This window comes from Bradyrhizobium sp. 1200_D9_N1_1 (genome assembly GCF_052075915.1).
In the GTDB taxonomy this organism is placed as follows: Bacteria; Pseudomonadota; Alphaproteobacteria; order Rhizobiales; family Xanthobacteraceae; genus Bradyrhizobium; species Bradyrhizobium diazoefficiens.
The window spans coordinates 8,526,111-8,581,297 of sequence record NZ_CP197226.1 but is presented as its reverse complement, the minus strand read 5'-3'; the positions used below and the strand labels follow the sequence as shown (position 1 = coordinate 8,581,297).

Genomic DNA, 55,187 nt, shown 5'->3' with positions numbered 1-55,187 from the left:
GCGCGCAGGAATAGCGGGTTTGGCCGACCGGGGTATGATCTGAAGAAGGCGATGCAGGACAGGCTGCAACAGATCAACGGGGTGGACGGGTATTGAGTTCTTCGCCTCTCCCCGCGTGCGGGGAGAGGCCGGAATTTGCGGAGCAAATTCCGGGTGAGGGGGACTTTCCGCGAGTCTCACTGCTGCCGTCCCCGCTGAGGCTCCCCCTCTCCCCGCAAGCGGGGCGAGGGAGTGCAGGTGCCGGTGCGTCGCTTGCTGGGCGCGCTTGAACCCATCGCCAATCCACCGCGACAATGGTGAAAACCTGACGTCACGGAGCCTTCCTCATGTGCGGCACGCGCTCTTCCGCGCAAACATCCAAAACCTCGCTGTGCGCCCTCCTGCTCAGCGCCGCCATGAGCCTTGTCCTCGCCGCGCCTGCCTCGGCCGCCGCCGATTGTATCGCCGGCAGCAAGGCTGCTCCCGCCGAGCTGATCACGTCGTGCAGCGCCATCATCGACCAGGCGGCCAATTCGAGCTCCGATCGCGCCGCGGCGCTGCTGGTCCGTGCTGACGCCAATGCGCGCACCTCGGGTGGTCTCACCCAGGCCCTGCGGGACATCGATCGCGCGATCGCACTCGACGGCAAGAACGCAAAAGCCTGGCGCCTGCGCGGCGATCTCCTGCGCGAGGCCGGCGGCGATCTCAACCGCGCCGCGGCGGACCTCAGCAAGGCGATCGAGCTCGATCCGCAGGATGCGGAGTCCTACGAGCTGCGCGGCGTCGTCTACACCAGTCAGCGCCGGCTCGACCGCGCGCTGGCCGATTACGACCAGGCGATCAAGCTGAAGCCGGGTGACGCGCAGGCCTGGTCCGACCGCGGCGTGACCTATTATCTCGGCGGCGACAACGAAAAGGCGATCCGCGATCTCAGCGAGGCGCTGCGGCTCGATCCGAACCGGCCGCGCACCTACACCAATCGCGGCGCGGCCTACAAGAAGCTCGGCCAGCTCGACAAGTCCGTCGCCGACGCCGCCGAGGCCATCAGGCTCGATCCGAAGGTGCCGGAATATTACGACAATCGCGGCCTGTCGCTGGCCGCGATGGGCGATTACGACAAGGCGATCGCCGACTACGACCAGGCACTGCGGCTGGCACCGAAGCCGAACTTCTTCACCAACCGCGGCGATTCCTACCAGTTCAAGGGCGAGTTCGGGGCGGCGCTGAGCGACTACGAGTCCGCGCTGAAGCTCGATCCGAATTTCGCGCAGACCTACAACAATCGCGCCGTGCTCTACAAGAAGATGGGCGAGCGCAGGAAGGCGCTGGCTGATTACGAGACCGCGCTGAAGCTCGACCCCGGCAACGACAACGCGGCCAACGGCCGCCGCACCATGATCGCGGAGATCGCGAAATTCGGCGATGAGCCGCGGCGTCCGCTCGCGGCGAATTCCGGCAACGGCCCCTCGTTCGATTGCGCGACCGCGAAGCGCGAGGTCGAGAAGGTGATCTGCGCCGATCCGGAGCTGGGCGTGCTCGACCGCCAGATCGCCGAGACCTACGAGCGCGTGCTGAAATCCGCGAACAGGCGCTCGGCCGGCGACCTACGCCGTACCCAGCGCGATTTCCTCGCCACCCGCAACTCAAGCTTTGGCCGGCCCGGCTATGATCTGAGGAAGGTCATGCAGGAGCGGTTGCAGCGGCTGAACGCGATGGAGGGGTAGGCGGGATTCTTCGCCTCTCCCCGCGTGCGGGGAGAGGCCGGAATTTGCGACAGCAAATTCCGGGTGAGGGGGACTCTCCGCGAGTCCAGCTCTCACCGTCCCCGGGGAGACTCCCCCTCACCCCGACCCTCTCCCCGCAAGCGGGGAGAGGGGGAAGGACATCATCCTTTTCAGCTTGAACCGCGGCCCGATCCCGGGAAAATACCTCTCAAACAAGGCCGGCGATTGATCCTGGTCATGGCGGGACGGCTGTCCTGTCGTCAGGTCAAGGCTAGGCAAATAAGGGAAACGGGAGCGCGGGACATGAACATCCAGGGCAAGAGCAGCTATCACGAGGTCCATGCACGCTCGCTGGCTGATCCCCAGGGCTTCTGGGCCGAGGCGGCCAGGGAAATCGACTGGATCGAGCCGCCCAAGACGATCTTCGACGCGTCGCAAGGAACCTACGGCCGCTGGTTCACCGGCGGCGTGGTCAACACCTGCTATAACGCGCTCGACCGCCATGTCGAACGCGGCCGCGCCGACCAGGTCGCGCTGATCCATGATTCGCCGCTGACGAACTCGATCACCAAGCTCACCTATGCCGAGCTGCTGAACGAGGTGCAGGCGCTCGGCGCCGTCATGCAGGATTTCGGCGTCGCCAAGGGCGATCGCGTCATCCTTTACATGCCGATGGTGCCGGAGGCGGTGGTCGCGATGCTCGCCTGCGCGCGCATCGGCGCGGTGCATTCGGTCGTGTTCGGCGGCTTTGCCGCGAAGGAGCTTGCCACCCGCATCGACGATGCACAGCCGAAGCTGATCCTGTCGGCGAGCTGCGGCATCGAGCCCGGCCGCATCGTGCAGTACAAGCCGCTGCTCGACGAGGCGATCAGGCTTGCCGGCAGCAAGCCGAAGGCCTGCATCGTGCTGCAACGTCCGCAGCTCACCTGTGACCTGGCGCCGGGCCGCGATTACGATTGGGCGAGCCTGCGCCGCAAGGCGATGAACGACGGCAAGAAGGCGCCTTGCGTGCCGGTCGCCGCCACCGATCCGCTCTACATCCTCTACACCTCGGGCACCACGGGCATTCCCAAGGGCGTGGTGCGCGACAATGGCGGCCATCTGGTCGCGGTGAAATGGTCGATGTTCAACCTCTATGGCGTCAAGCCGGGCGAGGTCTGGTGGTGCGGCTCCGACATCGGCTGGGTGGTTGGCCACAGCTACATCGTCTACGGCCCGCTGCTGCACGGCGCGACCTCGATCATGTATGAGGGCAAGCCGGTCGGCACGCCCGATGCCGGCGCATTCTGGCGCGTCATCTCCGAGCACAAGGCGGTGGCGCTGTTCACCGCGCCGACCGCGTTCCGCGCGATTCGGAAAGAGGATCCGGAAGGAAAGTTCATCCGGCAATACGACCTGTCGACATTCCGCACGCTGTTCCTCGCCGGCGAGCGCGCCGATCCGCCCACGGTGGAATGGGCGGAGCAGCAGCTGAAGGTGCCTGTGATCGACCATTGGTGGCAGACCGAGACCGGTTGGTGCATCGCCGGTAATCCGGTCGGCCTCGGCATGCTGCCGGTGAAGCACGGCTCGCCGACGGTGCCGATGCCGGGCTACCAGGTCGACGTGGTCGATGAAGCGGCCAAGCCTGTCGGTCCCAACACCATGGGCTCGATCGTCATCAAGCTGCCGATGCCGCCGGGCTGCCTGCCGACGCTGTGGAAGCAGGACGAGCGCTTCAAGGAGGCTTACCTCAGCGAATTCCCCGGCTATTACAAGACCTCGGACGCCGGCTACAAGGATGAGGACGGCTATGTCTGGGTGATGGGCCGTACCGACGACATCATCAACGTCGCCGGACATCGCCTGTCCACCGGCGGCATGGAGGAGATCCTGGCCTCGCATCCCGATGTCGCCGAATGCGCCGTGCTCGGCGTCAAGGACGCGATCAAGGGCGAGGTGCCCTGCGGCTTCCTGGTGCTCAAGGCCGGCGTGCAGCGCGCACCCGCCGAGATCGAGAAGGAAATCATTGCGCTGGTGCGCGACAAGCTCGGGCCCGTCGCCGCCTTCAAGCTCGCCATCACCGTCGGCCGCCTGCCCAAGACGCGCTCCGGCAAGATTTTGCGCGGCACCATCAAGAAGATTGCCGACGGCGAATCCTGGACCATGCCCGCGACGATCGAGGACCCCAAGGTGCTGGACGAGATCGGGGCGGCACTGAAGGGGCGGGTGTGAGGTTTCGAACCATCGTTCCGGGGCGATGCGAAGCATCGAACTATGGTGCGCGATTGCGCACCTGGGAATCTCGAGATTCCGGGTTCGGTCCTGCGGACCGCCCCGGAATGACGGTGTTGCCGACTTACAATCTCCTCATTCCGGGCTAAACAGGGCCCGCCAACAGGGGACCTCGTATGCCACTCGCCACCGCGCCGCGCCTGCTTGCAGCCTTAGCTCTCGCCGTTGCGCTCTCCGCCTGCTCGGCGCGCTACCAGACGCCCGTGGCTGTAGGCGGCGACGATGACGACGCGGTGTGCCAGAGCCGCGGTTATGCGGCGGGCTCGCCGGAATATGTGGCCTGCCGCAAGGACCGTGACGTCCAGCGCAGCGCCGCCACCGCCCGCGCCGACCGCCGCCAGCGCGATCTCGGCGAGTACATGCTGAACCATCCCGAGCGGCCGTGATATCGGGCGCGGTATAATCCTGCCTGGCCACTTGCTCGCATTCGCGTTCCTCGTGACACATCTGCAACGCCGCGGCACAAATCGTGCCGCGTTTCGCCGGATTTGATCGGCGTCAAATCCTTCACCATCCCCTTTCTGCTCTGACGCTGGTGTCGCGCAACGATGCGCGAGAGACGGCTGAAGGGGATTGAAATGCAGAGAACGACAAGACACTTGGCGCGGATCGCGATGGTCGGTGCGATGCTCGCGGGGACTTTTGCCTCGGCGCAGGCCGCGGACCTGCCGGTCTACAAGAAGGCGCCGCCGCCCGTGGAGGCGTTCAATCCCTGGATGGTGCGCCTGCGCGTGCTCGGTGTGTTGCCCGATGCCGGCGGCTCGACCGTCAACGTCGCGGGCGTGCCGTCGCTGTCGTCGCCGAATTCCGGCCTCTCGATCAGCGACCAGGTCGTGCCCGAGCTCGACATCAGCTATTTCTTCACCAGGAACATCGCGGCTGAGCTGATCCTCGGTGTGACCAGGCATTCGATCAGCGGCACCGGCTCGCTCGCGAATTTGCCGATCGGCAAGACCACGCTGCTGCCGCCGACGCTGACGCTGCAATATCACTTCGACAATTTCGGCGCGTTCAAGCCGTATATCGGTGCGGGCGTGAACTACACCGTGTTCTTCAACAATTCCGCCGCCAATGCGCCGGCCGCCATCGTCGGCCCGCCCGCGATCGTCGCCACCACCACGAGCCTGCACGTCAGCAATGCGTGGGGCGGCGCCGTGCAGTTCGGCTTCGACTACATGCTCGACCGGCATTGGGGTCTCAACGTCGACGTCAAGAAGCTCTGGCTGCGGCCGGACTACAGCGCGACCGTCAGCGGCCTGCCTGTCACCGGCAACGCGCATATCGACCCGTGGCTGGTCGGCGGCGGCGTCACCTACAAGTTCTGATGACGTCTTCGCGGCGCCGGGCGGGGGGCCCGGCGCCGCGTCGATCTGCTCGACCAATCCTGTATCCTGTCAGTCCGAATGCACGGTGCGGGGATGCCGATCGTGCAGGAGCTTCGCGAGCGGGTCGCGATCCTCGGGGTGCCCTTGTACGGCGATCTCGAACAGCGATTCCTGAATGTCCCGGGGCATCTCACCCCAGACCGACAGCGCCGCGTGACCAAGCATCAAGGCAAAGCGTTCTTCGTTGACTTGCATCTCTGATCCTCCGCGCGGGAACAATGCGACATCATACGCATCGTTCCAGATTGCGGCCACGTGCGCCTCGCCGGCTTGCTGCCGAGATCATGCAGTCTCGCCCTGGCCTCCGCGAATCTGCCAGGCAGGCATCGACACACGCCCGCGCGCCCAAATAAAAACGCGGCGGGGGGCCGCCGCGTTCAAATCCAGCTTGACGGTAAATCGGAGGAGGGGGAATTACTCCTCCTCGTCCTGCTTCTTGCCGCCGAGGGTCTTCAGCTTGGCGAACACGGCGTCCACGTTGAGGTCGTCGCTCGATCGCTCGGCCGGCTCGAACTCGTCCTTCTTGGTGGTCTCCGAGGCCGGCAGCAGGGTCGCGCCGCCATAGGCCGCGTCGATCGGCTTTTCCTTGGCCGCGCGGGCCACCTCGAAATCGAGCTCGATCTGCGAGCAGAGGCCGAGGGTGACCGGATCGATCGGGGTCAGCGAGGACGTGTTCCAGTGGGTGCGGTCGCGCACGCTGGCGATCGTGCTCTTGGTGGTGCCGACCAGGCGCATGATCTGGGCGTCCTTGAGCTCCGCATGGTTGCGCAGCAGCCAGAGGATTGCGCTCGGGCGCTCGTGGCGGCGCGAGACCGGGGTGTAGCGCGGGCCCTTGCGCTTGGGCTGCGGCGGCAGCACGACCTTGCTCTCCTGGAGGCGGAGGCGGTAATCCGGGTTCTTCTCACCCTTCTCGATCTCCTCGCGGGTGAGCTGGCCGTTGGAGAGGGGATCCATGCCCTTGATGCCCTGGGCGGCGTCGCCGTCGGCGATCGCGCGCACCTCGAGGGGATGCATCTTGGTGAAATCGGCGACCTGGTCGAAGGTCAGCGCGGTGTTGTCGAGCAGCCAGACGGCGGTCGCCTTGGGCATCAGAGGTGCGTTGCTCATGGCAAATCTCCTTTGTGCTTCGCCCACCCCTTTGGAGGCGAAGCCGGTGGTCATCAGCGATGACTGGGAATTCGCGCTATATAAGCCCGGAGGGGCTAGCCACGCAATGGTTCTGCTATAGATAGTGCCTTGACAGCGCCCGAAAGGGGGCCCAATTCCCTCTGAAGTCGCTGTAAGCCCGTACCCTAAGCCCTATTCATCCATCGACCGCTTCCCGCCCCATTCGGCGAGGTGATTCGGTCCCGAGATCGCTCAATGTCAGCCAAACCAGACCTGAAGATCGTGCTTTGTTCTCCCCGCGGCTTCTGCGCCGGGGTGGTCCGGGCGATCGACACCGTGGAACGGGCGCTCGATAAATACGGCGCCCCCGTCTATGTTCGCCATGAGATTGTGCACAATAAATACGTCGTCGATGGGTTGAAGAAGAAGGGCGCCATCTTCGTCGAGGAGCTGGCCGAAATCCCGGAAAGTACCACCGCGCCGGTCGTATTCTCGGCCCATGGCGTGCCGAAATCGGTTCCCGCCGACGCCCAGTCCCGCAATTTGTTCTCGCTGGACGCGACCTGCCCGCTGGTGACCAAGGTCCACCGCGAGGCGGCGATCCACTTCAAGCGCGGCCGCGAGATCTTCCTGATCGGCCATTCCCATCACCCCGAGGTGGTCGGCACGCTCGGCCAGCTCCCCGTCGGCGCCGTCACCCTGATCGAGACCGCCGAGGACGCCAAGACCATCACCCCGAAGGACCCCAACAACCTCGCCTTCGTGACCCAGACCACACTGTCGATCGACGACACCGCGGAGATCGTCGCGCTGCTCAAGGAGCGTTTCCCGAACATCAACGGGCCGCACAAGGAAGACATCTGCTACGCCACCACCAACCGCCAGCTCGCGGTGAAGAAGGTGGCGCCGGTGGTGGACGCCCTGATCGTGGTCGGTGCGCCGAATTCGTCGAACTCGCAGCGCCTGCGCGAGGTCGCCGAGCGTGAAGGCTGCCCGATCGCGGTGCTGGCGCAGCGCGCCGCCGACCTCGACTGGAAGCGGTTCGAAAACATCACCAGCCTCGGCATCACCGCGGGCGCCTCGGCGCCGGAAGTGATCGTCGAGGAGATCATGGACGCGTTCGCCGAGCGCTTCACGCTGCATGTGGAGACGGTCTCGGCCGCGGAAGAGAACGAGTTCTTCCCGCTGCCGCGCCAGGTGCGCCCCGAAGCTGCCGCCGAGTAGACCTCTATGGCGGTCTACACCGACGTCGCCGCCGACGAGCTTGCGGATTTCCTGAGCCAATACGATCTCGGCGAATTGCTCTCCTACAAGGGCATCGCCGAGGGCGTCGAGAACTCCAACTTCCTGCTGCACACCACCAAGGGATCGTTCATCCTCACGCTCTACGAGAAGCGCGTGGCGAAGAACGATCTGCCGTTCTTCCTCGCGCTGATGACGCATCTCGCCGAGCACGGCGTCAATTGTCCGCTGCCGGTGAAAGGAAGAGACGGCGAGGCGCTGCGCGAGCTGTCGGGCCGCCCCGCCGCGATCATCACCTTTCTCGAAGGCGTCTGGCCGCGCAAGCCGAACGCGGCCCATTGCGCCGGCGTCGGCGAGGGCCTGGCCAGGATGCATCTGGCCGGCGCCAATTTCGCGATCAGGCGCGCGAACGCGCTCTCGGTCGCGGGCTGGCGACCGTTGTTCGATGCGGCCGCAAGCCGCGCCGACGAGGTGCAGCCGGGCCTGCGCGCGTTTCTCGCAGCCGAGCTCGACTATCTCGCGAGCGGGGTCTGGCCGACCAATCTGCCCGAGGGCGTGATCCACGCCGACCTCTTCAACGACAACGTCTTCTTCCTCGGCGACAAGCTCTCGGGGATCATCGACTTCACCTTCGCCTGCAATGACATGCTGGCCTACGATGTCGCGATCTGCCTCAACGCGTGGTGCTTCGAGCCGGATCACTCCTTCAACGTCACCAAGGCGCGCGCTTTCCTCAACGCCTATGGCCGCGTGCGCAAGCTCTCGGAGGCGGAAGAGGCCGCGCTGCCGCTGCTGGCGCGTGGCGCGGCGATCCGTTTCCTGCTGACGCGGCTGGTCGACTGGCTCAACGTGCCGCCCGGTGCGCTGGTGAGGCCGAAGGATCCGCTGGAATATGTCCGCAAGCTGCGCTTCCACCAGAGCGTTTCGAGCGTGCGCGACTACGGGCTGATGCCGTCAGGACTGGTCGCGTGAGCGAGCTTCCCGTCGTCACGATCTATACCGACGGCGCGTGCTCGGGAAATCCCGGGCCCGGCGGCTGGGGCGCGATCCTGAAGTTCGGCGACAAGGAGAAGGAGCTGAACGGCGGCGAGCGTCACACCACCAACAACCAGATGGAGCTGATGGCGGCGATCTCGGCGCTCGAAGCGCTGAAGAAGCCGTGCACCGTCGATCTCTACACCGACAGCCAGTATGTCCGGCAGGGGATCACGGGCTGGATCCACGGCTGGAAGCGCAACGGCTGGCGCACCGCCGACAAGAAGCCGGTCAAGAATGTCGAGCTTTGGCAGCGCCTCGACGCCGCGCTGAAGGCGCATCAGGTCCGCTGGCACTGGGTGAAGGGTCACGCCGGCCACCCCGAGAACGAGCGCGCGGATCAGCTGGCGCGGGACGGGATCGTGAAGGCGAGGTTGCAGCAGAGGGTGGCGGAGTAGCAGTTTGTTCCGTCATTCCGGGGCGGTGCAAAGCACCGAACTCAGGTGCGCAATTGCGCACCCGAGAATCTCGAGATTCCGGGTTCGCCTCTGCGAGGCGCCCCGGAATGACATCTATCTCAGAGCTGCCCGAGCAGCGTATCGCCGCCTGACACCTCGACCTTGCCGGGCATCGCCTCGAGGTTCAGCTTCTTCACCACGCCGTCCTCGACCAGCATCGAATAGCGCTTGGAGCGGATGCCGAGGCCGTTGGCGGAGGCGTCGAGCTCCATGCCGATCGCCTTGGTGAAGTCGGCATTGCCGTCGGCGAGGAATACGGCCTCGTCGCGCTGGTCGGTGTCGCGCTTCCAGGCGTTCATGACGAAGGCGTCGTTGACGGAGATGATGGCGATGGTGTCGACGCCCTTGTCCTTGATGGCGTAGGCGTTGAGGAAGATGCTCGGCAGATGCATCTTGTGGCAGGTGCCGGTGTAGGCGCCGGGCACCGCGAACAGCGCCACCTTCTTGCCCTTGAAGATGTCGTCGGTGGTCTTCACCTGCGGGCCTTCCGCCGTCATCACGCGGAATTTCGCCTCGGGCAGCTTGTCGCCAGTCTGGATCGCCATCGTCAGTCTCCCTGAAAATCGATCCCGCTTTTTAGACTGTGCGGCGGGCCTGCACAATATTGCCGGCAGGGAAAGCGGCGAAGGTTGCGGCCCTTCACCTTGATGTCATCAGCCGGAAAAGCCGCCATTGTCGAGGAAGGCCTGTTCTTCCTCGGTGGTCGGGCGTCCGAGGACGCGGTTGCGGTGGGGGAAGCGGCCGAACCGGCGGATAATGTCGGCGTGCTCCCGCGCGTATTTCAGGTTCTCGGCATTGTCGGCGTCCTGAAACAGCGCAATGCAGTGCAGCTGGTCGGGCAGGTGCTCGGAATGCATGAAGGGCATGTAGAGGAATTCGAGCAGGGCAGGATCGATCCGGCGATCCGCGCCCCGATCGATGGCGCGGCGGGCAATTTCGCGCGCCAGCGCATCGCTGGAGAAGGTCCTGGGATCGCCGCGAAACATGTTGCGGGGGAACTGATCGAGCACGATGACGAGCGCGAGTGCGCCGTCGTCGCTTGCCTCCCATGACGCGAGCTCGCCGGCGGCCGCCTGCTGCCAGAGGGCGAGAAAGCGGCGCCTGACCTCCGCGTCGAAAGCCTCGCTGCGCTTGTACCAGCGTTCGCGGCCGGCCTCGCGCCAGAAGGCGAGAATGCCGGCCGGCTTGATGTCGCCGACCTCAGTCATGACTCAAAGGCAGCCTTACGCCGCCTCCGCCTTCTTCTCGTCGCGGAGCTGCCGGCGCAGGATCTTGCCGACGTTGGTCTTCGGCAGGTCGGTGCGGAATTCGATGTGCTTGGGCACCTTGTAGCCGGTGAGCTGCTCGTGACAGAACTTGATCACGGCTTCGGCGGTGAGGTTTTGGTCCTTCTTCACCACGAAGGCCTTCACCGCTTCGCCCGATTTGGAATCGGGGATGCCGATCACGGCGCATTCGAGCACGCCCGGATGGCTCGCGATCACTTCCTCGATCTCGTTCGGATAGACGTTGAAGCCGGAGACCAGGATCATGTCCTTCTTGCGGTCCACGATCTTGGTGTAGCCCTTCTCGTCCATCACGCCGATGTCGCCGGTGCGGAAATAGCCGTCCGCGGTCATCACCTTGGCGGTCTCTTCCGGCCTGTTCCAGTAACCCGACATCACCTGCGGGCCCTTGGCGCAGATCTCGCCCGCCTGGCCGAGCGGCACTTCATTGCCGTCGTCGTCGCGGATGGAAATATAGGTCGAGGGCACGGGGATGCCGATCGAGCCGGAGAAATCGTTCGTGGTTGCCGGATTGCAGGTCAGCGTCGGTGAGGTCTCCGACAGACCATAGCCTTCGGCGATGAAGCAGCCGGTCACCGCCTTCCACTGCTCGGCGACGGGGCGCTGCACGGCCATGCCGCCGCCATTGGAGATCTTCAGCTTGGAGAAGTCGAGCTTCTTGAAGTCCGGATGGTGCATCAGGCCGTTGTACAGTGTGTTGACGGCCGGGAAGCTGTTGACCTGGTACTTCGCCAGCTCCTTGACGAAGCCCGCGATGTCGCGCGGGTTGGGGATCAGGAGATTGCAGCCGCCGGCGCGCACCGCGAGCAGGTAGCAGGCCGTCAGCGCGAAGATGTGATAGAGCGGCAGCGCGCAGACGATCATCAACTGGTCGACATGCGGAGGCGCGGCGAGCGCCGGCTGGAGCCAGGCATCGTTCTGCAAGACGTTGGCGACGATGTTGCGGTGGAGCAGGGTCGCGCCCTTGGAGACGCCGGTGGTGCCGCCGGTATATTGCAGGAAGGCGACGTCGCCCGGCGACAGTTTCGGCTTGTTGAATGTCAAGCCGCGGCCGGCCGACAGCGCGTCGTTGAAGGACACCGCGCCCGGCAGCGACCAGGCCGGTACCATTTTCTTGACGCGGCGGACGACGAGGTTGACGATCACGCCCTTGAAGCCGAGCAGGTCGCCCATGCTGGCGACGATGACGTGCTTTACCGATGTCTTAGTGATCACCTGCTCGACGGTGTGGGCAAAGTTCTCCAGCACGATGATGGCTTCGGCGCCGGAATCCTTGAGCTGATGCTCGAGCTCGCGCGGCGTGTAGAGCGGATTGACGTTGACCACCGCAAAGCCGGCCCGCAGCACCGCGGCGGTGGCGATCGGGTATTGCAGCACGTTCGGCATCATGATGGCGACGCGAGCGCCGCGCTGGAGTCCGCGGCCTTGCAGATAGGCGGCCAGCGCAACCGACATCTGGTCGAGGTCGCGGTAGCTGATCGACTTGTCCATGCAGATGAACGCCTTGCGGTCGGCGAACTTGGCGAAGCTCTCCTCCAGAAGGTCGACCAGCGATGCGTATTGCGTCGGCTCGATATCGGCGGGCACGCCGGGCGGATATTGCTTAAGCCAGATGCGCTCCATGGAAACTCCCCTCTCCTACATCAGAGCCCGTTGTATCTCGGGCTTGCCTCATTACCGCCAGTATCGAGCCTGCCGGAACGGGTGGCAAGCCGTCGAGGCTTAGGGCAAAGGCCGGAGAGTGGCTACTGGAATCGTCGCAAAACCGCGCTGCCGCAGGTGCGAAGCGCCGGCTTCGGTTTAATTCGCAGGGGCGTTAACTGTTGTTGGCCGGCTTGGCGGGAGGCTTGGTCGCGGCCTTGGGCTTGGCGGGTTTTGCCGGCTGATCGCTATTTGCGGCGGGTTTCGCCGCATCGGGCTTCGCCGCGGCATGCTTGGTCCCCGCGGGTTTGGCCGCGGTCTTGGTGTCAGCCTTTGCGTCACTCTTCACATCACCCTTGGCGCCTGGCTTCGCTGCTGCCGTCTTGGTGTCCTTCGGCTTATCAGCCGCCTTGTCGGCTGCGTCCGGTTTCTTGGCGACACGCGACTTCTTGCCACGCGCCTTCGGCGTGGCCTGCTGGTCGGCATCGGCTGCGACCGCGGCGATCAGGGCAGTGCCGGTGCGGGTCGGGCCGGTATAGACCAGCACGGGCTCGGCTGCCGCCGGCGCCGAGGCCATCAGCTCGGAGGCCTTCATCAGGGGCGGCTGAAGCCCGGCGGTGAAGAAGGTCACCTGGGCTTCGCCGCCGGTGGCGGAGGCCGATCCGGTCGTGCCGCCATTGGCCGCGATCAGGGCATCGTCGTCGTCGCTCGCCGGCCGCTTGCGATGGCCGCCGCACATGTCGTCGCGCAGGTTCGGCGGCGAGGCGTCGACCGGCACGAGGTTTTCGACGGTGCCGAGCGAGGGACGCAGCCACGACAGATTGTCCTGGCTGAAGCCGCGCTCCAGGAGCTGCGCCGCCTTCACCGCGCGCGCCGTTCCGGAATTGGCGCCGAGCACAACGGCGATCAGCCGGCGGCCGTTGCGTGTGGCCGAGGCGACGAGGTTGTAACCGGAAGCGCAGATGAAGCCGGTCTTGAAACCATCGGCGCCGGGATAGCGGCCGATCAGCTTGTTGAAATTCCCGGTGACGCGCTTGCCGAAACGGATCGCCGGAATGTGCACGAAGTATTCGTATTCCGGCAGGTCGCGCAGGAACGAGCGTGCGAGAATGCCGAGATCCCGCGCGGACGTGATCTGACCATCGGCGGGCAGGCCGTTCGGATTGACGTAGCTCGTCTGCGTCATGCCGAGCTTCTTGGCGGTATCGTTCATCATGACGGAGAAGCCGTCGATCGATCCGCCGACGCCTTCGGCGAGCACCACGGCCATGTCGTTCGCCGACTTGACCATCATCATCTTCAGCGCGTTGTCGACGGTGAGCTGTGTTCCGGGGCGGAACCCCATTTTCGACGGCGACTGCGAGGCCGCGGTCGGCGACACCGTGAGCAGCGTGTCGAGCGTGAGCCTGCCGTCCTTCACCGCCTTCAACGTGACGTAGGCGGTCATGATCTTGGTGACGGATGCCGGATACCAGGGAATGGTCGCGTTATCCGCCTGCAACACCTTGCCGCTGTCGGCTTCGATCAGCAGCAGCGCTTCGGCGCTCGCCGCGCGCGGCGCGAGCAGCGCGGCGCATGCGAGGGCCGCGGCGAACAGGTTGAAGAGGGATTTGCGAAGCAGCGGGCGAAAGGCGTGCACTATCCGATTCCGGTCCTTGGAGATCCGCCGGTTCCGGACGGTTCTCGTGATCTGAGTTTCGGGTTTTGAATTCCGGCGCCGCCGCTTGCGGCGTCGCAAACCTATACCGGCTCCTGCGTCGAGAATAGGGGTTTCGGCGCGGTATTCCGCAATGAAATAGGCCGAATTTCGGCGGTCCTGCGGGGACTTGCTAGGGGGATTTGGCTGCAGTCGCGATAGTCTCGGCCGCCGTCACGCTGGCCCGTGTATTGGCTCGTGACTGTTCCTGCACCATGAACTGGGCCCTGGCGAGCTCGGCAAAATGGCCGCCTTTGGCCACGAGTTCATCGAAAGTTCCGCTTTCGGTCACGCGCCCGTTCTCGAATACCAGGATCCGCGTGGCGTTGCGGATGGTGGCGAGGCGGTGGGCGATCACGAAGGTGGTGCGGCCCCTCATCACTTCGTCGAGAGCGGCGTTCACCTTGACCTCGGTAACGGCGTCGAGCGCACTGGTCGCCTCGTCCAGGATCAGGATCGGCGGGTCCTTCAGCAGCGCACGCGCGATCGACAGCCGCTGCCGTTCGCCGCCGGAGAGCATGCGGCCGCGCTCGCCGGCATTGGTCTCGAACCCGCCGCTGCGCTCGATGAATTCGAGCGCCTGTGCGCGCTCGGCCGCCTTGCGCATCTCGGCTTCGGTCGCATCCGGCTTGCCGACGCGCAAATTCTCCGCGATCGAGCGGTTGAACAAGAGCGCTTCCTGGAACACGACGCCGATGTTTCGCCGCAGCGAGGTCAGCGTGACGCCGCGCACGTCCATGCCGTCGATCCTGATGAAGCCGGATTGCGGATCGAAGGCGCGATGCAACAGCGCAATCGCGGTGGACTTGCCGGCGCCGGTCGGGCCGACCAGCGCGACGGTCTGCCCGGGCAGCGCGGTGAAGGAGAGGTCCTCGACCGCCGGCCGCTTGCCGTCATAGGAGAAGGTGACGTCGTTGAACTCGACGAGGCCGGACAGGCGTCCGGCATCGATCGCGTCGGGACGGTCGTGGACCGCCGGCACGGCATCGAGCACGTTGAAGAATTCGCGCAGGCGCGGCGCTTCCATGAACACGTTGTTGATGAAGCTCACGACCTGCTCGAGCTTCTGGATCAGCAGCGTCGCAAAACTCACGAACATCACGATCTCGCCGACCGAGGTCAGCCCCTGGTCGTGCAGGGCGATGCCGAGCGTGAAGATCGCGAGCACAGTGATGGTGGTGGAGGCGCGCGTGATGACGGTGACGAGCGCCCACCAGGACAACACCGGCATCTGGGCTTCGAGCAATTGATTGGCGACCGAGCGCAGCCCCTGCACCTCGGATTCGACGCGCACGAAGCTCTGCACCAGCGCGACGTTGCCGAGCGCGTCGGAGGCCCGCGCGGAGAGCTCGCTGTAGTGCTCCTCGACCGCCATCTGCATGCCGAAGGTCCGGCGCACGACGAAAGTCGTCAGCGCCGTGAAGACGATGCAGAGCACGAACAGCAGGATCGCGAGCCGCCAGTTCAGATAGAGCGACAGCGGCAGCAGCACCACGACCGAGAGGATTGCGGCAAAGTGCTCGCGGAAGAAGCCGAGCCACAGCCGCCACAACGCGTCGGTGCCGTTGAGCATCACCTTCATCAGCCGGCCCGAATGGGTGCCGGAGTGGAAGGTCAGCGGCAGTTGCAGAATGTGCTCGAAATAGTCGGTCAGCACCGCCTGGCGCTGGCGGTGAGACAGCCGGTCGGCTTGCAGCGCAACGAGCGCGCTGCATGCGATGGTGAACAGCCCGAACGCGACCCAGGCAGCCAGGAAGGGCCATGCCGAGCTCGAACCGGCGACCGACTTGCCGGAGAGCACGTCGACGATGCGGCCGAACAGGACGGGCTCGGCGAATTGCGAGGCGGCGAGCAGGAGATTGGCAAACGCCAGCAGCCAGCCCAGCCGCGCCTCCTTGCCGAGCAGCTCGAGAACGCGGGTGTAAAGGCTGAAAATGGACATGCGGACCGGCAACTCGGGCGGATAACGGGGCCCGTATTCTAAGCAGGGATCGCCCGCGAGATACAGCGGAAGCTAGCGGTTTTGCTCAATTGATCAGCCGCCCTGCGACCGGCGGCAGGAACCGGTCGTCGAAGATGTCGCCCGCGGACGGTCGCTTGCGGAATTTGAAGTCCTGGGCGATCTGGTCGATCGAGCGGTCCAGCCGCGCCGGGTCGATGCCGCCGAGGCCGTTGCGCTTGACCTCGTCGGTCAGGATGTTGTCGACGAGCACGGTGCGCAGGCGCTCCAGTTCGAGGTCGCGGTCGCCGTCGTCGATACGGCTCGCGGCCTCGTCCGCCGCACGGGCGGGCTCTTTGACGGTCGCGTTGATACCGGCGATCAAGGCGCGGACAAATCCCCTCACGGCGTCCGGCTTCGCCGCGGCGAAAGCGGGGTTGGCCACCACGGCAAAGCCATAGGCTTCGCAGCCATAGTCGGCGTAGCGCAGCACCACGAGATCGTCGCCGGGCACGCCGCGGTCGCGCAGGTTCACCGCCGAGAGATAGCTGAAGCCGGCGACGGCATCGACTTGCCCCGCGGACAGGATCGGCTCGCGCACCGCCACGCTCATCTTGTGGAATTTGATGCGCGACACGTTGATGCCGTTCTGCTGCGCCAGCGCCGGCCACAGCCGCATCGACAGATCGCTGTCGGCGACGCCGACGGTCTTGCCGTCGAGATCGGGCAACAGGTGGATGCCGCGGCTCCTGCGCGCGACGATCGCGTAGGGCGCGCGGTTGAACAGCACGAACACCGCCTTGAGCGGCGCCGCCTCGTCCTTGTCGCGAAAGCGGATCAGCTCGTTGATGTCGACGAGCGCGAGCTCGCTGTCGCCCTTGGCGACGCGCGCGAGCGTCTCCGGGGACCCGGGCGCGGTGTTGAAGGAGACGTTGAGGCGCTCGGCGCCGAATTTGCCGTCCTTCGCGGCAAGGAAGAACGGCGCCATGCTCGCATCGATCGGGCGGTCGAAGGTGAAGTGGATCGCGACGGAGGGCACGGCGGTCTCGGCCGCGGTGACGTCGCGTGCGGTCAGTGTCGCAAGCGAGATCGAGAGCGCCAGCAGGCAACGAGAAATGATCGTCTTGAATTCTGACATCAGTTGCGCCGGTCCCGCATTGTTGTGGTTTCGTGACGCTCGCAGCGCCGGCCGGCGACGAGCCTGCGCGCGCCAATATGAACGGCGGATGAGCGGTGGTTGCGTCACGATTACGCAACCCCGTTCAGCTTGTGTTGGGGTTCGGGAACCCAACATGGGACGTGGGTGTTTGAAAGACATGAGCCTGTCTGCGCAGGCACCATTCGAGGTCCCAAGGAGGGTCCAGGACATGTTCGACCGATTTTCGAGACTGGCCGGCCGCAAGGCCGTTCTCGCCACCGCTGCGGTGCTGGCGCTGACTGCGGTCGCTCCGACCGCCTCATACGCCGGCGGCCGTCACTGGCGTGGTGGTGGTGGCGCAGCGGCTGCCGCAGCCTTTGCCGGCATCGTCGGCACCGGCCTTGCCATCGCCGCGACCCGCAATGCCTATGCCTACGACAACGGGCCCTATTATGGCGGTTATGGCGGTCCGGCCTATTACAGCGGCCCTGCCTATTACGGCGACGGCCCCTATTACGGTCCGGGCCCGAACTACCAGTATCAGCGCTACGGCGGCACCGCCCCCTCCGAGCTCTGCGGCCAAGGCTATTACACCAACTGCTACTAGCCTTGACGACGAGCCTTGAAGACCAGCCTTGAAGACCAGCCCTGGCGACCAGACCTTGGCTACCAAGGGTTGACCAAAACAGGCCGTCGCACTTGCCGCGCCGGCCTGTTTTTTGCTTTAATTGCCGGGCGTTAACGCGTTCGCCATTGGTTTAGAGTAGTTTTGAGTACCATGAGTGATTCGCTTGAGCGGCTATATCTGGCTGTGCTCGCGGCCAGAGACCTTGATCCGGCAACATCGCGCACCGCCCGGCTGTTTCAGCGTGGCCCCTCCAAAATGGCGAAGAAACTGGCCGAAGAGGCCATTGAGGTCGTCATCGATGCCGTCAATGGCGACACCGATGCCGTGGTCCGGGAAAGCGCCGACCTGCTCTACAATCTCACCGTGCTCTGGGCCTCGGCCGGCGTGCGCCCCGAGGACGTCTGGCGCGAGATGACGCGGCGGGAAGACATGCTCGGCATCGCCGAGAAACTGCCGAAGTCGGCGATGAAGCTGCCCAAAGTTGCGTCACCGCGCGTCGCTGCGAGGCGGCCAATTGTCGCGCTCGAGGGCCGTACGGCGCGCAAGCGCCACTAGAACCGTCATAATTCGCCTCAATCTCGGCATGGACAAATCCGTCCCATGGTGCTTCATCGCGGCGCCATGCTGAAACGTATCTACGACTGGTGCATCGACGCCGCCCACAAGCCCTACGCGCTCTGGATCATGGGAGCCGTGGCTTTCGCCGAAAGCTCCTTCTTTCCGGTTCCGCCGGATGTGATGCTGATCCCGATGTCGCTGGCGCGCCCGCAGCGCGCCTGGGTCTACGCGGCGGTCTGCACCGCGACCTCGGTGCTCGGCGGCCTGCTGGGCTACGCCATCGGTGCGCTGCTGTTCGACTCGGTCGGCCACTGGCTGATCCAGGTCTATGGCCTCGGCGACAAGGTCGATGCCTTCCGCGCCTCCTATGCGGAGTGGGGTGCGGTGATCATCCTGCTCAAGGGGTTGACGCCGATCCCCTACAAGCTCGTCACCATCACCTCGGGCTTTGCCGGCTACAATATCGGCCTGTTCGTCCTGTGCTCGATCGTCGCGCGCGGCGGACGCTTCTTCATCGCCGCGATCCTGCTCAACCGCTATGGCGACTGGATCCGGGTTCGGATCGAGAAGCATCTCGGTCTGTGGGTCGCGCTCGGTGCCGCCGTGCTGGTGCTCGGCTTCGTGGTGGCGGTCAAGCTGATCTAGAGCATGATCCGGACCCGAAGGGCCGCGTCAGCGCAAAGCGTGAAGCGGTTTTGCGGATAGATCATGCTCGACGGATAACGCATCCGCAGCGCTTTGCCGCTGCGCCGGCTTCGGCTACGGTTGCCGTCATGATGGTTCGATCCGGCAATCCGGCCGTGCGGCTTGGGACGCTGACGTCAGCAGTGCTGCTGCTCCTGCTGGGTGCGGGCGGGACCGGATGGCCGCAATCCGCGCCGCCGGCGCTCGGCTTGCAGGAGCAGGGGCCGCAGGCTGCTCCGCCGCCATCGACGCCTGCCCCGCCGGCGGGCGGGGAAAATCCCGGGCTGATCAACGAAATGGGCAAGCTGTTCGACAAGCTGCCCTCGATCCTGCCGCCGATCAAAAGTCCGAGCGAGACCATGAATGACCTGTCGCGGCTGGCCACGCCCTCGACCATGGTCTCGGGGCGCGTGGCCTGTCCGGTCTCGTCGAACGGCGCGCCGGATTGCAAGCAGGCCGCCGACCAGCTCTGCCAGGGCAAGGGCTACAAGCAAGGCAAGAGCCTCAACGCCGACTCCGCCGAGAAATGCTCGGCCAAGGTTCTCATCCCGGGCAGGCAACGCAAACCGGACGACTGCCGTACCGATACTTTCGTGACCAGCGCGCTGTGCCAGAACTGACGTGACGACGCCGCGCGCGAGCAACCAGGAGCGCCCATGAGCCGTACGGAGCAGGATTTCCTCGGACAGCGTGAGATCGCCGACGATATTTACTACGGCGTCCAGACCATCCGCGGGAAGGAGAACTTCCACATCACCGGCATTCCGATGAACCAGGAGCCTTACTTCGTGAAGGCGCTGGGTTACGTGAAGAAGGCCGCGGCGATGGCCAATCGCGATCTCGGCGTGATCGACGCCAGGGTGGCCGATGCGATCATCCTCGGCTGCGACCGCGTGATTGCCGGCGACATGATGGATCAATTCGTCACCGACTTCATCCAGGGCGGCGCCGGCACCTCGACCAACATGAACGCCAACGAGGTGATCGCCAACCTCGCGCTGGAATCGCTGGGCTTCAAGAAGGGCGACTACCAGCACGTCAGCCCGAACGATCATGTGAACTACGGCCAGTCGACCAACGACACCTATCCGACCGCCTTTCGCCTCGCGCTGATCCTGCGGCTCGAGAGCTACATGACGGCGCTGCGCCAGCTCCAGGAGGCGTTCTTCGCCAAGGGCCGTGAGTTCGATCGCGTGCTGAAGATGGGCCGTACGCATCTTCAGGACGCCGTGCCGATGTCGCTCGGCGCCGAATTCCGCGGCTGGGGTACCACCATGGGCGAGGAGGTCGATCGTATCTCCGAGGCACGGGCGCTGCTGCGCGAGATCAATCTCGGCGCGACCGCGATCGGCACCTCCGTCACCGCGGCGCACGGCTATCCCAAGCTCGCCGTCCGGCATCTGAGCGCGCTGACCGGCATCGACTTCATTCTCGCCGGCGACCTCGTCGAAGCGACCTCGGACACCGGTGCCTATGTGCAGCTCTCCGGCGTGCTCAAGCGCACGGCGAGCAAGCTGACAAAAATCTGCAACGACATCCGGTTGCTGGCTTCGGGCCCGCGCGCCGGCTTCAACGAGATCAACCTGCCGCAGCTCCAGCCGGGCTCCTCGATCATGCCGGGGAAGGTCAATCCCGTGATCCCCGAGGTCGTCAACCAGACCAGCTTCCTTGTCATCGGCCTCGACACCACGGTGACGCTTGCCGCGTCCGCCGGCCAGCTCCAACTCAATGTGATGGAACCGGTGATCTCGTTCGCGCTGTTCTTCTCGATCCGCACCATGGAGCGCGCGGTCAACAGCCTGCGCGAGAACTGCGTCGTCGGCATCACCGCCAACGCGGAGCACACCCGCAACATGGTGCTGAACTCGCTCGGTATCGTCACGGTGCTGAAGCCGCTGCTCGGCTACAAGCAATGCGCCGAGATCGCGCGCGAGGGTTACAAGAGCGGCAAGTCGCTGCACCAGATCGTGGTGGTCGAGCGCAAGCTGCTGACGCAGGAGAAGTGGGACGAGATGTTCTCGTTCGAGCGGCTGATCAATCCGGACCTGATTGCGTGATGTCTCATGGTCATTCCGGGGCGCGCGAAGCGCGAACCCGGAATCCATTTAGCCGTCCGCGCTGAGGCCCGATGGATTCCGGGCTCGCGCTGCGCGTCGCCCCGGAATGACGGAAGCGGAATTCCGCGGCTTGGAATTGCGGTAACGGCATCTTCCGCGGCGGCAAAACGCAATACTTGACAGTGGAAAGATTGCCTTGTTGGTATGGCTCCCAACTTCGATTTGACCGCCAATAGAGGATCGTTTCGCGATGTCCATGCCTGCCTTGTTCAAAGGGCGCCTGTCGATCCCCGTGATCGGCTCGCCGCTCTTCATCATCTCGGTGCCCGATCTCGTGATCGCGCAGTGCAAGGCGGGTGTCGTCGGCTCGTTTCCGGCGCTGAACGCGCGGCCGCCCGAGCTGCTCGACGAATGGCTGGCGCGGATCACCGAAGAGCTCGCGGCCTATGATCGCGCGCATCCCGACAGGCCGTCGGCGCCGTTCGCGGTCAACCAGATCGTGCACAAGTCGAACAACCGGCTCGATCACGACATGCAGCTCTGCGCCAAGTACAAGGTGCCGATGATCATCTCCTCGCTCGGTGCGCGCGAGGAACTGAACCAAGCCGTGCACGGCTGGGGCGGCATCGTCTTCCACGACGTGATCAACCAGAAATTCGCGCACAAGGCGATCGAGAAGGGCGCCGACGGCCTGATCCTGGTCGCGGCCGGCGCCGGCGGCCACGCCGGCGTGATCTCGCCGCTTGCCTTCGTGGCGGAAACGCGAAAGTGGTTCGACGGCCCGATCGCGCTGTCGGGCGCAATCGGCAACGGCAAGGCGATCCGCGCCGCGCGCATCCTCGGCGCCGACTTCGCCTATATCGGCTCGGCCTTCATTGCGACCAAGGAAGCCAACGCTGTCGAGAAGTACAAGGAGATGATCGCGGGGTCGACGGCCGACGACATCGTCTATTCCAACCTCTTCACCGGCGTGCACGGCAATTATCTGAAGCCCTCGATCCTCGCCGCCGGCATGGATCCGGAGAACCTGCCGACGTCCGATCCGTCCAAGATGAACTTCGGCACCGACGCCTCCGGCGAGCGCGCCAAGCCAAAGGCCTGGAAGGAGATCTGGGGCTCGGGCCAGGGCATCGGCAGCGTCGACCAGGTTCTGCCTGCCGCCGAGCTGATCGCGCGCTTCAAGAAGGAATACGACGAGGCGATCGATCCGCCGTTGTGAACGGCGGCTATTGCGTATTGCAGCGCGCGTATCTTTCCTCCGTCGTCCTGGACAAGCGCAGCGGAGCGGAGCGCAGATCCAGGACCCATTACCCCAGGGAGTAGTTTGGCGAAGACTCGGAGTTGAGAGTTGCGCGCCACAACTTCTCCCTGGGGTAATGGGTCCTGGCTTTCGCCAGGACGACACTGTCATTGGAACTCCGAGCGTCTCAGGCAACAGAGATCTGCACCATGCCCCCGATCTACCGTGTCGACGGCAACAGTGTCGTCACCAGCCCTGACGCTGCGGGTCCGTGGGACCGGCGCATGCAGCATGGCTCGGCGCCGGCATCGCTGGTGACGTGGGCGGCGGAGCGTATTCCGACGCCTGTTACGATGGACATCGCGCGCGTCACCATCGATCTGATGCGCCCGGTGCCGGTGGCGCCGCTCACGATCAAGACCGAGGTCTTGCGCGAGGGCCGCAAGATTCAGCTCTGCGAAATCAAGCTGCTCGCCGACGGCGTGCAGGTCGTGGGCGCCACAGTGCTGAAGATCAGGCGGCAGGCGCAGGCGCTGCCGGATGACGTCAAGGAAGTCCCGCTCGCGCTGCCGTCACCGGAGGATTCGCTGGTCGAGGACGGTCATGCCGCCACCAGCCCGTTCGTGCGCTCGGTCTCGATGCGCGCCGCGCGCGGCCGCTTCGGCCAGGCCGGTGCGGGCGCGATCTGGTTTCGCGTCGACCATCCCCTGATCGAGGGCGAAGCGATCTCGCAGGCCATGCGCGCCGTGGTCGCCGCCGACTTTTCCAACGGCACCGCCTCGACGCTCGACTTCCGCGCCTGGACCTACATCAACGCGGACCTCACCGTGAGCCTTGCGCGCCAACCGGTCGGCGAGTGGATCCTGCTCGACGGCGACTCCTGGATCGGCCCTGATGGCGCAGGACTCGCCATGTCGCGGCTGGCGGATCGGCAGGGCTATTTCGGTCGCGCGGTGCAGAGTTTGGTGATCGAGAAGCGGTGAGCGTGACGGCAAGCGCCGTGATCGCTCCTTGAGCCGAAGGAACGGCAGACTTCCGCCGCCGCGGAAGGGATGCCCTGGTCGCGAGCCTCTTCTCTTGTCCGGAGGTCTCTGTTCGACGCCAGCGTCCTGCCTGTTCAACTGCCGTAGACGATCTTGATCTCCCACAGCAGGACAACAATAGCCGTGATCAACGTGATCGCGGCCAACGCACTTTCCAAGGAAGCGACTCTCATTTGATACTCCGCTTCCCAGCCCCATCAGCGGTCTAGTTGATTCGTTGATTCGCCCGCAATCGCGCGGACGGCGTGCCTGAAAAGTCCCTTCCGCGCTGTTGTTCGCCGGTCACAGCGACACCGTAAAATCCCGGGGTCGGGCGCGGGGGCCTGCACGGTGCCGCCTGCCACAAGTTGCAGATCGAGACGACTACCCCACCATCCGGTCCCGCCCGCTCCAGAATCCCGCGCGCAGCACCTTCTTGTCGACCTTGCCGACGCCGGTCATCGGCAATTGCTTGACGAACTGGATCTGCTTTGGCGCATGCGCCGAACCTTTCCGCGTCTTCACGAAATTGATCAGCTCGTCCGGATCGGGCTTTGCGCCTTCGCGCGGCACCACGATGGCGGTGACGGCTTCGCCCCATTTCTCGTCGGGGATGCCGACGACCGCGACCATCGCGACATCGGCGTGCTGCGACAGCACGTCCTCGACCTCGCGCGGAAAGATGTTGAAGCCGCCGGAGACGATCATGTCCTTCTTGCGGTCGAGGATGAACATGTAGCCGCGCTCGTCCTTGCGCGCGATGTCGCCGGTGTGGACCCAGCCGTTCTTCAGCGTCTCGGCGGTGATGTCAGGCCGCTTCCAGTATTCCGCCATGACATGCGGGGCGCGCACGCAGATCTCGCCGGCCTCGCCCGTCTTCACCTCCTGGTCATTGTCGTCGAGGATCCTGACCTCGCAGGCCGCGATCGGGAAGCCGCAGGACAGGAACAGTTCGGGCGTCCGGGGATCATGGTCCTTCTTGCGCAGCACCGAGATCGGATAGCATTCGGTCTGGCCGTAGAGCTGCGAGAACACCGGCCCGATCCGTTCGATGCCCTCGATCAGCCGGCTCGGCGACATCGCCGAGGCGCCGTAGAGCACGAGCTCGAGCGAGGAGAGGTCGGTCCTGCTCAGCGCGGGATGATCGAGCAGCACATAGATCATGGTGGGCACGAACAGCGTGAAGTTGATGCGCTCGCGCGCGATGGTCGCCAGCACGGCCTCGGGATCGAAACCCTTCAGCATGTGCACGGTGCCGCCGCGCATCAGGGTCGGCAGCACCTTGGTGCCGGCGACATGGCTGATCGGGGCGACCGCGAGATAGCGCGCATCTTCCGGGATTTCGAAGTCGGCGAGGATCGCGGCGGCGGCCCCGGCATTTTCGCGGTGGTAGCGCAGCGCGCCCTTGGATTTGCCGGTCGTGCCGCCGGTGTAGTTCAACGTGGAGAGATCGTCAGGGCCGGCGAAGCAATGCGCGCTGGCATGGCCTTCGATCTCGATCGCCTGCAGCAGGTCGACGCCATAGTCGGCCGGCCCCGTGGTGAAGACCGCCTTGAGCCGGCTCGCACTCGCGGCAAGCTCGCCGCCGCGATCGCGGAACGCGGCCGCATCGACCACCAGCACCTCGGCCTCGGAATCCTCGAGTTGGAACAGCTGGTCTCCCCGCGATCCCAGTGGATGCAGCCAGGTGACGCAAAACCTCGACAATTGCGCTGCGACACCCGCGCACCAGGTGTCGGCGCGGTTCGCAGTGAGGAAGGCGACGCGTGCGCCGGGCTGCAATCCAAGCCGCATGAACACGCCCTGGATGTGCCCGATCAGGTCGATGGTGCCCCGATAACTCAGCGATCCGCCGGGCCAGGCGAACGCGGTGCGGCCGGGATAGCGCGCCAGCGCCCGCAGCGCCTGTGCGCAAGTCGGGGACGATGCGTGGAGCGGATCTGACATATGTTTCCTCGCTGCTTTGTCATCGGCTTCTGGCGTGCCAATGTTTGCCGTAACGCTAGCACAGGGAATGCGGGATGGAACGACACAGCCCGCGCGAGGGAGGCATGCGTGACGTCTGATCGACTGCAACGTTTCCGCGATCGCCTGGCACTGCCGCTGATCGCCGCGCCGATGTTTCTGGTGTCGGGTGTCGAGCTCATGGTCGCGGCCTGCCAGAGCGGCGTGATCGGCAGCTTTCCCAGCGCGAATTGCCGTAGCGCGGAACAGCTCGACGAATGGCTCCGCGAGATCGAAGCGCGGCTGCGCCGGCATGAAGATCAAGCCCGCCGCAAGGCGGCGCCGCTCTGCCCAAACCTGATCGTGCACCGCTCCAATGCGCGGCTGGAGCAGGATCTTGCCGTGCTGCTGCGGCACAGGCCGGAGATCGTCATCACCTCGGTCGGCTCGCCCGCGCCAGTGCTCAAGCCGCTGCATGACGCCGGTGCGCTGGTGTTGGCGGATGTCGCCTCGATCCGCCACGCCGAACGTGCGGCGGAAGCAGGTGCCGATGGACTCGTGCTGCTCACGGCGGGCGCGGGCGGGCAGACCGGCTGGCTCAATCCGTTCGCCTTCGTCCGCGCGGTGCGCGCATTCTACGATGGCATCATCGTGCTCGCGGGCGGCATCAGCGATGGCCGCGCGCTGCATGCCGCGGAAGTGCTCGGCTGCGATCTCGGCTACATGGGCACGAAGTTTATCGCGACGCGCGAGAGCATGGCGGATGATCGTTACAAACGGATGCTGGTCGAGAGCAGCGCCGACGACATCCTGCTGACCACCGCGTTCACGGGGCTTCAGACCAGCATGCTGAAGCCGTCGATCGTCGCTGCGGGGCTTGATCCCGACGACCTGCCGGCGCGCGGGGCGATCGACATCGCCAAGGACATCGACGTCAACGCGCGCGAGAACCGGCCAAAGCGCTGGCGCGATATCTGGAGCGGCGGGCACTCGACCTCCGGCGTGACCGATGTGCTCGCGGTTGACGATCTCGTCGCGTCGACGCTCGCGGAATATCGCGCGGCGGGTGGGCGGTAGGCTCCTCTTCCTCTCCCCGTATGAACGGGGCGAGGGAGACCAGGTGCCGTCGCATCGATCACAGTTAATCCTGCATGGCTCGATTCCCCCTCACTTAACGGCAGATTAACCATCGCCCGCCCAGAATCCCCCTCAAGGCCGCCAATCAGGACCGAGAGGGACAGGCGATGGATTTCGATTTTCTCAACTCCAAGACGGCGGCTTCGCTGGACGAAATCCGCGTCCGCGTGGCCCATGCGCTGGCCCGCCACCCGCTGTGCCGCAATGTGCGCTTCGATATCGTCAGCGTCCCCCGCACCCGCCGGGGGGGCAACTGGACGGTGACGCTGCAATCGGTCGAGCCGCGCGCGGTCTGGGAGGCCTCCGAAATCGTCGCGGACATCCAGGATGCCTACGATCTGGCCTCAGCTGCTTGATTTTACTCGGCTTTTTAGTCGTGTCGCCATAGGCATGGTGATTGTCGCCGCAAAGGCACACTCAAGCCTTAATTCGTTCCTTTTTCCCGGGCACCGTTGACAACATCGTGAACCGCCCCTCCCCTCTCGGAGAGACGTTTGTCCAAAGCCATCACCATCGTCGTTCTGACCTGTTTCCTCGTCCTCGGTGCCGCCACCACCGCCATTCTCGGACGCGACAGCGTGCCCAGCGTTAGCGCCGAGATGATCACCCAGGCCCCGCCGAAACCGCTCGCGACCAACCGCGCCGCCAAGGCCGACCGTCTGGTTCCGACCCTGGCGCTGGCCTCGGCCGCGATCGAGCCGGTCCAGGTGCCCGCCGACAAGCTTGCGCAGGCGCCGGTGCTGACCGAGCCGCTGCGCCAGGCCTTTGCCGCCGCCACTCCGTCCGATTTTCCGATGTCCAAGACGGGTTCATCGGCGAGCGTGAACGAGGCGCCCACGGCGGAAGCTCCCGCCGTCGAAGTCCCGGCCAAGCCGAAAGTCGTCGCCAAGCCGCAGCCGCAGAAGTCCTATTCGCTGCTCTCCGACGTTCAGATTTCGGGCATCAAGGATCGTCTGAAGCTGTCGTCGTCGCAGGAATATTACTGGCCTTCGGTCGAGACGGCGCTGCGCAACGTCGTCCGCAGGATCCAGGCGAACAAGCTGTCGAATCCGAACGCGCCGCCCGGCGCGCAGATCGATCCGAACTGCGACGAGGTCCAGCAGTTGAAGTCGGCCGCGATGCCGCTCCTGTTCCAACTGCGTGACGACCAGAAAGAGGAAGTGCGCAAGCTCGCCCGCATCATTGGGCTCGAGAAGGTCGCGCAGCAGATCTGACGCGCGGTTTCCGAAAACATCATGCTCAAACAATGAGCTGAGGCACGATGGCGAGCCATCGCGCTGAGGGAACCGCCGATATCAGGAACATCCGGCAATCTCCAGGCGTTGCCCGCTCCAAAAGAGGGAGTGGACCAATGCGCGCCTCGACAGCCTATTTCGTCGGTGCTGGAACCATCGTCGCGGCCATCGCTATTGGTCTCGGTGGCGGCATCGTCGCCGGCAACATCATGAATCCGATCGCGCCCAAGCAGGGGCCGGATGCCGGCAAGCTGGCGCAGCGCACGGAAGCGGTTATCGCGCCGGTCCAGAGCAATGCGCCGTCGGAGCGCGTGCAATATCTCACCGGCTCGCAAGCCTTCGGCACGATGATCGCCGCACCCGCGCAGGCGCGGGACGACGCAAAGCCTGAGACAAGGCCCGACACGCAGGTCACTCCGGCGAACGCCGAGCCGCCTGCGCCACAGCCGTCGCAAGCGGCCGCGGTCGAGCCGCCGAAACCGGCACCGCCATCGCCTCCGCAAGCCGCAAAGCCCGTCGAGCAGCAGGCTTCGACAGAGCCGTCCTCCTCACCTGACAACGCCTATGCCAAGGCGAGGGATTTTGACGTGAAGCGTGCTGCGTCCGAACGGCGCCGGATGGATCGCCGCGAGCGTTGGTCGGAGCGTCACCGCTATGAGTCCCGCGATCCCCGCGGCATGCGCGACCGGACCGATTGGGACGACGTGGCCCGCAACATCCGCCAAGATTCAGACGCGCGCGATTACGCGGGCCGGCCGCGCGGCAGCTTCCCGCAGATCAGGCTGTTCGGCCCCGACGACGATTAGCGCTTAACCCAGGATCGCGGTCGCTGCGCGCTCGGCAATCAGGATCGTCGGCGTCTGGATGTTGCGGGAGATCCTGATCGGGATCAACGAGGCGTCCGCGACATGCAAGCCGTCAATGCCTCGCACCTGCAACCGCTGCGGATCGGCGACGGCGAGATCGTCCATGCCCATCCGGCAGCGCCTCGTCATTCCGGGATGCGTGCGCAGCACGCAGGCCCGGAATCCATTTATCCGCGGCGACCGCAGCGCGATGGATTCCGGGCTCGCGCCGTTGGCGCGCCCCCGGAATGACCGCTAGCTCAGCCCCCGTGCGACTCCACCACCTTGCGGCAGCCGTCCGAAAGCTTCGACTTGTTCTCGCGCAGGCAGGCGTTCATCTGCGGCGGCTTGCCGACATGTTCGGCGCAGAATTTGCTGGCGTCGCCGCGGCAGGCCATCTGCTCCTGCAGCGTCGGACCGGATTGTGCCGCGGCGGGCAGGGCGGTGGCGGCAAGCAGCAGCGCGGCAAGGATCGAAATCTTCATAAAACACCTCTTTGGGCTTGTCGGGTGGTCCCGTTCGGGATCAAGCGGGCGGACCATCTCGCGGAGGTCTGGTGCCGGTCCATGCCATGTTCATGGCATCGGATCGCGCTTCTGGCCTGCGTACCCCCATCTTCATGGCATGTATCCGTACGCCGTCTTTTGCCATTCAGACTGCACGTCGGCTGCGAACCCGGTGATTGCACCGGGACGCCGAACGGGAAGCAGGAGAGCAAGATGTCGAAAAGAGCGGGAGTGCTGAGCGCCGGGCTGACGATCATGGCGCTGGCGGGTGCGGCGATGGTGTCGCTGGGCACGAGCCCGGCGCAGGCGGTGGTCTATTGCAAGACGGTCGGCGTGCCCAAGGGCTGCGTGGTGCGGCCGACGGCGGCGGTGGTGGTCGCGCCGGGAGCCCCGGTCGCGGCGGCTGCGGTCGCGACGCCCGGCGTCGGTGCGCCCGGTGTCGGCGTACGTGCCGGCACGCCGATGAATCGCGGCGGCCCGGTCAATCGCGTCGGTGTTCGCTGACGATCTCGTTCGATTGAGTTGATTGCATCGCTTCGGGCGACGTGATGACCCTGCGGACGAACCCCCCGTCCTCCGCATGAAGATCATCCGGCCCGTTCCCTCTCTCCGTACGTCCCACACGTTCGGGGAGGGGGCTTTTCAGCCGGCAGCGGCGTCGCTGTCGGGAAAGATTTGCGGCAATTGCAGCCGCACCCGCGTGCCCGCGGCATCCGAGCTCAGATCGAGCACCGCGCCGCAGCGCGCGGCGCGGCTTCTCATGTTGCGCAAGCCCCGCGCGGTCTGGCTCGCGCCCGCGGCCTCGCAATTGCCGGCCAGCGCAAAACCGCGGCCGTCGTCGGTCACGCTGATCACGCCGTACGGCCCCTGGTCCGCGTCGAGCGTCTCGATCGTGACCGCGATATTGCCGGCGTGCGCGTGCTTGACCGCATTGGTCACGGCCTCGTCGAGGATGCGCACGATCTGGATGACGTGCCATGGCCTGAGCTCGGGATGCAGCGGCAGGCCCTGCGGCGTCGCCACGCGCCAGTCGAGCGCGATGTCGTGCGGGCGCAATTGCATCGCCGCGCGCTCGCGCCAGGAGCCGAGCGCGAGCATGAGGTCGCCGCCGATGTCGTCCATGGAGTCGATAACGAGACGGAGATCCTTCAGCGCCGCGCGGGCGGCGTCTGTGATGGTCGCACCCTCATGGCCGCGCTCGGACAGCGCGACGATGCTGACGAGCTGGCCGCCGAGGCCGTCATGCAGGTCGCGCATCAGCCGCGTGCGCTCGTTGGCGAGCGCGGCGGCCCGGGCGCGCGCCTCCTCGCGGGCAAAGCTCGCCTTCAGCCGCTCCTCGGCCTCGCGCACGCGCGTCACGAGCTGGCCGGCAAAGCTGTCGACCTGGTTCAGCGCGCGGGCGAAGCGCCAGGTCAGGCCGGCGCCGATCGCGACCAGCATCGCCGAATAGGACAGGCGCGAGACGAAGATGCGTTCGTTGGTGACGATCTCGGACACCGACAGCATGTCGTGGACCCAGCAGGTCAGCACGATGCTCACCGCGCAGCCGAGCGTGAAGCTCGCGGCATCCTGCCGCCGCACAACCGCGGCCGCGGTGACGCAGGCCATCAGGAACAGGCAGACCCCGACCGTGGGGATGCCAAGCAGGAGAAACAGAATGCGCGGCAGTGGCGGCCCGGCGATCAGCCCGACCACGAACACGACGATGCCCGGCGCGAACAGCAGCGCGCCGTAACGCGGCCAGCGCCAGCCGAAGAACAGCACGCCGAACACGACGATCAGCGCGCTCTCGGTCGGTGCCGATGCCAGCAGCACCGCGGCAAGCCGCGACGTGGTGGCCGGCGGCACCGGCGGCGGTACGAACGCCTGCACCACGCCGAGCACCATCGCCGCCGCCAGCACGCCGTAAACCGGCTCGCGGCGCCGCATCAGCCACATGATCGCAAGGATGACGGCGAGGATGGACTGCCAGGCGGAGAACACCACCGGCAACGTGACGAACAGCAGCGTGCGTGTCTCATAGGCGGGACGCAAGGCTGCATCGGGGCCGACATAGACGGTGTCGAGAAAACCCTTCAAGGGTCCCCATACGAACAGCCGTACCGTGATCTCGTTGCCGCCGTCACGCAGCAACGATGCGGGAATGAGCGCGATGAGCGGCGTGTTACGGTCCGGCCGGTTGGCGTTGAAATCGCGGCGGGAGTCGAGCACGACGACACCGTTGACGGCGACCTCCACCGCATTGCTGAAGCGCGGCAGGAACACCGACCATCCCGTCGCCGCATCGCCGCGCCCAACCGTGAAGGCGCCGGTGTAGAGCGGCGGATCGGCCAGAGAGTAACGCGACGAGGTGAAGTGCGGCAGCGTCACGGGACGGCTCGCGCCGTCCTCCCGCAGCGAAAATCCGCTCAAGGCAAAATCGTCGGGGTCGCTCGGCTGGAGCAGCCGCAGCCCGAGGATGGTGGCGATCACGATCAACGCCTGGAGCAGCAGGTAAGGCACGAGGCGCGCGGCCAGCAGCCGGCGCCGCGCGGGTTTGACCGGTGCCTTCGCCGCGATCTCGCTCACAGCTTGATCAGGCCCTGCTGGACGGCCTCGAACACCGCTTCGCTGCGCGTGTGGACCTCGAGCTTGCGATAGATGTTCTTGATGTGCCCGGGCACGGTCTGCCTGGACAGGCCGAGATGGCTTGCGATCTCGGCATAGCTGAAACCTTTGGCGATGCCCCAGAGGATGTCGATCTCGCGCGGGGTCAGTCTTGCGGTGTTGAGTGCGGGGCCCGGCGGCGGCTCCGCCGAATTTTGCGTTCGCCGCACGATGAAACGGGCGATCGAGGCCGAGATCGGGGAATGGCCGGCGACCAGATCGCGCACGGTGGTGGCGATATCGGTGGGGAAGGCGTCCTTGAGCAGGTAGCCGGTGGCGCCGACCGTGATCGCGGAGATCACACTCTCCTCGTCGCCGAGCGCCGAGATCACCATGATCTCGGTGTCGGGAAAGCGCTGCCGGACCTCGCGGATCAGCTCGACGCCATGGCCGTCGGGAAGCCTGAGATCGGTGAGCAGCACGCGCGGTGCCGCCTCGCCCAGCGCTGACCGGGCCTCTCCCAGCGTGCCGGCGCTGCGCACCTTGTAGCCGGCCTTGACCAGCGCATCCTGCAGCCGCCAGCAGGTCGGCGCGTCATCCTCGACGAGGAGGATGGTGATGGCGTCACCCGTCTCGCCCTGTTCGCTCATGTTCATCGTCCCGCACCGCGTGTCCCCCGCGGCGCACGGCAAGTTTACCCGCAGCAGGCACGCCGCGACACCCATAATCATGGGGGCCGCAATGAGGCGGCGTCCCGGACGCCTACTGCTTCGTCGCGGCCGGTTTGTCCGTCGGCATCGGCAGGCTCGGCAGTCGCTGCACGATGATGCGCGCGGTGCCGGCATTGTTCTTGTAGAACTGCTCATAGGGCCCCTGGACCGCGTCGAGCATCGCCGGCCGCAACGCTGCCGGCAGCAGTGCTGGGTAAATCTGCACGGCGTCGTTGACGTAGAAGAACAGATCGCCGGCGTCGGGCGCGACGAATTCGGCCACCAGCCGTCCCGACAGTTTCTGGTCCTCCCAGATCGTGCGCGCCGTGGGATCCTTCGGCACCGGGTCGAAAGGTCCGAGCTTGCTGACCGCGAGCTTGAGCGGATTTTTGTCGGGGAGTGCCTCGAACTCCTTCGTCTTGTCCAGCTTGGTCGGATACCTGCCCTTGCGCTTGTCCGCATCGTCCTCGGCCGGAATGGTCGGATTCATCCGGCGCGGCAATTCCTCGGCCGGCATGACGTTGACGGCCTGCAGCGGAATGTCGCTCATTCCCTTCGTGCCGATGCGCACCACGGGCTGGAACCAGGCGGCGCCGAACTGACGGAGCGTCGGCAGGGCGAGGTAGTGAGGCGTGAAAGAGGTCATGAAGCCGTTCGTGCCGCTCATGATGGTGCGGTCGAACCAGGGATCCTCGATCTCGACCCAGACGCGGTATTTGCGGCCCTTCTCGACCGCAAGGCCGCTCCACCAGCAAAACTCCCTCGTCGCGAAGCGGCCGGGCGCATCGACCGGCTCGTCGGGCACCGGCGTCCCGGCCTCCGGCCCGGGCGTCGCGCAGATATTTCCGGTCGCGGTGCGGGCCGTGAAGACGCTGGTCGCTCCGATCAGCAGTGCGGCGTAGAAGATGATGAACAGGAAGATGCCCGGCAGCACGAGCCTGACGAAGAACCAGCGGGCCGGCCCCGCATTCAGCCGCATCCATCGGGCGAAGCGGAGCAGCATGCCGGGCTCGTCGACATGCCGCCGGCTTGCCATGCGGTGCGGCCTGCTCCAGGCCAGCCGCGCGCGTTCCTGGATGGTGTCGCGCAGCACCGTGTTCCTGCGCCAGATCAGGTAGGTGATGGCCAGGACGGTCGAGGTGGCGAACGGGTAATACAGCGTGATGTCGAGCCACGGCGCCGCATAGGATGGCAGAACGTTCCTGACGAGATTGGCGAGCGGGCCCAGCACGGCGCCAACGAGCCAATCGATGGTGGCGATGACGTGCAGCACCACGGTGCCTTGCAGACCGTTATCCTTCGACACCCCGATCAGGCTGCGGGCGATCCACGGCCAGACCGCGATCACGCCGACCATGAACAGCAGCGAGAAATAGGCGACGCGCCGCCACCACACGGTGTCGCGCGTGAGCCTGGCCATTTCGGCGCTGGGCGTGTTCATGCGCGTGAAGGCTTCGGCCTCGCTTTCGCGCCGCGGGCCCTTGGCTTTCGCCAGATAGGCCTGCTTCATCACTCCGCGGGTACTGTCCGCGATGAGGTTCAGCTTGCTGCCGTCCGGCATCAGCACCAGCGCGTCCGCCGGCAGCATGATCGGCGCGTAGTCGTCGCAGCCGAACAGCATGCGTTCGATGACGGCGAAGTGCACCACCGGCAGCCCGCCATTGACCTCACCGGCGAGGACTGGGCGTGGTCCGTAACGGTAGAGCACGGCGGCGCCGCTGCGCGAATCGTGCTTCGGTCCGATCGCCGATTGGTAGTCCCTGAAGTGCTCGATCTCGCCGTCCTGGAAACGGAGCCGGCCTTCGAGCTGATCGGTCATCCAGACCAGCGGCACGAAGGACAGCGTGGAATCCGGGTAGCCGCCGCCGATGTCGGAATGGACGCCGGTGAACCACACTTCCTTGACCGTCTGGTCGGCCGCCAAATGGCTCTGGTCGATCCGCAGCGGATGGAAGGTGGTGCGCTCGTCGTCCAGCGCCAGCGCATGACAGATGTGCTTCACCTTGCGCGAGGGCCGGTGATTGCGGAACGAGATCGGCCAGATCGCCCAGTCGATCGCGACGCGCAACTCCTCGATCGGGACGCCGAAGGCCTCGACCGTGTCGAACAGTCCCATGAATTCGATGTCGACGTCCTTGCGACCGTTCATCGCCGCCCGGACATCGGCGTAGGAACGGTGCCCGCAGATCGAATGATAGAGATAGAGCAGGAAATCGCGGATGAAGCGCGCGATCCAGATCGTCGGCAGGCTCTTCTTCCATGGCACGGTGTCGCGGCGGTATTCCCGCCACGCGGCCATGGCGTTGCGCCCCATCTCCTCATGCGACACCGGCGTGCCTTCGATCTCCGCCGGCACCAGGCCCTGGCTCGCGATCATGGACGCCAGCGTGCGCGCGGTGAAGGCGCCGCGGCTGAAGCCGAAGATGTAGATCTCGTCGCCCTCGCGCCAGTTCCAGCACAGGAAGCGGTAGAGCTTGCGGACGTTGGAGGGCACGCCGAAACCGGTTGCGCCGTCGAGCGCGGCGAGCGGCGCCCAGCCGGCGGTGCCGACGCCCTTGATGTAGTGGGTGATCTGGTCCGGCTGGGTGTGGTCGAGCGCCTCATAGAGACGCCAGACGCTGGATTCCTGGGCTGTGAACGCATTGCCCGTGCCGTCGGCGAACAGCACGAGCTTGCGTTTCGACCGGGCGGCGTCGGCCGTCCCGCCGGCATTCATCCTGCTAAGCGGGTGTTCCGGTTCGGCAGTACCAGCGGTCCGCGCGCCATCCTGATCTGGCATGGGCTGCTCCGGCAATTTCACGAGGAAGCGCTTCAGGCCCGAGCCGGCACTCCTCGGACTCAATCAACGATTGCGTTTATAAAATGGGATGTATTCTGCGCATAGTCCCGCTGAGGTAGCAAGCAGGAACGCGCGGTCTCGCCGCGGTCGGACGTCGCGGAATGACGGTCGCGAAAAGCATTTGGTTTTGCTGGTCGGCGTGCCGGACGGCGAGGGGAGGCGATGTCGATCGGCGTAGGGTGGTTAGCGTCAGCGTAGGGAAGTGGTGGGTTACGGCTTCGCCCAACCCACTCTACAAGCCTACAATGTCTCCACCCGCGGCGGCGGATAGCGCCGCGCCAGTGCCGACAGCGGCAGGTGCCGCTCGCCTTCCGGCAGCTCCAGAAAGGCCAGCACGAGTGGCCGCTTCCAGTCGCCGATGCCGAAATCCATCGCCGTCCATTTCTGCGGCTCGGGGCCTTCGAGGCCTCGGACCCAGACGAAATAGCGGGGGAGGTCGTCGATGTCGGCTTCCGTCGTGCGTCTCCTGGCCATCAAAGCTGCTCGCTGCAACACCACGTTGCTGCAGGATATAGGTATCGACTTGGCGAAGTCGAACGCGCCGCCGATCGTTCGTTCCGGCACGCGCGCGGCCTTCTGCCGGCACAGCGCGTAGGGGAGGGCCGACGCTGGTTGCAGGCGGCACTTTCTCGTCACTGCCAGAGCCGACTCTCCGCAACCCGGTTGATGTCGGCGAGCCGCCGGTCCGCGTCGGCGTTCAGATCGATGCTTGCGACCAGCGCCAGCAGGCGGCGATAGGCGCCGTCGGCAATTTCGATCGGCAGCGGGGCCTCGTCAAAGGCCTCGACATAGCTGCCGACGAGACCGCTCAACAGGCGGCACAGGCCGCGCTGGGATGGATGGTCCCGGCCGAGCATCTCGAGCTTCTGCTGAAAGATCCGGAAGGTGCGCAAACCGTGGTGCTGCTGCGAAAGCCACGTGTGCAGGTCGTTCATGTGAGCCTCTTCGAATGACGGAAGAAGCTACCGGTTTATAAAGTGGGGACGGGAGGATGGGAAGGGATTGAGCTACGTTGAGCCAGTCCGTCTTCGCCAAGAGGCTTCGCCGGACACGCTTCGCCCTTCGGTCTCGCATGGCTGCGCCACGCGAAGCCCGAAGGGCGAAGCGTGGTGCCCCTGGCCGGAATCGAACCAGCACTCCTTGCGGAACTCGATTTTGAGTCGAGCGCGTCTACCAGTTCCGCCACAGGGGCCCTCGGTCGGCCCCCAAAGCGGGCGTCGCGAAGCCGGCGGACTATAGCCATGGACAAAGCGGGGTCAACCCGCGCCAAAGTGATCCCGGCTGTTCTCGACAGCCGCTTGGGCCGGGGTTAGAGGCTAAGGAAAGCGACCGACCGGAAGAGGCTGCCGTGACGACCCAGAGTGCCGCAATACCTGCATTCAAGCCGGCGGCCACGAGCCCCGCCCTGATCGCCTCGCTGCTCGTCACGCTGATTGCGGCAGCCACGATCGCGGGCGCCTGGTTTTTCCAGCTTGTGCTGGGGATTGTGCCTTGTCCGCTCTGCCTGGAGCAGCGCTACGCCTATTATCTCGCGATCCCGCTCGGCGCGCTGACCGCGCTTGCGGCGAGGAGCGGCGCGCCGCGACCGCTGCTGCTCGCGGGGCTTGCGATCCTCGCGCTGGCGACGCTCGCCAATGCCGGGCTCGGCACCTACCATTCCGGCGTCGAATGGGGGTTTTGGAAGGGGCCGACCGACTGCTCCGGCCCCGTGGTCAATCTCGGCAGCGCCAATGATCTGCTCTCGCGGCTCGACACCGTGAAGGTGGTGCGCTGCGACGAGGTGCAGTGGCGCTTCCTCGGCCTTTCGCTCGCCGGCTACAACGTGCTGATCTCGCTGCTGATGGCCGCCATCGCCGCCTGGGGATTTGCAGCGACGGCGAAGCGTACGTAGCTGCCGTAGGGTGGGCAAAGGTGCGCTCCTTACGCGCCGTGCCCACCATTCATCAACATTCACGCCAGTTGTTGGTGGGCACGCTGCGCTTTGCCCACCCTACGCGAGCTGCGTCCGCTCAATCGTCCACGTCGTCCTGCGTGCGCCCGAACAGGTGCACGATGCCGGGCGTCGCTATCGTCACGAACACGAAGCGCGACAGGTGATGGGCGCCGACGAAGATCGGGTCGATGTGCAGCGTCAGGGCCAGGGCCAGCATGGCGTCCATCGCGCCCGGCGCGAAGGCGACGACGACGTCCGAGAACTTCACCTGCGTGGTGAGGGCGACGATGCCGACGAAGATCGCCGAGACGGCGATTGCCACGGCAAATGATCCCAGCGCCGCGTTGATGTGGCCGGCGAGGGTCTTGATTCGCATCCGCGCGAAACGGCTGCCGATCAGGGCGCCGATGCCGATCAGCGCCACGCCGCGCACCCAGTTCGGCAGGCCGCCCTCGACCCAGCCGGCGCCATGCAGCACGCTGGAGGCGATCATCGCGCCGAACATCCAGCTCGCCGGAAACCTGACCAGCCGCAGGATGAGCGCCGCAGCCAGCGAGGCCGCGACCAGCTCCACGAGATCGAGCGGCGAGGCAATGGCCGTCGTCAGGGACGGCGCAGCGGAAGGCGCCACGCCCGCGAACGCCAGCACCATCGGCAGCGCCGCAGTGAGGATGATGACGCGCATGGTCTGCACCACCGCGATGCCCGGCAGGTCGGCGCCGCGCTCGACCGCCAAAATCGTGATCTGCGACAGCGCGCCGGGGCTGCCGGCGAGGAAGGCCGAGGTGCGATCCCAGCCATGGACGCGCTGGAGGTAATAGCTCGAACCGAAGGTCGAGCAGAAGGTTGCAAGTGCGAGCAGGCAGATGGTGAGCGGATAGGCGCTGACTTGCTGGATCAGGTGGCGCGAGACGACTGAGCCCAGCGAGATGCCGAGCAGCACCAGCACGGTCTGGGTCAGGATCGGCGGCAGCGTCAGCTGGCGGCCGGCGATCGCGGCGATACCAACCGCGATCATCGAGCCCGAGATCAGCCCACCGGGGAGATTGGCGACGAGAAACACGAGGCCGCCGGCAGTGCCGATGACGAGTGTCTCCACCGTGCTCAATATCTTGGCACGGCTCGGCCGTTCGAACGGCAGGGAGGCGGTGATTTGCTTCACGCCACCTTATCGCAAATCGGCGAGAAGCGCACAATTGCGGCTAGGTCATGCCGCAATGCGCACGCGTCTCGCCGAAGCCGGGGGGTGACTGATTTACTTTTTGTCCGCGGCAGCCGGCGCGGCCGAGCCGGCCTTGGCGGTCTTGATGCATTCGGAGCGGAATTTCTTGCGCTCCTTGCCATGCAGCCCCTTGGCATCCGCCTGCTTGGAGCATTCGAGCGACTCGGCCGAGTGCTCCTTTGGTGCCTTCTTGTCCGTGGGCGCGGCGGTTGTGGTCTTGGTGTCGGTCTTGGCGGCCGGCGCGGCGGTCTGCGCAAAGGCGGTGCCGGTGGCGAGCAGGGAGGCGAGGGCGACGGCGGCGAGGCGAGAGGCGAGGGTCATGGTGTTGCACTCTTCTTGGGAAAATGGCGAAGGGCTGGAACGTCGGCTCGCGTTGCTGAACGCGACATGAATGAGCCGAGTGACGGGATCACTATATTTTGGCGGCGAAAGCCATCGCATCCTTGTCGCAAGCGACCGGCACGCTAGGATAGCAATCCTCGTTTAACTTCCGTCGGGGAAGACCAAGGAGGAGACCTAGGGATGACCATTCAGGCAAAATTGTTGTGTGCGATCGTGGCGTCGGGTGTCGCGGCATTGGTGGCCGCCGCGCCGGCACAGGCGCTGACCTCGCAGGAGTGCAGCGCGAAATATCAGGCGGCCAAAAAGGACGGCTCGCTCGGCACCATGAAGTGGAATGACTTCCGCAAGGCCCAGTGCGGCGCGGACGCGACGCCTGCCGCTGCGCCGACCGCGGCTGCTCCGGCTGCGCCCGCCGCTCCTGCAGAGCCGAAGCAGGCGAAGAAGGAGGCAGCCCCCGCCGCCGCGCCGGCGCCGAGCCTGCCTGCCGGTCCCGCGATCTATCCGAACGCGATCGATCCGAAATACGCCAAGGAAACTGCCGGCAAGGCCCGCCTGCACACCTGCGTCGACCAGTACAACGCCAACAAGACCACCAACGGCAATGGCGGCATGAAGTGGATCGAGAAGGGCGGCGGCTATTACAGCGAATGCAACAAGAAGCTGAAGGGCGCCGCCTGAGCTTCGACTTGACGCGATGGCCGGAGCGAGGCTCCGGCCATTTCGGCTGAGGCATGATCCGGAAAACTACACAGCGGTTTTCCGGAAAGATCATGCTCAAACAATGGTCTAAAGCGCGATGGCGATTCGTCCTGATCGCATCGCGCTTTAGATCAGCAGCTTCTCGGCCGATTTCGCCACGAGCTGCGATCGCTTGCGCGGACCGCGCTCGACGAACAGCAGGCTCTGGCCGAAGATGAAGCAGTAGAACAGGAAGGCCTGCGCCTCGGCCTCCTCGGCCTCGAGGCCGGTCGCGCGATAGAGTTCGGCGACGTGCTTGAGCCGCGCCGCATCCACGCTCGCCACCGCCGCCGCGGCGTTCTCGTCCGAACGGGCCCATTGCCGGATCGCCAGCTCGATCGCCATGCCTTCCGGGTTGAGCCGCTCGGAGTAGAGCTGGATCACCGCCTTCAGCCGTTCGCGGGGCGCCTGCCCGTCGAGGCTCGTCTGCTGCGCGATCGCCGCCGTGCGCCCCTCGCGCCAGCGCTCCAGCATGGCCGCGAGCAACGCGGCGCGGTCGGCGAAGCGGCGGTAGAAGCCGCCCTTGGTGACGCCGAGGTTCTTGGCGAGCACCTCGACCCGCACCCCCTCGACCCCCGAGCGGGCGAGCTCGGTAAATCCCGCCTCGACCCAGACATCGCCCTTGCCGTCGCTCATGAAGAAAGCCCATCCGGTTCTTGATACGGTACCGTATTGCTAACGCGGCGAGGCCCTGATACGCTACCGTATCAACAATCAAGGGGCAGAAAAGCGCAGGGAGAAATTGCGATGGAGCAGGAGGCAACCTATCGCGGCACGGTCTATCCGTGGCAATGCGATCATGTCGGCCACATGAACATCATGTGGTATGTCGGCAAATTCGACGAGGCCAACTGGAATCTGTTCGCCCGCCTTGGGCTGACGCCGAGCTACTTGCGCAGCACCGGTCGCGGCATGGCCGCCGTGCAGCAGAACATCACCTACAAGCGTGAGCTGCTGGCCGGCGACATCGTCGAGATCCGCAGCCACCTGCTCGAGGTTCGCGACAAGTCGATCCGCTTCCGGCACGACATGACGAACGCCGAGACCGGCGAGATCGCTGCGTTCTGCGAGATCACGGGCGTGCATATGGACCGTGAGCTGCGAAGGTCCGCGCCGTTCACCGATGCCATCCGCGACGCCGCTTTGAGGCATCTTGCCGAACCGGCCGAGGCTTGAGCCATGACCGCGTTCGAGCCGAAAAACCCGGGCTATCGCGCCGCGGCCATCGCCATGTTCGACGGCCAGCCGGCGATGCGCTCGCTCGGCATCACGATCGTCCGCCTTGGGCCGGGCGAGGTCGAGCTGGCGATGCTGCATTCGCCTGAATTCACGCAGCAGAACGGATTTATCCATGCCGGCATCATCACGGCCGGGCTCGACAATGCCTGCGGCGTTGCCGCCTTCACCCTGATGCCGCACAAGGCCGATATCCTCACCGTCGAGTTCAAGACCACGCTGCTCGCACCCGCCCGCGGCACGCGCTTCGTCTTCAGGGCCGAGGTGGTCAAGCCCGGCCGCACGCTGACCTTCTGCGAGGCCAGGGTCTTTGCCGAGCACGAGGGCAAGACCACGCTGATCGCCACCATGACCGGCACCCTGATGGCGATGCTGCCCCGCGTTGCGGCTTCGCCCGAGGTGCGTGCGTCCCGCGCATAGCGGCGATTGACAAGCCTGCCGGCGCATCCCTTGATGCGATCGTCATGCTCGCAAGTCTCGGCCTCATCCTGCTCTGCCAGTTGATCGGCGAAGCCGTCGTGCGCGGCCTCGGCCTGCCGCTGCCGGGACCCGTGCTCGGCCTGCTGCTGCTGCTGATCCTGCTGCTCGCGCGCGACCGCCTTGCGCTGCTGGCGCGCGGGCCGTTGCGCAACGGCGGCGTGGAGACCGCCAGCAAGGGATTGCTGGCTCATCTGTCGCTGCTGTTCGTGCCGGCCGGCGTCGGCGTCGTCCAGGAGCTCGATCTGCTCGCATCGCACGGCGTCGCCATCATCCTCGTGCTCGCGCTCTCCGTGGTTGTCACGCTGCTTGCGACGGTGCTCGCCTTCCGCCTCGTCAGCCGCCTCCTGAGGCAACAGGACGCCCGATGAAGGACAACCCGTTCTCGCTCTGGGTCTATCTCTCGCAGTCTCCGCTGCTGTGGCTGACCGTGACCCTGCTGGTCTATGCGAGCACGGATGCGGTGTCGCTGGCGAGCCGGCGCCATCCGCTCGCCAATCCCGTGCTGCATGCGATGTGGATCATCGGTGTGTTCCTGCTCGTAACGGGCACCTCCTACACTACCTATTTCGCCGGTGCGCAGTTCGTGCATTTCCTGCTGGGGCCCGCCACCGTCGCGCTCGCCGTGCCGCTCTACGAGAACCGCAAGCGCGTGGTCTCATCCATCGTGCCGATGCTGGTAGCGCTCGTTGCCGGCTCGGTCACGGCGGTGGTGTCGGTGGTGCTGCTGGCCGAGCTCGCCGGGCTGCCGCGCGACGTCGTGCTGTCGCTGGCGCCGAAATCGGTCACGGCCGGCGTTGCCATGGGCATCGCCGAATCCCTGCACGCCGATCCTTCGCTGGCGGCGGTTGCGGTCATCCTCACCGGCATCATGGGTGCGATCATCGTGACGCCGCTGATGAACCGCACCGGCGTCACCGATTTCCGGGCGCGCGGATTTGCCGCCGGCCTTGCCGCGCACGGCATCGGCACCGCGCGCGCGTTCCAGGTCGACGAGATCGCCGGCGTCTTTTCCGGCATCGCCATGAGCCTGAACGCTTTGGTGACCTCGTTCCTGGTCCCGCTGGCGGTCACGCTGCTGGTGCGATGACATCGCCGCTGCGACACTCTATATGAGGCGTAACACTTCCCGGTCCCCAACCGTATTTGGGGGGGATGGGACCGAAATGGGACGAGATATGGCTGGATTCAGGAATAAGGGCCTTGTGCCGACGCGGCGCGCCGCGCTGACGCTGATCGGGGCGGGCGCCCTCGCGGCGGGCGGCATCACCTCGGCGCTGGCAGCCGCCGCCGATGACGAGGTGCTGACCGAAACCAAGGTGCTGCGCGATCCGGACACGCCCGTCGCCGGCAATCCCGAGGGCAATATCACCATCGTCGAATGGTCCGACTACAATTGCCCCTATTGCCGCAAGCTCGAGCCCGAACTGCGCCAGGTCGTCCAGGACGACGGCAAGGTGAGGCTGGTGATGAAGGACTGGCCGATCCTCGGGCCGGTGTCGGTCACGGCGGCGCGGATCGCGCTCGCGGCGAAATTCCAAGACAAGTACCATCAGGCCCATGACGCCATGATGGGCGTCAGCTCGCGCCTGACCGAGCCGCGCATCAATGAGCTTCTGGCGGCTGCCGGCGTCGACATGGACCGGCTGAAGCGCGATCTCACCGACCACGCCAAGGACATCGACACCATCCTCAAGCGCAACAACGAGCAGGCCGAAGCCTTCGGCTTCCGCGGCACCCCGGCCTTCATTGTCGGCAAGTACCGCGTGCCCGGCGTGCTCAGCATGACCGAATTCGAGCAGGTCATCGCCGACGCGCGCAAGGCCAAGATGAACTAAGGCGCTCGCCGCAACTGACACGCCCAATACGAAGGCGCCGCCGCGGACCGCGACGGCGCCTTGTTCATGATGTCAGCGAGGTTACTTCGACGAGATGCGGACCCAGTCCTTGTGCGCGCGATCGCGCAGAGCATCCCAGTCGGCCTTTGCGACATCCCAGTTCACGATGGTGCGATTGGTGGTCGCGACCTCGCCATTGGCGACGGATGAGGTCTGCATGGAGTCATAGACATAGACGCCGCCCGCGAGAAGCAGCGCGCCCAAAATCATTCCGAAAAAAGTCTTCATAGCGAACCTCCGGTGTCGCGCCGATAACGTCGGCACGGCGCGATGGTTCCGCGGCCATGCGGCGCATCTAAGGAGAGGTTGTTCATTATCCGTTCAGCCACGCCAGCAGCTCCGCATTGATCTCGCGCGGATAGGTGTGGCTGAGATCGTCGATCTCGCGATAAACGACGTCGGCGCCGGCGGCGGAGAGCGCCGCTTGCGTCTGTCGCGCGGTCTGCACAGGAAACATCCAGTCGAGCTTGCCGTGGGTGATGAAGATCGGCAGGCGCTGCAGGCGCGCAGCATCCGCCATCTCCGCCATCAGCGGGTGGAAGGTCGCCGACACCGGCGCGAGATGCGTAAAGGGCGATGCGCCATCGAGCCCGCTGACGTAGCAGAACGTGCCTCCGTCGCTCATGCCGGTCAGCAGCATGCGCGAGCCGTCGATGGACCAGCGGCTGCGCACAGTCTCGAGGATGCGCATGAGGTTGGGCGTATCAGTGTCGTCGCCCATCAGCGCCCAGGTTTGACCGGTCGCAGTCGGCGCCACCAGGATCGCACCCACGCTGCGGGCATCGCGGAGCCAGCTCCACAGGAATCCACGGCCATTGCCGCTGCCGCCATGCAGCGCCATCACCAGCGGCATCGCGCGCTCCGGCGAATAATATTCGGGGACATAGACCGAGAAGCCGCCGCGGCTGCCGGGCTCGTTGTGATCGTGGAAGATGCCGCCGTGCTCGCCCGCGCCGGCCTCGAGCCGTGCCAGCAGAATTTCGTCCTCGCGCCTCGCGGCGTTGAGGAAGAAGCTGCTGACCGGCGGAAACTGCAGGGCAAGCGGATAAAGCGCCTCCAGCGCGCGCGGCACGTGGCGCAGTGCGCGGAAGACGGCGACGAGATCGCCGTTGCCGCGCTCGACCTCGCGAATGCCGGCAAAGGCGGCGAGCGTCTCGTTGCAGGCACCATCGAGCCGGTCGCGCAAGCCGGCGAATTGTTCAGGCCAGGTGCCGATCGCCGAATGTGCGGCTTGCAGTGCGTCGTCCGGCGCGCCGATCGCGTTCATCACGGACGCGAAGGCCGGCGGATGCAGGTGACGGGTGAAGAAGCCGAGCGCCTCCAGCGCGTTCAGCAGCGGCGGCAGCACGGCCACGATGTCGTCAACGACGGCCTCGGTCATCGCCGCTTCCTTGCTTCAGTTCGGCCGGTCAGTGCAGCTTCGGCGCCTTCAACAGCTTGAAGCGGTCGGTCGAAGTCACCGTGACGTCGAAGGTGACGCCTTCATGATGCACGGTGAGCGGGACGTCGACGCCGGCGGCGCCGAGCGCCCACATCTTCTTGTAGAAGGCGGTCTGGCTGATGATCTTCTCGCCGTCGACGGCGAGGATGACGTCGCCGGTCTTGAGCTCGGCGCGGGCGGCCGGCCCGTTGGCGGAGATCCCGATCACCACCACGCGGTTGTCGATCTCGGTTGAATAGAGTCCGAGCCAGGGCCGCGACGGCTTGTTGACGCGGCCGAACTTGCGCAGATCCTCCAGGATCGGCTTCAACAGGTCGATCGGCACGATCATGTTGACGTGCTCGGCCTTGCCGTCGCGTTCGCGCTCGAGCTGGAGCGAGCCGATGCCGATCAACTCGCCGCGCTCGTTGAGCAAGCCGGTGCCGCCCCAGTTCGGGTGCGCGGGATGTGTGAAGACGGCCTCATCCAGCAGATATTCCCAGTAACCGGCGAATTCCTGCTTGGCCACGATCTGGCTCGCAACCGATCGCGTGCGGCCGCCGGCGCCGCCGACCACGACGCGGTCGCCGACCCGGGTCTCCGCCGAGCTGCCGAGCGGCAAGGGTTCGACGTCGAGCTCACCCAGCGCCTGCACGAGGCCGAAGCCGGTGACCGAATCGAAACCGAGGGCATGTCCCTCGACGACGCGCCCGTCGGCGAGGTGCAGCCACACCGATTCCGCCTCGGTGATGAGATAGCCGATGGTCAGCACCAGCCCGTCGTCGATGACGACGCCGTTGCCGGCGCGCTCGGTGCCCAGCGTCTCTGCGCTGAACGCGTCCGGCGGGATGATGGCGTGCAGGCCGACGACGGACGCGAGCGCGCGGTCGAGATCGAAACCGTATTCGCTCGCACGCGGCTGATTGGCCGGCGGCACTCTCCATTCGGTCAGGGCGGGCATGGAGTTCTCCTGGCTGAGTGCATCGCTCCGCCGTGGCTAGCGGAACGACGCGCGAAGCATGGATAATTTAGGCCGGAGAGGGCCGTCTTGAAAGCCTCGTTTCCCAACTATTCAGCAGAACGCCGTGTGAAATCTTCGAAAGGCGCGGGACCGTTTCGCGCGCGGTTGGCGGCCCGGCGGTCCTTCGATCCGGCATCCGCCGCATGGCTGCTGTCCGGCGAGGTGCTAGGCGCCGTGTAATGAAGCTGCTAACCATTGCCGCTTCGTTTGACCAAGAGATCACGGACCGAAACATGGACAACCGCAGCGACATCTGGCGTGGCGTCGACACGATCAAGGCGCGTTTCATCGACCTCAGCGACAAGGTCTGGGGCATGCCGGAGGTTTGTTACACCGAGGCGCGGTCCGCCGCCGAGCATCTCGCCGAACTGCGCCATCAGGGCTTCCGTATCACCGAGAACGTCGCGGGCATTCCGACCGCGCTGATGGGCGAGTGGGGCGAGGGCGGACCGGTCATCGCCTTCATGGGGGAATATGACGCGCTGCCGGGCCTCAGCCAGGAGGCGGGCGTGGCGGAACATCGTCCGGTCGAGACCGGCGGCCATGGCCATGGCTGCGGTCATAATCTGCTCGGTTCTGCGGCGCTGCTCGCCGCGACCGCGGCGAAGGACTGGCTCGCCGAGAACAAGGTGCCGGGCCGCGTGCGCTACTACGGCTGCCCGGCTGAAGAAGGCGGCGCGGCAAAGGCGTTCATGGTGCGCTCCGGCGCGTTCGAGGATGCCGACATCGCCATCACCTGGCATCCGCACAGCTTCTGGGAAGTGGCGGTGACGCCGTCGCTCGCGAACACGCGCGCCGACTTCATTTTCACAGGCCGCACCTCGCATGCGGCCGCCTCGCCGCATCTCGGCCGTTCCGCGCTCGATGCGGTGGAGCTGATGAATGTCGGCGTGAACTACATGCGCGAGCACATGCCGAGCGACGCGCGGGTGCATTACGCGCTGCTCGACACCGGCGGCATTGCGCCCAACGTGGTGCAGGCGCATGCGCGCGTGCGCTACTCGATCCGCGCCCGCGATCTGCCCGGCATGAACGAGCTGGTCGGCCGCGTGAGCAAGATCGCGGACGGCGCGGCGCTGATGACCGAGACCAAGGTGGAGATGAAGATTATCTCCGCGGTGTCCAACATTCTGCCGAATACGCCGCTGGAGCAGGCGCTGCATCGGGTCATGGAAGAGCTCGGACCGCCGCATTTCGACGACGCGGACAAGGGGTTTGCCACCCAGATCCGATCGACGCTGAGCGACAAGGACATCGCCTCGGTCTACTACGCGATCGGGATGGAGCCGACCGATCGGCCGCTGGCCGACTTCCTGGTGCCGCTCGATGCCAAGCGCAACCCGCTGGTCGGCTCGACCGACGTTGGCGACGTGAGCTGGGTGGTGCCGACCGTGCAGGTTCACGCACCGACGGTTGCAATCGGCACGCCGTTCCACACCTGGCAGGTGGTGGCGCAGGGCAAGAGCCCGCATGCCCACAAGGCCATGGTGCAGGCCGCCAAGGCGATGGCGGGTATCGGCATCAAGGCGCTCACGGAACCGGAGCTGATCAAGGCCGCGAAAGCCGACCTTGCGAGGCGAACAGCCAAGACACCTTACGTCTGTCCGCTGCCGGACCATGTCGCGCCGCCACTGGATATGTCCGTGGTGTAGAATTTCGTCTCGATACTTCGTCTGATCCGGCGAACAAATTTTCCGCAGTGCAGCGTGGATTCCGGCTTGTTTTGACGCCGGATTGCCGAACGCTTGGGCTGCGGAACGCAGTTTTGCCCAACGGACAGCCAGAACACCGTTTGCATACACACAGTCGCAGTTGACGGGCGGCCTATTCGGTGTGCCATCTACGGCCAGACAAAACCCGGCGGTCGCATCGCGGCCGCCTGCATCCATTCGGGAACCAGACGGGGGACAAACCATGCTGGATAAAGAACTGCGTTCGATGATCGGCCAAGTGAAGGACGGACGGATGGATCGCCGTGCCTTCATCCAGCGTCTTGCCGCTGTCGGTCTGACCGCACCGCTGGCCAACCAGATCCTCGCGCTGGGCGGCGTCGCCATGGCGGAGGGCGTTTCGACCTACAAGCCGACCAAGCGCGGCGGCGGCGGTGCGCTGAAGCTGTTGTGGTGGCAGGGGCCGACCCTGCTCAATCCGCATTTCGCCACCGGCACCAAGGACCAGGACGGTTCGCGCCTGTTCTACGAGCCGCTTGCCTGTTGGGATCCGGACGGCAACATGAAGCTGGTTCTGGCCGCCGAAATCCCGTCGATCCAGAACGGCGGCCTCGCCGCCGACGGCAAGTCGGTCACCTGGAAGCTCAAGCCCGGCGTCAAATGGCACGACGGCAAGCCGTTCACCGCCGACGACGTCGTGTTCAACTGGGAATACGCCAAGGATCCCGCGACCTCCGCGGTCACCATTGCGACCTATCGCGACATCGTCGTCGAGAAGGTGGATGACCTCACGGTCCGCATCCTTTTCAACAAGCCGACGCCGTTCTGGGCCGATGCTTTCGTCGGGGCTCCGAACACCATCATCCCCAAGCATCTGTTCGCGGATTACAAAGGCGCGAAGTCCCGTGAGGCGCCGAACAACCTCTCGCCGGTCGGCACCGGCCCGTACAAATTCCTCGAGTTCAAGCCGGGCGATCTCGTCCGCGGTGAGCTCAATCCCGACTATCACATGCCGAACCGTCCGTATTTCGACACGCTCGAAATGAAGGGCGGCGGCGATGCCGTCTCGGCGGCGCGCGCGGTGATCCAGACCGGCGAATACGATTTCGGCTATAACATCCAGGTCGAAGACGACGTGCTGTTGCGCCTGGAGAAGGGCGGCAAGGGCAAGGCCATCTACGCCGTGGGCGGAGACACCGAGTTCATCGCGCTGAATTTCACCGACCCGAACACCGAGGTCGATGGCGAGCGCTCTTCGATGAAGACGAAGCACCCGCTGTTCTCCGATCCCGCCGTACGCAAGGCGCTGGCGATGCTGGTCGATCGTGAAGCGGTGAAGAAGGTGATCTACGGCCGCGCAGGCCGCACCACGGCGAACTTCCTCAACGGCCCCGAAAAGTTCGTCTCCAAGAACACGAGCTGGGAATTCAGCATCGAGAAGGCGTCGAAGATGCTGGATGACGCCGGCTGGAAACCGGGTGCGGACGGCATCCGCGAGAAGGACGGCAAGAAGCTGAAGCTTCTGTACCAGACTTCGATCAACGGCCCGCGCCAGAAGACCCAGGCCATCGTCAAGCAGGCCTGCCAGAAGGCTGGCATCGACGTCGAGCTGAAGTCGGTCGTCGCCTCGGTGTTCTTCTCCTCCGACGCCGGCAATCCCGACATCTACCCGAAGTTCTATGCCGACATGGAGATGTTCCAGATCCCGATGAGCCAGCCGGATCCGTCCCAGCACATGCGGCGCTATATGTCGGCGAATGTGGCGACCAAGGAGAACAAGTGGCAGGGACAGAATTTCCCGCGCTACGTCAACAAGGAGTATGACGACACGATCCTGGCCGCGGAAGGCGAGATGGACCCGGTCAAGCGCGCGGCGCTCTACATCAAGGCTAACGATATCCTGATCGGGGACACCGTGTTCATCCCGGTGCAGCATCGCCTCAAGGTGGAGGCCGCTGCCAACAACCTGGTTTGCGTGGTCAGCGGTTGGGCGAACGAGACCGACAACCTGTTCGACTGGTACCGGGAGGTATGATCGCGCAGGCCTAGGCGGGGTCTTTCCCTATGAGTCAATATGTCCTGCGTCGCCTGCTGATCGCCATTCCGAGCCTGCTCGGCATTTCGCTCGTGCTGTTCGTCGTGCTGGCGCTCGCCCCCGGCGATCCGTTTTCGGAACTGGCGACCAATCCGAACGTACCGCCCGAAGTCGCTGCCGCGCTTCGGGCGAAGTTCGGCCTCGACGATCCGATCTATCTGCGCTACCTGCACTGGCTCTCCGCCATGGCGCATGGCGATTGGGGGTTTTCCTTCGTCAGCCGGATGAACGTCGATGCGCTCATCCTCCAGCGCCTGCCGGCGACGCTCTATGTGATCGGCTCGGCGCAGATCCTGGCGCTCCTGATCGCGATTCCGGTCGGCGTCTACGCGGCGACCAAGCCGTATTCACTGTTTGACCAGATCGCCAACGTGCTGGCCTTCGTCGGTTTCTCGCTGCCCACCTTCTTCACCGGCATCCTCTTCATCCTGATCTTCTCGGTCACGCTGGACTGGCTGCCCTTCGTCTATTCCAGCGACATCAAGGCCACCGGCATCCGCTGGGTGCTCGAGATGATCCGGCAGGCGATCATGCCGGTGGCGGTGCTCGGCCTGTTCCAGGCGGCGTCGATGACGCGCTTCGTGCGCTCGGCGATGCTGGACGTGATCCGGCTCGACTACGTCACCACGGCGCGTGCAAAGGGACTTGGGCAGGCCAAGGTCATCGTCAAGCATGTGATGCGCAATGCGATGATCCCGGTCGTCACGCTGATCGCGCTCCAGATGCCGGCGGTGTTCGGCGGCGCCATCGTCACCGAGCAGATCTTCCGCATCCCCGGCATCGGCTCGCTGCTGATCTCCTCCATCCTTTCCAACGACACGCCGGTGGTGATGGCCGTCACCTTCGTCTTCGCGTGTCTTGTGGTCCTGTTCAATCTCATCGCGGACGTCCTGTATGGCTGGCTTGACCCTCGCATCTCCCTCCGCTGAGCGGCGCATCTACTCGCCCTGGCGCGAGACGTGGCGGCGCTATAGCCGCCACAAGCTTGCCGTGGTCAGTGCGTTCCTGCTCCTCATTCTGGTGCTGGCGGTGGTCGCCGGCCCCTTCGTCTGGCGGGTCAAGATCGACGACATCGACATCGTGGCGGGCATGCAGGGGCCCTCGCTCGCCCATCCCTTCGGCACCGACGATCTCGGGCAGGACATCCTCGCCCGCATGATCTATGGCGGGCGCATCTCGCTCGCGGTCGGCCTTGCCGCGATGCTGGTCTCGGTGTTCGTCGGCACGCTGATCGGTGCGCTTGCCGGCATGTCGCGCGGTGCGGTCGGTCACGGGCTGATGTGGCTCACCGATCTCTTCTTGTCGCTGCCGCAGCTGCCGCTGCTGCTGCTGCTGATCTATCTGTTCCGCGACGGGCTCAAGGCCGCGTTCGGCCCCGAGGGCGGCATCTTCATCCTGATCGTGCTCGTGATCGGGGGCCTGCGCTGGATGCCGGTCGCCCGCCTCGTGCGCGCGCAGTTCCTGTCGATCCGCGAGAAGGAGTTCGTCGAGGCCGCGCGCGCGCTCGGCGCCAGCCCGGTGCGGCAGGTGGTGCGCCACATCCTGCCCAATGCGCTCGGTCCGGTGATCATCGCTGGCACCATCGACGTCGCCGCCGCCATCATCGCGGAATCGACATTGTCCTTCCTCGGCCTCGGCTTTCCGCCGGACACCCCGACTTGGGGGCGGCTGCTGTACGACGCCAAGGACTTCCTCGATATCGGTCCGCACTGGGCGCTGTTTCCGGGCGGCGCGATCTTCATCGCGGTGGTCGCCATCAACTTCATCGGCGACGGCCTGCGTGACGCGCTCGATGCGCGACGGGTGATCTGATGGCGCCGCTGCTCGAGATCAAGGGCCTGAAAACCCATTTCTCCACCGACGACGGCATCCTGCAGGCCGTCGACGGCGTCGACATCTCCATCAACCGCGGCGAGACGCTCTGTGTCGTCGGCGAGTCCGGCTGCGGCAAGACCGTGACGGCGATGTCGATCCTGAAACTGATCGCGATGCCGCCCGGCCGCATCGCCGCCGGCCAGATCATCTTCGAAGGCCGCGATCTCGTGCCGCTGACGAGCAATCAGCTCGACGAGATCCGCGCCAAGGAGATCGGCTTCATCTTTCAGGAGCCGATGACCTCGCTCAACCCGGTGCTCACCGTCGGCGAGCAGATCGCCGAGAGCCTGCGCCGGCATGAAGCGGTGACGAAGAAGCAGGCGCTCGAGCGCACCATTGAGATGCTCAAGCTGGTGCAGATCCCCAACGCCGAAGGCCGCGTGCACAACTACCCGCACCAGTTCTCCGGCGGCATGCGCCAACGCGTGATGATCGCGATGGCGCTCGCCTGCAAGCCGAAGCTGATCATCGCCGACGAGCCCACCACGGCGCTCGACGTCACCATCCAGGCCCAGATCCTCGACCTCTTGCAGGACATGAAGGAGCGCTTCGGCATGGCGGTGATGCTGATCACCCATGCCATGGGCGTCGTCGCCGAGACCGCGCAGCGCGTCGTCGTGATGTATGCCGGCAAGGTGGTGGAGGAGGCGAGCGTCGACGATCTCTTCGCCGATCCCCGCCATCCCTATACGCAAGGCCTGATCCGCTCGATCCCGCGCATCGACCTCGACAGCGAGCACAAGACGCGGCTGGAGGCGATCGGCGGCTCGGTGCCGATCCTGATCAATCCGCCGGTCGGCTGCCGCTTCGCGCCGCGCTGCAAGTTCGCCATGAACGTCTGCACCGAGAAGGAGCCGCTGCTCCGCGAGGTCTCGCCCGGCCACCGCATGGCCTGTCACCTGGGGGATACGCAGTTGGGAGCCGCGCCATGAGCGAACCCTTGCTCCGCGTCAGCGGTCTGAAGAAGCATTTCCCCGTTCTCGGCGGCTTGCTGTCACGCCAGGTCGGCAGCGTCTATGCGGTCGACGGCGTGTCGTTCTCGGTCAATCGCGGCGAGACGCTCGGTCTCGTCGGTGAATCCGGCTGCGGCAAGTCGACGACGGGGCGCTGCGTGCTGCGCCTGATCGAGCCGACCGACGGCGAGGTCACCTTCGACGGCCAGGACGTGCGCCAGCTCGGCGGCAACGATCTGCGCGCGATGCGGCGGAACATGCAGCTCGTGTTCCAGGATCCGTTTGCCTCGCTCAATCCGCGCATGACGGTGGGTACGATTCTCGGCGAGGCGCTCGTCATCCACAAGCTCGGCTCATCGGCCAAGGAGCGGGAGGAGCGCGTCGCGAGCCTGCTGGTCAAGGTCGGCCTCAAGGCCGAGCACATGCGCCGCTACCCGCACGAATTCTCCGGCGGCCAGCGCCAGCGCATCGTGATCGCGCGGGCGCTCGCGGTCGAGCCGAAGCTGATCGTCTGCGACGAGCCGGTCTCCGCGCTCGACGTGTCGATCCAGGCGCAGGTCATCAATCTGCTGGAGGATCTCCAGGCCGAGCTGAACCTCACCTATCTCTTCGTCGCGCACGACCTCTCGGTGGTCGAGCACATCTCCGACCGCGTCGCGGTGATGTATCTCGGCCGCATCGTCGAGCTGGCGAAAGCCAGCGACCTCTACCGCAACCCGCAGCACCCCTACACCAGGGCGCTGTTGTCAGCGGTGCCGGTGCCCGATCCCAAGCTCAAGCGTGAGCGCATCCGCCTCAAGGGCGACGTGCCGAGCCCGATGAAGCCGCCGTCAGGCTGCCACTTCCACACCCGCTGTCCGATCGCCCAGCCGCGCTGCGCGGAGAGCGCGCCCGAGCTGAAGGAGGGCGCTGGCGGTCACTTCGTGGCGTGCCATCTCGCCTGAGGCCGGGCAAAGCGGAAGGCGTATTCATTCGCCCTGAAGCAGGCCGTGCGCCGAGAGGGCCTGCCTGAAAGCCTCCACCGACGTGTGGTGATGCGCGAACAGGCCCGCCTCGCGCGCGCCGGCAACATTGGCCGGGAGATCGTCGACGAACAGCACGGTCTGCGGCATCACGTCGAGCTCGGCCAGGCAGCGGCGATAGCAGCGCGGGTCCGGCTTTGCCGTCTTGAACTGGGCCGAAGTGTAGATCCGGGAGCCGAACAGCGGCCGCAAGTCCGGCAGCAGCGTGTCGATGTGGTCGGCGACCAGCGTGGTATTGTTGGTCAGGACGGCAATATCGACGGTCTTGCGCAGACGTCGGGCAATCTCCAGCATCGCGTGATCGGGCTGCATCGAGCGGCGCCGCGCCTCCACCCACTCGTCGAGCGACAGCGGATAGCCCATGCGTTCGCCAAAGCCCCGCAGATAGTCAGGGGCGTCGAGAGCGCCGGAATCGCCGAGCAGCTCGAATCCGCTGTCCCAGATTGCCTTGTGGACGAGCTCGCTGGTCGATCCCGCGAGCTCCGCCAGGCATGCCACACGCTGTCCCCTGTCGTAGTTGCACAGGACATTGTCCATGTCGAAGAGGACGAGCTTGATCGCGTCAGTCACGGTAGCACTCTCGGATTGGCTTAAATGTCCGGTCGATTCGTAGTCATATCCCGCTGGAACGTGGACGACAAATCCAGGCCGGGCCGAGCTCCGAGATGAGCGCGACACCTCTACGATCGTGATGCGCGGCGGCGGGCCAGCTGGTGCAACACTGTATCGAAAGCCGGGATCGCTCCGGTCTCGCGGAGCCACGTGTCGGTCAGCTCCCTGAGCTCGCCCGGCGTCAGGCCGAACTTGCGGCGAAACGCCCGGATGAAGGTGGAGTCGCTGCTGAACCGCAAGCCGACAGCGAGGTCGATTAGACGTTTGTCCTGCGCCGCCGGCGACAACAGCCGCTGAAAGGCGAGATTGAGCCGCTGCTCTCTCACGTAATGCGCCAGCCCGCCATCTGCCTCGAACAGCCGGTAAAGCGTCGCGCGCGAAATCTGGAAATGGCGGCAGAGCTCGCTTACGCCGAGCGCGTCGGTCTCGAGATTGTCCGCGATGCGGCGCTTGATCATTGCCAGATAAAGATGTCGCTCGGCCCGCTCGACGCCTTCGGCGATGTCGGCCGTACCGCCCGCAGCCGCGGCAACGATGTCGGCGATGGCCTCGATCGTGGCCTCGACGCTGCCCGCCTCTGGCTCAGGCGGCAGCGCAAGCGCTGCGTAATGGCTTGCGAGCAGGCGCGCGTGAGGGTGGTCTGACGGCAACAGGGTAGCCGTCGCCGAATCCGGATGCGCGAGCCGTGGCGCCAGCATCGACCGTTGCACGATGATTGCCATCAGGTGGGTGCGTCCGCTACCGCCGCGAAACACCGTCCGGTTCGGCTGCGCCATGTCGAGCAGGCAAATGTCACCGGGCCGCAACGTCACCTCGCGGCGACCGGAGCTGAACCGCATCTCGCCTTCGATGCAGAGGGTCATCTGATAGTGGTCGAGGCCGCCGCGTGCGATGTGCGCAGGCGTCCGGTCGTATTCGAGGTCAGTGGCGCGAGAATCGACCAGCAATGCGTTGCCGGCCATCACTGTCGTTGTGGTGATGTGGAAATCGTTCTCGTCGGTGAGCGCAATGACATCGCAGATGTCCACGGTCATCGCGCGCAACTGTCTCAGCGCGCTCGGCCCGTGTTCGGGGTCGTCCGCCAGCATCGTCTTGTTCACCGCCGTCTCGTCCGCATCACGCCTCGACGAGGTCGCGCGCCTTAATGTTCTGAGCCCGGCAGCAGACCAGCATCGCCCCCGCATGTAGCGGTTCGGCAACGAGGACGCAAGCGACGTCGGACGATGAGGGCGTTCGACGAGGCTGCGGGCGCGCGGCCTCGATGTGCCGCACATGCATCACTGTTCACCGAAATCCACGCCTGAGACACCGGGCACATTGTGCAGGTGTCCAGTCTGCTAACGACGCGTCGAGATCACCAGCGTTGCCACGCAGCTTGCGTCCGAGGCTCTTCGTGACGACCAGATTGCGTCCGCCCTCGTGCCTGTCGATCGGGCAGACGAGCCTTCGGCTTGGTGCACGCCGGTGTGCAGCGCTCGCAAGTGTTGCGGTCATGGCATCGTTCTTCGGCCTGTCCGGTGCGGCGCGCGCAGCGACGCTGGTGGTGACCTCCACGGCCGACAGCGGCGCCGGCAGCCTGCGGGGGGAGATCGTCAGCGCCACGAGCGGCGACACCATCCTGTTTCAGGTCAGCGGTACCATCACGCTCCTGAGCGAGCTGCCGATCATCACCAAGAACATCACCATTGACGGCAATGGTAACAACCCGACCATCAGCGGCGCCGGCACCTACCGGCCGTTCTTCATCGGCGATGCCGGGACCACCGGCTCGACCTATT

58 protein-coding genes and 1 tRNA gene (2 of these 59 cut by a window edge) are annotated in these 55,187 nt (G+C 65.5%); 34 read left to right on the top strand and 25 right to left on the bottom strand.

The genetic code is table 11. From position 1 onward, the window contains the following. The 5 genes from AB5K84_RS40555 to AB5K84_RS40535 all read left to right on the top strand — a co-directional run. Positions 1–96, top strand: partial view of a tetratricopeptide repeat protein gene (locus AB5K84_RS40555; protein ID WP_038965334.1) — the end only. 669 nt of this gene lie to the left of the window's left edge; 96 of the gene's 765 nt are visible here — the last part of the coding sequence; its start codon lies off the left edge, out of view; the stop codon is at positions 94–96. Between the two features lie 230 nt (positions 97–326). Further along, a complete protein-coding gene (locus AB5K84_RS40550) occupies positions 327–1,703 on the top strand; it encodes a tetratricopeptide repeat protein (protein ID WP_011084126.1) in 1,377 nt (458 codons plus the stop codon). Positions 1,704–2,006: 303 nt separating this feature from the next. After that, positions 2,007–3,917, top strand: a complete 1,911-nt coding sequence (locus tag AB5K84_RS40545; protein ID WP_011084127.1) for a propionyl-CoA synthetase — start codon at positions 2,007–2,009, stop codon at positions 3,915–3,917. 176 nt (positions 3,918–4,093) lie between these two features. Continuing rightward, positions 4,094–4,363, top strand: coding sequence for a hypothetical protein (locus tag AB5K84_RS40540; protein WP_011084128.1), 270 nt, complete (start codon positions 4,094–4,096; stop codon positions 4,361–4,363). A gap of 192 nt (positions 4,364–4,555) precedes the next feature. Next, a complete protein-coding gene (locus tag AB5K84_RS40535; protein WP_028173596.1) occupies positions 4,556–5,302 on the top strand; it encodes an OmpW/AlkL family protein in 747 nt (248 codons plus the stop codon). Between the two features lie 69 nt (positions 5,303–5,371). Here the strand turns inward: AB5K84_RS40535 and AB5K84_RS40530 are convergent, their stop codons facing one another. Then, complete coding sequence (locus tag AB5K84_RS40530) at positions 5,372–5,557, bottom strand: hypothetical protein (RefSeq protein WP_027546983.1); 186 nt, start codon at positions 5,555–5,557, stop codon at positions 5,372–5,374. A 219-nt stretch (positions 5,558–5,776) separates the two neighbouring features. After that, on the bottom strand, positions 5,777–6,469 hold the full coding sequence (locus AB5K84_RS40525; protein WP_028173595.1) for a DUF1013 domain-containing protein: 693 nt from the start codon (positions 6,467–6,469) through the stop codon (positions 5,777–5,779). A gap of 255 nt (positions 6,470–6,724) precedes the next feature. Here AB5K84_RS40525 and ispH point away from each other — a divergent pair, with 255 nt between their 5' ends. Genes ispH through rnhA form a run of 3 tightly spaced genes read left to right on the top strand, consistent with a single transcriptional unit; the run spans position 6,725 to position 9,144 of the window. After that, positions 6,725–7,693 (top strand): 4-hydroxy-3-methylbut-2-enyl diphosphate reductase, encoded by a 969-nt coding sequence (ispH, locus tag AB5K84_RS40520; protein WP_011084132.1) that lies wholly within the window; start codon positions 6,725–6,727, stop codon positions 7,691–7,693. A gap of 6 nt (positions 7,694–7,699) precedes the next feature. Beyond that, the gene (locus AB5K84_RS40515) at positions 7,700–8,683 is read left to right on the top strand and encodes a homoserine kinase (protein WP_011084133.1); all 984 of its coding nucleotides are present in this window, start codon (positions 7,700–7,702) and stop codon (positions 8,681–8,683) included. Beyond that, the gene (gene rnhA / locus AB5K84_RS40510; RefSeq protein WP_011084134.1) at positions 8,680–9,144 is read left to right on the top strand and encodes a ribonuclease HI; all 465 of its coding nucleotides are present in this window, start codon (positions 8,680–8,682) and stop codon (positions 9,142–9,144) included. The genes AB5K84_RS40515 and rnhA overlap by 4 nt, the downstream gene beginning before the upstream one ends. A 119-nt stretch (positions 9,145–9,263) precedes the next feature. Here the strand turns inward: rnhA and AB5K84_RS40505 are convergent, their stop codons facing one another. From AB5K84_RS40505 to AB5K84_RS40480, 6 genes are all read right to left on the bottom strand, one after another. Continuing rightward, positions 9,264–9,749, bottom strand: coding sequence for a peroxiredoxin (locus AB5K84_RS40505; protein ID WP_011084135.1), 486 nt, complete (start codon positions 9,747–9,749; stop codon positions 9,264–9,266). Between the two features lie 108 nt (positions 9,750–9,857). Further along, positions 9,858–10,412, bottom strand: a complete 555-nt coding sequence (locus tag AB5K84_RS40500; RefSeq protein ID WP_011084136.1) for a DUF924 family protein — start codon at positions 10,410–10,412, stop codon at positions 9,858–9,860. 15 nt (positions 10,413–10,427) lie between these two features. Continuing rightward, entirely contained in the window at positions 10,428–12,113 is a 1,686-nt protein-coding gene (locus tag AB5K84_RS40495) for a long-chain fatty acid--CoA ligase (protein WP_011084137.1), read from the bottom strand. Between the two features lie 193 nt (positions 12,114–12,306). Further along, positions 12,307–13,770, bottom strand: coding sequence for a D-alanyl-D-alanine carboxypeptidase family protein (locus AB5K84_RS40490; RefSeq protein ID WP_011084138.1), 1,464 nt, complete (start codon positions 13,768–13,770; stop codon positions 12,307–12,309). 190 nt (positions 13,771–13,960) lie between these two features. After that, positions 13,961–15,769 carry a glucan ABC transporter ATP-binding protein/ permease gene (locus tag AB5K84_RS40485; RefSeq protein WP_011084139.1) on the bottom strand — a complete coding sequence of 603 codons (1,809 nt, stop codon included), beginning with the start codon at positions 15,767–15,769 and terminating at the stop codon, positions 13,961–13,963. A gap of 85 nt (positions 15,770–15,854) precedes the next feature. Then, entirely contained in the window at positions 15,855–16,904 is a 1,050-nt protein-coding gene (locus AB5K84_RS40480; RefSeq protein ID WP_038965336.1) for an ABC transporter substrate-binding protein, read from the bottom strand. 229 nt (positions 16,905–17,133) lie between these two features. On the opposite strand from AB5K84_RS40480, the gene AB5K84_RS40475 reads away from it, so the two are divergent. The 7 genes from AB5K84_RS40475 (at position 17,134) to AB5K84_RS40445 (ending at position 23,054) form a co-directional block, all read left to right on the top strand. Beyond that, positions 17,134–17,511 carry a hypothetical protein gene (locus tag AB5K84_RS40475; protein WP_028173590.1) on the top strand — a complete coding sequence of 126 codons (378 nt, stop codon included), beginning with the start codon at positions 17,134–17,136 and terminating at the stop codon, positions 17,509–17,511. A 171-nt stretch (positions 17,512–17,682) separates the two neighbouring features. After that, on the top strand, positions 17,683–18,087 hold the full coding sequence (gene hisE / locus AB5K84_RS40470) for a phosphoribosyl-ATP diphosphatase (RefSeq protein ID WP_011084141.1): 405 nt from the start codon (positions 17,683–17,685) through the stop codon (positions 18,085–18,087). Between the two features lie 45 nt (positions 18,088–18,132). After that, a complete protein-coding gene (locus AB5K84_RS40465; protein ID WP_161533195.1) occupies positions 18,133–18,735 on the top strand; it encodes a YqaA family protein in 603 nt (200 codons plus the stop codon). A 128-nt stretch (positions 18,736–18,863) separates the two neighbouring features. Further along, on the top strand, positions 18,864–19,394 hold the full coding sequence (locus tag AB5K84_RS40460) for a hypothetical protein (protein ID WP_011084143.1): 531 nt from the start codon (positions 18,864–18,866) through the stop codon (positions 19,392–19,394). A gap of 36 nt (positions 19,395–19,430) precedes the next feature. After that, positions 19,431–20,831 (top strand): aspartate ammonia-lyase, encoded by a 1,401-nt coding sequence (locus AB5K84_RS40455; RefSeq protein ID WP_011084144.1) that lies wholly within the window; start codon positions 19,431–19,433, stop codon positions 20,829–20,831. A gap of 250 nt (positions 20,832–21,081) precedes the next feature. Continuing rightward, positions 21,082–22,050: an NAD(P)H-dependent flavin oxidoreductase gene (locus AB5K84_RS40450; protein ID WP_011084145.1), complete on the top strand. Its 969-nt coding sequence runs from the start codon at positions 21,082–21,084 to the stop codon at positions 22,048–22,050. Between the two features lie 230 nt (positions 22,051–22,280). Continuing rightward, complete coding sequence (locus AB5K84_RS40445) at positions 22,281–23,054, top strand: thioesterase family protein (protein ID WP_011084146.1); 774 nt, start codon at positions 22,281–22,283, stop codon at positions 23,052–23,054. Between the two features lie 423 nt (positions 23,055–23,477). Here AB5K84_RS40445 and AB5K84_RS40440 read toward each other — a convergent pair whose 3' ends face one another. Then, the gene (locus AB5K84_RS40440) at positions 23,478–25,040 is read right to left on the bottom strand and encodes an AMP-binding protein (protein ID WP_011084147.1); all 1,563 of its coding nucleotides are present in this window, start codon (positions 25,038–25,040) and stop codon (positions 23,478–23,480) included. Between the two features lie 108 nt (positions 25,041–25,148). Between AB5K84_RS40440 and AB5K84_RS40435 the strand changes: the two genes are divergently transcribed. The 4 genes from AB5K84_RS40435 (at position 25,149) to AB5K84_RS40420 (ending at position 28,215) form a co-directional block, all read left to right on the top strand. Then, positions 25,149–26,114: an NAD(P)H-dependent flavin oxidoreductase gene (locus AB5K84_RS40435; protein WP_038965341.1), complete on the top strand. Its 966-nt coding sequence runs from the start codon at positions 25,149–25,151 to the stop codon at positions 26,112–26,114. 167 nt (positions 26,115–26,281) lie between these two features. Continuing rightward, complete coding sequence (locus AB5K84_RS40430; RefSeq protein ID WP_028173584.1) at positions 26,282–26,530, top strand: hypothetical protein; 249 nt, start codon at positions 26,282–26,284, stop codon at positions 26,528–26,530. Between the two features lie 138 nt (positions 26,531–26,668). Next, positions 26,669–27,388 carry a hypothetical protein gene (locus AB5K84_RS40425; protein ID WP_038965342.1) on the top strand — a complete coding sequence of 240 codons (720 nt, stop codon included), beginning with the start codon at positions 26,669–26,671 and terminating at the stop codon, positions 27,386–27,388. 137 nt (positions 27,389–27,525) lie between these two features. Next, a complete protein-coding gene (locus tag AB5K84_RS40420) occupies positions 27,526–28,215 on the top strand; it encodes a hypothetical protein (RefSeq protein ID WP_038965343.1) in 690 nt (229 codons plus the stop codon). A gap of 3 nt (positions 28,216–28,218) precedes the next feature. On the opposite strand, the gene AB5K84_RS40415 is transcribed toward AB5K84_RS40420, so the two are convergent. Together AB5K84_RS40415 and AB5K84_RS40410 are read right to left on the bottom strand one after the other, a co-directional pair. Next, positions 28,219–28,404 (bottom strand): GMC oxidoreductase, encoded by a 186-nt coding sequence (locus tag AB5K84_RS40415; protein WP_236842174.1) that lies wholly within the window; start codon positions 28,402–28,404, stop codon positions 28,219–28,221. 110 nt (positions 28,405–28,514) lie between these two features. After that, positions 28,515–28,739 (bottom strand): cysteine rich repeat-containing protein, encoded by a 225-nt coding sequence (locus AB5K84_RS40410; RefSeq protein ID WP_028173581.1) that lies wholly within the window; start codon positions 28,737–28,739, stop codon positions 28,515–28,517. 234 nt (positions 28,740–28,973) lie between these two features. Between AB5K84_RS40410 and AB5K84_RS40405 the strand changes: the two genes are divergently transcribed. Further along, a complete protein-coding gene (locus tag AB5K84_RS40405) occupies positions 28,974–29,264 on the top strand; it encodes a hypothetical protein (RefSeq protein ID WP_028173580.1) in 291 nt (96 codons plus the stop codon). A 138-nt stretch (positions 29,265–29,402) separates the two neighbouring features. On the opposite strand, the gene AB5K84_RS40400 is transcribed toward AB5K84_RS40405, so the two are convergent. The 6 genes from AB5K84_RS40400 to AB5K84_RS40375 form a co-directional block, all read right to left on the bottom strand. Further along, positions 29,403–31,328 carry a sensor histidine kinase gene (locus AB5K84_RS40400; protein WP_011084153.1) on the bottom strand — a complete coding sequence of 642 codons (1,926 nt, stop codon included), beginning with the start codon at positions 31,326–31,328 and terminating at the stop codon, positions 29,403–29,405. Continuing rightward, complete coding sequence (locus AB5K84_RS40395) at positions 31,325–31,996, bottom strand: response regulator (RefSeq protein WP_038965346.1); 672 nt, start codon at positions 31,994–31,996, stop codon at positions 31,325–31,327. The genes AB5K84_RS40400 and AB5K84_RS40395 overlap by 4 nt, the downstream gene beginning before the upstream one ends. 112 nt (positions 31,997–32,108) lie before the next feature. Then, positions 32,109–34,835 carry a DUF2235 domain-containing protein gene (locus tag AB5K84_RS40390; protein WP_038965347.1) on the bottom strand — a complete coding sequence of 909 codons (2,727 nt, stop codon included), beginning with the start codon at positions 34,833–34,835 and terminating at the stop codon, positions 32,109–32,111. A 300-nt stretch (positions 34,836–35,135) separates the two neighbouring features. Continuing rightward, the gene (locus tag AB5K84_RS40385) at positions 35,136–35,369 is read right to left on the bottom strand and encodes a hypothetical protein (RefSeq protein WP_028173576.1); all 234 of its coding nucleotides are present in this window, start codon (positions 35,367–35,369) and stop codon (positions 35,136–35,138) included. Between the two features lie 158 nt (positions 35,370–35,527). Further along, complete coding sequence (locus AB5K84_RS40380) at positions 35,528–35,830, bottom strand: hypothetical protein (RefSeq protein WP_011084157.1); 303 nt, start codon at positions 35,828–35,830, stop codon at positions 35,528–35,530. A 172-nt stretch (positions 35,831–36,002) separates the two neighbouring features. Next, positions 36,003–36,087, bottom strand: a tRNA-Leu gene (locus tag AB5K84_RS40375). 156 nt (positions 36,088–36,243) lie between these two features. Between AB5K84_RS40375 and AB5K84_RS40370 the strand changes: the two genes are divergently transcribed. Further along, on the top strand, positions 36,244–36,786 hold the full coding sequence (locus AB5K84_RS40370) for a disulfide bond formation protein B (protein ID WP_011084158.1): 543 nt from the start codon (positions 36,244–36,246) through the stop codon (positions 36,784–36,786). 118 nt (positions 36,787–36,904) lie between these two features. On the opposite strand, the gene AB5K84_RS40365 is transcribed toward AB5K84_RS40370, so the two are convergent. After that, entirely contained in the window at positions 36,905–37,990 is a 1,086-nt protein-coding gene (locus AB5K84_RS40365; protein WP_011084159.1) for an AbrB family transcriptional regulator, read from the bottom strand. A 93-nt stretch (positions 37,991–38,083) separates the two neighbouring features. Then, entirely contained in the window at positions 38,084–38,371 is a 288-nt protein-coding gene (locus tag AB5K84_RS40360; protein ID WP_028173573.1) for a PsiF family protein, read from the bottom strand. Positions 38,372–38,572: 201 nt separating this feature from the next. On the opposite strand from AB5K84_RS40360, the gene AB5K84_RS40355 reads away from it, so the two are divergent. After that, positions 38,573–39,070: a hypothetical protein gene (locus AB5K84_RS40355; protein ID WP_011084161.1), complete on the top strand. Its 498-nt coding sequence runs from the start codon at positions 38,573–38,575 to the stop codon at positions 39,068–39,070. 147 nt (positions 39,071–39,217) lie between these two features. Here the strand turns inward: AB5K84_RS40355 and AB5K84_RS40350 are convergent, their stop codons facing one another. After that, positions 39,218–39,766 (bottom strand): TetR/AcrR family transcriptional regulator, encoded by a 549-nt coding sequence (locus AB5K84_RS40350; protein ID WP_011084162.1) that lies wholly within the window; start codon positions 39,764–39,766, stop codon positions 39,218–39,220. Positions 39,767–39,877: 111 nt separating this feature from the next. Between AB5K84_RS40350 and AB5K84_RS40345 the strand changes: the two genes are divergently transcribed. From AB5K84_RS40345 to AB5K84_RS40325, 5 genes are all read left to right on the top strand, one after another. Beyond that, positions 39,878–40,306: an acyl-CoA thioesterase gene (locus tag AB5K84_RS40345; protein ID WP_011084163.1), complete on the top strand. Its 429-nt coding sequence runs from the start codon at positions 39,878–39,880 to the stop codon at positions 40,304–40,306. Between the two features lie 3 nt (positions 40,307–40,309). Next, positions 40,310–40,786, top strand: a complete 477-nt coding sequence (locus AB5K84_RS40340) for a PaaI family thioesterase (RefSeq protein ID WP_011084164.1) — start codon at positions 40,310–40,312, stop codon at positions 40,784–40,786. Between the two features lie 44 nt (positions 40,787–40,830). Continuing rightward, positions 40,831–41,214 (top strand): CidA/LrgA family protein, encoded by a 384-nt coding sequence (locus AB5K84_RS40335; RefSeq protein ID WP_011084165.1) that lies wholly within the window; start codon positions 40,831–40,833, stop codon positions 41,212–41,214. Continuing rightward, the gene (locus tag AB5K84_RS40330) at positions 41,211–41,933 is read left to right on the top strand and encodes an LrgB family protein (RefSeq protein WP_011084166.1); all 723 of its coding nucleotides are present in this window, start codon (positions 41,211–41,213) and stop codon (positions 41,931–41,933) included. The genes AB5K84_RS40335 and AB5K84_RS40330 overlap by 4 nt, the downstream gene beginning before the upstream one ends. An 88-nt stretch (positions 41,934–42,021) precedes the next feature. Further along, a complete protein-coding gene (locus tag AB5K84_RS40325; RefSeq protein WP_038965344.1) occupies positions 42,022–42,681 on the top strand; it encodes a DsbA family protein in 660 nt (219 codons plus the stop codon). 81 nt (positions 42,682–42,762) lie between these two features. Here the strand turns inward: AB5K84_RS40325 and AB5K84_RS40320 are convergent, their stop codons facing one another. The 3 genes from AB5K84_RS40320 to AB5K84_RS40310 all read right to left on the bottom strand — a co-directional run bounded on the left by AB5K84_RS40320 (position 42,763) and on the right by AB5K84_RS40310 (position 45,122). Continuing rightward, positions 42,763–42,969 (bottom strand): hypothetical protein, encoded by a 207-nt coding sequence (locus tag AB5K84_RS40320; protein ID WP_027544339.1) that lies wholly within the window; start codon positions 42,967–42,969, stop codon positions 42,763–42,765. Positions 42,970–43,054: 85 nt separating this feature from the next. Beyond that, on the bottom strand, positions 43,055–44,122 hold the full coding sequence (locus AB5K84_RS40315) for a phospholipase (protein WP_011084168.1): 1,068 nt from the start codon (positions 44,120–44,122) through the stop codon (positions 43,055–43,057). 28 nt (positions 44,123–44,150) lie between these two features. After that, on the bottom strand, positions 44,151–45,122 hold the full coding sequence (locus AB5K84_RS40310; RefSeq protein ID WP_011084169.1) for a S1C family serine protease: 972 nt from the start codon (positions 45,120–45,122) through the stop codon (positions 44,151–44,153). A 293-nt stretch (positions 45,123–45,415) separates the two neighbouring features. Between AB5K84_RS40310 and AB5K84_RS40305 the strand changes: the two genes are divergently transcribed. The 6 genes from AB5K84_RS40305 to AB5K84_RS40280 all read left to right on the top strand — a co-directional run bounded on the left by AB5K84_RS40305 (position 45,416) and on the right by AB5K84_RS40280 (position 52,719). Then, on the top strand, positions 45,416–46,834 hold the full coding sequence (locus tag AB5K84_RS40305; protein WP_038965348.1) for a M20 family metallopeptidase: 1,419 nt from the start codon (positions 45,416–45,418) through the stop codon (positions 46,832–46,834). A 262-nt stretch (positions 46,835–47,096) separates the two neighbouring features. Next, positions 47,097–48,887, top strand: coding sequence for a peptide ABC transporter substrate-binding protein (locus AB5K84_RS40300; protein WP_028173563.1), 1,791 nt, complete (start codon positions 47,097–47,099; stop codon positions 48,885–48,887). 29 nt (positions 48,888–48,916) lie between these two features. Next, the gene (locus AB5K84_RS40295) at positions 48,917–49,876 is read left to right on the top strand and encodes an ABC transporter permease (RefSeq protein ID WP_011084172.1); all 960 of its coding nucleotides are present in this window, start codon (positions 48,917–48,919) and stop codon (positions 49,874–49,876) included. Further along, positions 49,842–50,759, top strand: a complete 918-nt coding sequence (locus tag AB5K84_RS40290) for an ABC transporter permease (protein WP_011084173.1) — start codon at positions 49,842–49,844, stop codon at positions 50,757–50,759. The genes AB5K84_RS40295 and AB5K84_RS40290 overlap by 35 nt, the downstream gene beginning before the upstream one ends. Then, a complete protein-coding gene (locus AB5K84_RS40285) occupies positions 50,759–51,754 on the top strand; it encodes an ABC transporter ATP-binding protein (RefSeq protein WP_011084174.1) in 996 nt (331 codons plus the stop codon). The genes AB5K84_RS40290 and AB5K84_RS40285 overlap by 1 nt, the downstream gene beginning before the upstream one ends. After that, a complete protein-coding gene (locus tag AB5K84_RS40280; RefSeq protein ID WP_011084175.1) occupies positions 51,751–52,719 on the top strand; it encodes an ABC transporter ATP-binding protein in 969 nt (322 codons plus the stop codon). The genes AB5K84_RS40285 and AB5K84_RS40280 overlap by 4 nt, the downstream gene beginning before the upstream one ends. Before the next feature lie 24 nt (positions 52,720–52,743). Here the strand turns inward: AB5K84_RS40280 and AB5K84_RS40275 are convergent, their stop codons facing one another. Continuing rightward, positions 52,744–53,367, bottom strand: coding sequence for an HAD family hydrolase (locus tag AB5K84_RS40275; RefSeq protein ID WP_038965345.1), 624 nt, complete (start codon positions 53,365–53,367; stop codon positions 52,744–52,746). A gap of 110 nt (positions 53,368–53,477) precedes the next feature. Then, a complete protein-coding gene (locus AB5K84_RS40270) occupies positions 53,478–54,509 on the bottom strand; it encodes a helix-turn-helix domain-containing protein (RefSeq protein ID WP_028173559.1) in 1,032 nt (343 codons plus the stop codon). A 392-nt stretch (positions 54,510–54,901) separates the two neighbouring features. On the opposite strand from AB5K84_RS40270, the gene AB5K84_RS40265 reads away from it, so the two are divergent. Continuing rightward, positions 54,902–55,187 carry the 5' portion of a hypothetical protein gene (locus AB5K84_RS40265; RefSeq protein ID WP_063921387.1) on the top strand. The gene runs 725 nt beyond the window's last position, so 286 of the gene's 1,011 nt are visible here — the first part of the coding sequence; its start codon is at positions 54,902–54,904; its stop codon lies off the right edge, out of view.

Bases quoted from the DNA above. Each gene is read 5' to 3' on its own strand.
- AB5K84_RS40355 (WP_011084161.1), top strand. From the start codon at position 38,573: ATGACCATTCAGGCAAAATTGTTGTGTGCGATCGTGGCGTCGGGTGTC.
- AB5K84_RS40445 (WP_011084146.1), top strand. From the start codon at position 22,281: ATGCCCCCGATCTACCGTGTCGACGGCAACAGTGTCGTCACCAGCCCT.
- AB5K84_RS40390 (WP_038965347.1), bottom strand. From the start codon at position 34,835: ATGCCAGATCAGGATGGCGCGCGGACCGCTGGTACTGCCGAACCGGAA.
- AB5K84_RS40410 (WP_028173581.1), bottom strand. From the start codon at position 28,739: ATGAAGATTTCGATCCTTGCCGCGCTGCTGCTTGCCGCCACCGCCCTG.
- ispH (WP_011084132.1), top strand. From the start codon at position 6,725: ATGTCAGCCAAACCAGACCTGAAGATCGTGCTTTGTTCTCCCCGCGGC.
- AB5K84_RS40360 (WP_028173573.1), bottom strand. From the start codon at position 38,371: ATGACCCTCGCCTCTCGCCTCGCCGCCGTCGCCCTCGCCTCCCTGCTC.
- AB5K84_RS40335 (WP_011084165.1), top strand. From the start codon at position 40,831: ATGCTCGCAAGTCTCGGCCTCATCCTGCTCTGCCAGTTGATCGGCGAA.
- AB5K84_RS40500 (WP_011084136.1), bottom strand. From the start codon at position 10,412: ATGACTGAGGTCGGCGACATCAAGCCGGCCGGCATTCTCGCCTTCTGG.
- hisE (WP_011084141.1), top strand. From the start codon at position 17,683: ATGAGTGATTCGCTTGAGCGGCTATATCTGGCTGTGCTCGCGGCCAGA.
- AB5K84_RS40300 (WP_028173563.1), top strand. From the start codon at position 47,097: ATGCTGGATAAAGAACTGCGTTCGATGATCGGCCAAGTGAAGGACGGA.
- AB5K84_RS40405 (WP_028173580.1), top strand. From the start codon at position 28,974: ATGTCGAAAAGAGCGGGAGTGCTGAGCGCCGGGCTGACGATCATGGCG.
- AB5K84_RS40395 (WP_038965346.1), bottom strand. From the start codon at position 31,996: ATGAGCGAACAGGGCGAGACGGGTGACGCCATCACCATCCTCCTCGTC.
- AB5K84_RS40485 (WP_011084139.1), bottom strand. From the start codon at position 15,769: ATGTCCATTTTCAGCCTTTACACCCGCGTTCTCGAGCTGCTCGGCAAG.
- AB5K84_RS40380 (WP_011084157.1), bottom strand. From the start codon at position 35,830: ATGAACGACCTGCACACGTGGCTTTCGCAGCAGCACCACGGTTTGCGC.
- AB5K84_RS40465 (WP_161533195.1), top strand. From the start codon at position 18,133: ATGGTGCTTCATCGCGGCGCCATGCTGAAACGTATCTACGACTGGTGC.
- AB5K84_RS40505 (WP_011084135.1), bottom strand. From the start codon at position 9,749: ATGGCGATCCAGACTGGCGACAAGCTGCCCGAGGCGAAATTCCGCGTG.
- AB5K84_RS40315 (WP_011084168.1), bottom strand. From the start codon at position 44,122: ATGACCGAGGCCGTCGTTGACGACATCGTGGCCGTGCTGCCGCCGCTG.
- AB5K84_RS40415 (WP_236842174.1), bottom strand. From the start codon at position 28,404: ATGACGAGGCGCTGCCGGATGGGCATGGACGATCTCGCCGTCGCCGAT.
- AB5K84_RS40475 (WP_028173590.1), top strand. From the start codon at position 17,134: ATGTTCGACCGATTTTCGAGACTGGCCGGCCGCAAGGCCGTTCTCGCC.
- AB5K84_RS40440 (WP_011084147.1), bottom strand. From the start codon at position 25,040: ATGTCAGATCCGCTCCACGCATCGTCCCCGACTTGCGCACAGGCGCTG.
- AB5K84_RS40455 (WP_011084144.1), top strand. From the start codon at position 19,431: ATGAGCCGTACGGAGCAGGATTTCCTCGGACAGCGTGAGATCGCCGAC.
- AB5K84_RS40420 (WP_038965343.1), top strand. From the start codon at position 27,526: ATGCGCGCCTCGACAGCCTATTTCGTCGGTGCTGGAACCATCGTCGCG.
- AB5K84_RS40350 (WP_011084162.1), bottom strand. From the start codon at position 39,766: ATGAGCGACGGCAAGGGCGATGTCTGGGTCGAGGCGGGATTTACCGAG.
- AB5K84_RS40330 (WP_011084166.1), top strand. From the start codon at position 41,211: ATGAAGGACAACCCGTTCTCGCTCTGGGTCTATCTCTCGCAGTCTCCG.
- AB5K84_RS40515 (WP_011084133.1), top strand. From the start codon at position 7,700: ATGGCGGTCTACACCGACGTCGCCGCCGACGAGCTTGCGGATTTCCTG.
- AB5K84_RS40340 (WP_011084164.1), top strand. From the start codon at position 40,310: ATGACCGCGTTCGAGCCGAAAAACCCGGGCTATCGCGCCGCGGCCATC.
- AB5K84_RS40540 (WP_011084128.1), top strand. From the start codon at position 4,094: ATGCCACTCGCCACCGCGCCGCGCCTGCTTGCAGCCTTAGCTCTCGCC.
- AB5K84_RS40285 (WP_011084174.1), top strand. From the start codon at position 50,759: ATGGCGCCGCTGCTCGAGATCAAGGGCCTGAAAACCCATTTCTCCACC.
- AB5K84_RS40545 (WP_011084127.1), top strand. From the start codon at position 2,007: ATGAACATCCAGGGCAAGAGCAGCTATCACGAGGTCCATGCACGCTCG.
- AB5K84_RS40480 (WP_038965336.1), bottom strand. From the start codon at position 16,904: ATGTCAGAATTCAAGACGATCATTTCTCGTTGCCTGCTGGCGCTCTCG.
- AB5K84_RS40495 (WP_011084137.1), bottom strand. From the start codon at position 12,113: ATGGAGCGCATCTGGCTTAAGCAATATCCGCCCGGCGTGCCCGCCGAT.
- AB5K84_RS40325 (WP_038965344.1), top strand. From the start codon at position 42,022: ATGGCTGGATTCAGGAATAAGGGCCTTGTGCCGACGCGGCGCGCCGCG.
- AB5K84_RS40430 (WP_028173584.1), top strand. From the start codon at position 26,282: ATGGATTTCGATTTTCTCAACTCCAAGACGGCGGCTTCGCTGGACGAA.
- AB5K84_RS40460 (WP_011084143.1), top strand. From the start codon at position 18,864: ATGATGGTTCGATCCGGCAATCCGGCCGTGCGGCTTGGGACGCTGACG.
- AB5K84_RS40385 (WP_028173576.1), bottom strand. From the start codon at position 35,369: ATGGCCAGGAGACGCACGACGGAAGCCGACATCGACGACCTCCCCCGC.
- AB5K84_RS40345 (WP_011084163.1), top strand. From the start codon at position 39,878: ATGGAGCAGGAGGCAACCTATCGCGGCACGGTCTATCCGTGGCAATGC.
- AB5K84_RS40305 (WP_038965348.1), top strand. From the start codon at position 45,416: ATGGACAACCGCAGCGACATCTGGCGTGGCGTCGACACGATCAAGGCG.
- AB5K84_RS40450 (WP_011084145.1), top strand. From the start codon at position 21,082: ATGTCCATGCCTGCCTTGTTCAAAGGGCGCCTGTCGATCCCCGTGATC.
- AB5K84_RS40535 (WP_028173596.1), top strand. From the start codon at position 4,556: ATGCAGAGAACGACAAGACACTTGGCGCGGATCGCGATGGTCGGTGCG.
- AB5K84_RS40295 (WP_011084172.1), top strand. From the start codon at position 48,917: ATGAGTCAATATGTCCTGCGTCGCCTGCTGATCGCCATTCCGAGCCTG.
- AB5K84_RS40280 (WP_011084175.1), top strand. From the start codon at position 51,751: ATGAGCGAACCCTTGCTCCGCGTCAGCGGTCTGAAGAAGCATTTCCCC.
- AB5K84_RS40320 (WP_027544339.1), bottom strand. From the start codon at position 42,969: ATGAAGACTTTTTTCGGAATGATTTTGGGCGCGCTGCTTCTCGCGGGC.
- AB5K84_RS40550 (WP_011084126.1), top strand. From the start codon at position 327: ATGTGCGGCACGCGCTCTTCCGCGCAAACATCCAAAACCTCGCTGTGC.
- AB5K84_RS40530 (WP_027546983.1), bottom strand. From the start codon at position 5,557: ATGCAAGTCAACGAAGAACGCTTTGCCTTGATGCTTGGTCACGCGGCG.
- AB5K84_RS40525 (WP_028173595.1), bottom strand. From the start codon at position 6,469: ATGAGCAACGCACCTCTGATGCCCAAGGCGACCGCCGTCTGGCTGCTC.
- AB5K84_RS40310 (WP_011084169.1), bottom strand. From the start codon at position 45,122: ATGCCCGCCCTGACCGAATGGAGAGTGCCGCCGGCCAATCAGCCGCGT.
- AB5K84_RS40290 (WP_011084173.1), top strand. From the start codon at position 49,842: ATGGCTGGCTTGACCCTCGCATCTCCCTCCGCTGAGCGGCGCATCTAC.